This window comes from Gluconacetobacter entanii, from assembly GCF_013155425.1.
Lineage (GTDB): Bacteria > Pseudomonadota > Alphaproteobacteria > Acetobacterales > Acetobacteraceae > Novacetimonas > Novacetimonas entanii.
In genome coordinates this window covers 288,356-337,160 of sequence record NZ_JABJWD010000003.1, presented here as the reverse complement: position 1 = coordinate 337,160, position 48,805 = coordinate 288,356, and the positions used below count along the sequence as shown (strand labels likewise).

Genomic DNA, 48,805 nt, shown 5'->3' with positions numbered 1-48,805 from the left:
AACCAGATATGAAAAAACAGCAACGTCGTTCCTCGCGGTCATCCACATCGCTGCCGCAGCAGACTGGATCAAGCCCTAACAGGCCCTAGTTGATTTTTATCGAAAAAACCTGCCAGGTGGGCACGTAGGTAAAATCCGAAACCCACAGCATGCTGGGCGCCAGTGCATGGAATTGGTGCTGTGCCAGATCCTTGTGGACAGAGGCGTATCAGACCAGCATTTTACACGCTTGCCACGCATAATGCCCTTCCGAATCCCATGCTGAGGCGTCAACTGCTCTATCGCACAGCGGGCAACACTGGTGCCTTCGTGTCTGAATTGATGCCAGAGGTTGCGTGTCCCATATGGTTCACCCCATCGCCATGCTTCTGACAGAAGGCCGGATCAGCGATCATCGCGATGTCCGTATCCCCCGTCAGTTCTGCTACCAGGATTGGGGTCATTATCGCGTTGCGTCTTAATTGCGGTCCGGTGCCAGCAGATACGTTCCCTGCACGCCCGCAGCGTTGTCATGATTGACCGAGTACGATGCCGACGTTATTCACCAGAAGATCGAGACCGACAAGTTTCGACACCATGCGGAGACGGTTGAAAGAGTGTATCCACCGACGCCAAGATAATCAAGGTACTGCTCAATCGTCTGACCCATTACTGTGGCATCATCAAGAAAGGGAACGAAACCTTGCGGTTCAAGAACCGGAATTGAGTCCATATCCATATCCGCGTGTCTGTCTCCGTGTGTCTATGGTTTCAGGAGACAGGCTGCGTCTTCGACAAAGGATTAATATTGCATGCAGATTGACAGGTCTGGTGGCCATTAATGGGATATATCAAATGTATATTTGTTCAAAGATCCTATAATATTTGTGCTATAAAGTATTGTTTATTGATCACAATATTTATGAATCTGTAGCTCGTTTGGCCGATTACATCTCTAAAAATCTTAAAATATTTCATACTATTCTACATGGTATGAGATAAATAGTGCCCGTATTAATGAAATTCCACTATCTGATATTTGGTATAATCAGGTTGCGCTGGGTTCAGGTGCGCTTTTAACATTCCCGTTTGGTACACCTACATTTGTGTCATGATATATTATTAAATTGTGGTCGATTGACTACTTGACCATTTTCATGGGTGGATATAGATTTGGTAAAAAATTATTATTATCAAATAATCATAATTTCTTCTGGCTGTGTCATCATTAAAGTAGGGAAAAAATTCCTAATGCTGTCTGGGAATTCTGTGTGGCTTGGGGGCGGATCGCCAACCCGGTTGCGTATGTGGTTGCTTTCGGCAACCTGCCTGGTTCTGATTGTTCCCGGACAGGCGCTTGCTCAATGCGTCACATCCGGCAACAGTGTCTCGTGCACCGGCAATGCTGGCAGCACGACAGCGGTCGAACCAAATAATACGGCCCTGATCGGAACCGGTCTTGGCAGTTCGATCACTTCGGTCTCCGTGGCCACGGGCGCAACAGCGGCCTATGACCGGACGGTCATCAGTCTGGGGTCCGGTACCACTGCAACGACACCGAATACGATTACGATTGATGGTTCCGTGCTGGGCGGTGGCCAGGATCAGGGGCCCGACGGCATTGGTGGCAACGCCATCGAGTTTGGCAGCAACACCGCCCTGACCATTGCCCGGGGGGGCGTGGTCGAAGTTGTGTCAGGTGGATCGAATCAGGCCGAAGCCATCAACCCGACGGGTTACAACAATACGATTACCAACTACGGCACAATCGAAACCGATACGGGTGCTGCGGATATCTGGTTTCAGGGCACCCAGTCAACCGCCAATGGCAATGTCAATACAATTGATAATTATGGTACGATTACGGCCGGTTCGACGGGAAAAGGGACTGTAATCGGCAACAGTAATTCCGGCGCCGTCCATTTCACCAACGAAACAGGGGCGATAGTCAACGGTAACATCACGCTTGGGTCGTCCGGTTCCCTTGCGAATATCGTCACGTTGAACGAAGGTTCTACCGTCAACGGTTCGGTATCCGGTGGTGGCAATGCGGCGACCCTCAATCTCACGGGTGACAAGGGGACCGATAGCCTGACGAGTAGCGTAAGCGGCTTTGGTACCCTCGACAAGGATGGGACGGGGTCATGGACTGTCGGGTCGGCAAGCGCGCCGCTGACATCGCTCAGCCCCACCCTTGCCGTCAATGTGAATGAGGGCACGCTGGTCCTGGCTGGCGATACGAGCGTGACGCAGGCTACGGTCAAAATCAATAGTGGTGGCACATTGCAACTGGGGCAGGGCGGTACCAGCGGGTGGATCGATGGCATTACCTACGATAACGGCACGCTCGCCTTTGACCGGTCTGACTCCAAGACCTTTGCCAGCAACATTAGCGGCACGGGCGGCATTGATCAGATGGGCACCGGGACGACGGTTCTGACCGGTTCCAATACCTATAGTGGCGGGACGCTCATTTCCGGCGGAACGCTGCAGGTCGGGAACGGTGGTACCAGCGGATTGATTGCCGGTGATGTCACCAATAACAGCAATCTGGTTTTTGACCGTTCCGATCCGACCGCGTTTGCCGGAAATATTTCCGGTAGTGGGAATGTCAGCCAGATCGGTGCGGGCGCCGCAACGCTGAGCGGCGTTATTTCCGGCACCCAGAGCCTGACCCAGGCACGAACCGGTTCCACAATCCTGACAAACGCCGACACCTATTCCGGCACGACCACAATTTCGCAAGGAAGTCTGCAACTGGGCGATGGCACGACCAGCGGCACGATCACGAATACGGCTGCCATTGTTGATAATGGCAATCTCACGGTCGATAATCCGACCACCACTACTGTGTCACAGGTCATCTCGGGCACAGGAAGCCTGACCCAGAGTGGCAGCGGCAAAACTGATCTTACGGCAGTAGACTCCTATGCCGGGGCTACCACGATCCAGAACGGCACGCTGGCGCTTGACGGGGCCGGCAACATCGGATCCTCCAGCGGAGTGCATGACAATGGCACATTTGATGTGTCCGGTATCAGTGCCGCCAAAACGACCGTAAACGCACTGGATGGAAGTGGCACGGTTGTGATGGGCGGCAAGAGCCTGACCATTGCGGATGGCAATACCACATTTGGCAATGTCTTTAGCGGCAGCGCCAGCGGTACGGGCGGCTTGACGGTGGCTGGCGGGACGGAAACGCTGTCGGGAACGAATACCTATACGGGCGGCACGACGGTTGCCTCGGGTGCCGGGCTTGACCTGTCGGGCAGTGTCGCGGGTAACGTGGCCGACAACGGCACGACGACGCTGGATGGTGGCACGGTTGGGGGCACCATTGCCGATAATGGCACGCTGGCCGTTACATCCAGTGGCGGCACGGCAGGGTCGCTGTCGGGCAGCGGGAACGGCACGCTTGATGGCACGCTGACGCTGGCCAATGCGGCCGATACCTATGCCGGCGCGCTGTCGGGCGCGGGTGGCCTGACGGTGGCAGGCGGGACGGAAACCCTGTCGGGAGCGAATACCTATACGGGTGGCACGACGGTTGCCTCGGGTGCCGGGCTTGACCTGTCGGGCAGTGTCGCGGGCAACGTGGCCGACAACGGCACGATGACGCTGGATGGTGGCACGGTTGGGGGCACCATTGCCGATAATGGCACGCTGGCCGTTACATCCAGTGGCGGCACGGCAGGTTCGCTGTCGGGCAGCGGGAACGGTACGCTTGATGGCAATCTGACGCTGACGAGTGCAGCGGATACCTATGCTGGCGCGCTTTCGGGCGCGGGCGGACTGACGGTGGCTGGTGGGACGGAAACGCTGTCGGGGCAGAGCACCGGCTATACCGGCACGGCCACGGTTGGGTCGGCCGGGACGCTTGACGTGACGGGACTGATTGCCGGGAACGCCAGCAACGCGGGCACCCTGAACGTGACGGGCACGGTTGGCGGCACGGTCGGCAACACCGGGACAATGGACGTCAATGGCGGCACGGTGGGCGCCACGACAAACAGCGGCACACTCACGGCGGAAAACGGCACGCTCGCATCGCTGGACAATGCGGGGAATGCGACCCTGACGGACAGCACCGTGACAGGTGCGATGACGAACGAGACGGGGGCCACGGCCACCGCGACCGGCGGGACGATCGGCAGCATCACCAATGACGGCACCCTGACGCTGGGAGCGGGCAATACGGTGGCGGGCGACGTCACGAACGCTGCGGGCGGCGCGCTGACGCTGGATGGCGACAGCATCAACGGCACGCTGGCCAGCAACGGGACCAGCCTCGACGTGACGGCGAACGGCGCATCGGCAGGTTCGCTGTCGGGCAGCGGGAACGGCACGCTTGATGGCAACCTGACGCTGACCAATGCGGCCGATACCTATGCCGGCGCGCTGTCGGGCGCGGGCGGACTGACGGTGGCTGGTGGCACAGAAACGCTGTCGGGAACCAATACCTATACGGGGGGTACGACGGTTGCCTCGGGTGCCGGGCTTGACCTGTCGGGCAGTGTCGCGGGTAACGTGGCCGACAACGGCACGACGACGCTGGATGGTGGCACGGTTGGGGGCACCATTGCCGATAATGGCACGCTGGCCGTTACATCCAGTGGCGGCACGGCAGGGTCGCTGTCGGGCAGCGGGAACGGCACGCTTGATGGCACGCTGACGCTGGCCAATGCGGCCGATACCTATGCCGGCGCGCTGTCGGGCGCGGGTGGCCTGACGGTGGCAGGCGGGACGGAGACCCTGTCGGGGGCGAATACCTACAGCGGTGCGACGACCGTGGCGTCCGGCGCGGTGCTGCAGCTCGGGACGGGCGGGACGTCCGGTTCCCTTGGCGGCACGTCTGGCATCAGCGACAACGGCACGCTGGTTGTGGACCGCTCCGATGCGTCCACCCTGTCCGCGCCCATTTCGGGCACCGGCGCGCTGGTCCAGGCGGGCACCGGCACGACAACCCTGACCGGAGCCAACAGCTATGCCGGCGGGACGACCATTTCCGGTGGCACGCTGGCGGGCACGACCTCGAGCTTCGGTTCCGGTGCGATTGCCGATGACGCGGCGCTGGATGTCGATGTCGCCTCCACCGATACGGACAGCCTCGCCAACACGGTCACGGGCACCGGCAGCCTGACCAAGACAGGCAGCGGCACGCTGGTGCTTGATAACGCCGCCGACAGCTACAGCGGTGGCACGACCGTCAGCGCCGGCACGCTGCAGGTCGATGGCAATGAAAGCCAGATCGGCGGCACGACGACGGTTGCGTCGGGCGCCACGCTGTCGGGTGTGGGGACCATGGGCGGGGATGTGACCATCGCCAGTGGCGCGACGCTGTCGCCCGGTGATGGGACCGGCACTGCAGGCACCCTGTCCATTGCCGGGAACCTGACGGAAAACAGCGGCGCGATCGCGAATTTCGATATGGGCCAGGCGGGCACCGTGGGCGGGAAATATAACGACCTGGTCAGTGTCGGCGGGAACCTGACGATGGCCGGCACCCTGAATGTCAGCCAGAGCCCGGGCGGTGATTTCGGGCCGGGTGTGTATCGCCTGTATGATTATGGTGGCACGCTGACCAACAATGGCGTGACGCTGACCGGGACGGGTGAAACGCTGCAGACATCCGTCGATAACGAAGTCAACCTGGTCGTGGCGGCAGGCAGCACGCCGGAGCAGTACTGGGATGGCGCCAATGTCAACGGCGACCACGGAAGCGACGGCACGTCGGGCAACGGGAAGGTCGATGGCGGTGATGGCGTATGGACCGCACCGGGCGGCAGCGGCGATGGCAACTGGACCAGTTCGTCCGGGACGGGCAACACCCCGTCCACGCAGGGCGCCTACGACATCTTCGAAGGCAAGGGCGGCACCGTCACCGTTGATGACAGCAAGGGCGATGTGACGCTGAGCGGTGCGTAGTTCGCCAATTCCGATGCGTCCAGCGGCGGCAGGTATGTCATTACCGGCGACCCGCTCTATTCATCCGGCTCGAACCTGACGCTGCGCGTCGGTGACGGCACGGCCGCCGGGGCGGATACGGTCGCGGAAATCGATTCCAGGATTGACGACAGCAAGGTCGCGGGCGGCACGACCCTGACCAAGACCGATGGCGGCACGCTGATCCTGGGCGGCAACAACAGCTATAGCGGCGGGACCGACATCCAGGGCGGCACCCTGGTGGGCACGACGTCCAGCTTCGGTTCGGGTGCGATCAATGATGAAACAGGCGCCAGCCTGACGCTGGACCAGGACACGGACGGCACGCTGGGCAACGGGCTGAGCGGTTCCGGCGCGCTGGTGAAGGATGGCAGCGGGGATGTCACGATCGCCAATGACGATTCCGGCTTTACCGGGAACACCAGCGTCAATGATGGCACCCTGACGGTCGATGGCTCGCTGGCGAATTCCAGCGTGACCGTCGGCGGGGCGGGGACGCTGGCCGGCACCGGGACCGTGGGTTCGACCACCGTGGCCGACGGGGGCACCCTGTCCCCCGCGGGCGGCAGTGCGATCGGGACGATGACGGTTGACGGGCACCTGACCATGGATGCGGGCTCCACCTATGTCGTCAATGGCGGCACCGCGGGGCAGAGCGACCTGGTCTCGGTCACCGGGGGGGCGACCCTGAACGGTGGCACGGTCGAGTTCACGGTCCCCGATGGCACCACACTCAGGCCCGGGACCGAATATACCATCCTGGCCACCCAGACCGGGGTATCGGGCCAGTTCGCGGGCCTGTCCACCAACCTTGCGGATGCCTATACCTTCCTGTCGCCGGAACTGCTGTATACTGCCGACGACGTGGATATCACGCTGGGCCGGAACACGACGACCTTTGAATCCGTTGCGAACACGCGCAATGAACGTGACGTGGCATCCGTGCTGGATGGCATGAGCGGCAGCAATGCGATGGTCGAGGTGATCGACCAGCTCAATGCCCAGCAGGCGCGCAAAGCGTTCGATGCCCTGTCGGGCGAGATCCATGCATCCGCCCGGACCGCGCTGATCGAGGACAGCTTCTATGTCCGCAACGCCGCGATCGACCGCCTGCGCAATGCCGCGTGTGACCCCGGCGCCGACGCCAACCAGAAGACGGCGACCCTGAAGGGCCGCCGGACGGACGGCACCTGCATGCAGGACCACGTCACGCTGTGGGGCGAGGCCTTTGGCTCATGGGGTCATAATTCCGGCGACGGCAATGCGGGCGGCATGAACCATTCGGTCGGCGGCTTCGTGCTGGGCGCGGACGCCCCCGTATTCAATACGTGGCGTGTCGGCGGACTGGTCAGCTATGGCCGTTCGACCTTCAACTCCGAAGGCACCGATGCCTACGGCCACAGCAACAACGTCACGCTTGGCGGCTATGCCGGGACACACTGGGGCCACCTGGCCCTGCGGATGGGGGCGACCTATACCTGGGCGATGATGTCCACCGGGCGCAGCGTCTCCTTCCCCGGCTTCTATGAAAAGCTGGACAGCAGCTATAATGGCGGTGTGGCGCAGGGCTTTGGCGACCTCGGCTACCGCTTTGACGTGGGCAGGACCGCGATCGAGCCGTTCGGCAATGTCGCCTACGTCAACATGCATACGGACAGTTTCCATGAGCATGGCGGGGCGGCGGCGCTGAACGGACGCGCGATCGATACGGGCACGACCTACTCCACCTTCGGCGTGCGCATGTCTTCCGTCTTCCATGCAGGCAACGTCCTGCTGGTTCCCGAAGGCAGCCTGGCGTATCGCCATACCTTCGGTGCGACGGTGCCCACCACGCGCGAAGCCTTTGCCGCGGGCGGGAATGACTTTGACGTCGCGGGCGTTCCCCTGTCGCGTGATGCCGCCGTGCTGAATGCTGGCGTGCGGGCCCACCTGACGGATCGCCTGGAACTGGGCCTTTCCTATATCGGGCAGTACGGCAACAGGTCGGTCGATAGCGGCCTGCGGGGACGTTTCGCCTGGAAGTTCTGATCGGGCAACAACGCCCGTCTCGTGATCAATCTATATCTGGCCGGACATCAGGGGCCGGCCAGATGCCTGTATGAGCTTCATTGAATCATGAATGCGATCTGGTGCACCGATCCAGATTATGGCTTGCTTAGTGCTTACGAAGGAGGCGGGACAGAGGCAGGGGGAACTTTACCGTCTGGATGCCGGGCGGATGGTGCGACACGGATGACGATCTGTAGTGCGGCGGGTTTCAGTTCTGAACGCTGTAATGGTCTTCAGTTCTTCCAGCAGGTGGTCGAACTGAATCTGGTTGCTCCCCAAGTCTGGCCAGCGTGTTTCGATTACGCCATCTCGAACGGGTTTGGCTTTGGTGGCGTCAACGCATCCGTCATCCTGCGGCGCTGGAAGCCCTGAGCCAGATCCACCGGCGGGTCTGCATGCGGCAGGCCCGCTATTGGTGGTGTGTGCGTCATTTAGTGAGGCGGTGGCACAATGGTCAGTTGCTTCCGCACACTCGGGCGTTCCTGCATTCTGGCATACCAGGCGAGAAGGGCCTCGCATTCCTGCGGAACAGGCAGTTTTACGGCTGAGGCGAATATGAAGCCCCCGATGACGGCGATATCCGCCATTGAGAAAGCGTCACCTGCAATGAATGGCTGTTTTCTTAAAACCGCATCAAAATAATGCATCCCGCGTAGCGCCCGGTCCCGCTGGCGCAATCCCCATTCCCGGTTCTGGTCACGTTCCACATCGGGGCCGAGGCCGGGTGTCGCGTTATGAAAATAGACGCTGATCGCATCCAGCATCTCGATCTCGGCGCGTTTTGTCATCATGTGGATCACGCCCTTCTCAAGCGGCGTTCGACCGGTTAGCGTGGGTTCTCCCACCAGCGCATCGAGATAGACCGTGATGGCCGTGCATTCCGCAAGACAGGTTCCATCCTCAAGTTCAAGAACCGGCAGGGTTCCCGAATAATTCTTGGCGAGGAAGTCGGCTTTCCGCTGTTCGCCTTTCCACAGGTTGACCGGCACGAATTCGACACCAGACAGGAGGTTTTTTTCAGCCAGGGCAATCCGCACGCGAGCTGGATAGGGGCCTGTAGGCCAGTCATAGATTTTCATGGGCGTAACCTCGTTGCCATCGGAAGTGAGGACATTGGGCGTTGCGTCGTTTTACCTACCTGCCACATGGTAGATAGGCAAACAGTATGACTTCAAATTCCGACCGTCAATGTTTATCTATCACCTGGTAGGTAAGTCACAGGCAGATGATGGGCATGACGATGAGTTCGAGTTCCAGGGAGGCGATCCTGACAGTCGCAAGGCGGGCTGCGCAGATGCATGGCTATAACGGCCTGAATTTCCGTGACCTGGCAAAGGAAGTCGGCATCAAGGCGGCAAGTATCTATTATTATTTCCCCAGCAAGGCCGATCTGGGTGCTGCGGTTGCGCGACGGTATTGGGAGGATACGAAGGCCACCCTTGACGCCATGCGGGCAGAAACCCCCGATCCCCGCCTATGCCTGCGCCGTTATCCCGAGATGTTCCGTCGATCGCTTGAAAGCGGCAATCGCCTGTGCCTGTGCAGTTTCATGAGCGCGGAATATGAGGACCTGCCTGAAGCGGTCAAACGTGAGGTCCGGACTTTTATCGATATCAATGTCGCATGGCTCGATACGGTCCTGTCCGCGATCGATCAGGTGTCCCCACAAAATACAGGGCGGGCCCGTGCCATCTTTGCCGCCGTGTCCGGTGCGCAGCTTATGGCCAGAAGCCGCGCGGATATTGCGCTGTTCGACGAAGTTATTGACAATTATTATAGAACTGGACTGCTGGGATAATATCGGCATGGAGCGTGCGCATGGTATGATTTGGAAGGTGCCTGTCATTTCATCTGCCATGCGCGTCTTTGTTATGTCATGTTGCGTGCCTCTGCCAGAAGTTGCCGCACATCCTCATCCTCCACCTGCTGGAAATCAGCATAATGGATCCCGACCGCCCGGAAATCAGGCGGCCTGACGAGACAGACAAGATCGTCGCACTCCATCGCCAGATCAGCCAGTGTTTCGGGGGGCGCCACGGGCACGGCGAGCACCACCCGCGCGGCACCGTGATGGCGTACTACCCGCAATGCTGCGCGCATCGTGCCGCCGGTGGCGATCCCGTCATCAACCACCACGATCACCCGTCCGGCAATCGGGGGTGTCGCACCGTCATATGTCGCCTGCTGCCGGATAATCTCTTTGCGCTGCCGGCGTATTACGGGGGCGATCACTGCCCGCGTGATGCCGAGCTTTTGCATGAGGGGTTTATCCAGAACGGTCTCGGCATTTCCGTCACCCCCGACCGCGATGGCACCCAGCCCGAACTCCTCCGCTCCGGGCATGCCGATCTTGCGCGCGAACAGCAGGCCGAGTGGCGCGCGGAGGCGGCGTGCGACCTCGAACGCCACCGGAACCCCACCACGTGGCAGGGCCAGTACGACCGGACGCAGCGCGATCAGCGGGATGAGTGCACTCGCCAGCCGCTGCCCGGCCTCGCGTCGATCACGGAATTCCGGCGGACCGGAAGTGGCGGGAGCCGACATCATTACAGCCCGAATGGCCAGGTTTCCGGCGCACCGTGTGGCCGCCCGCCACCCAGCGGCGTGACAGCGGTCGTACGGGCGAACCAGACCCAGGCATCGAACTGTTCGGCCAGCGCGGCGTCGAAATAATGGCTCTGCAGTTCGGTTTCCGGCCGGTAGACCACGCCGACTGCACGTTCCCGCGCGAGCGAGGTCTGCAGTATCTGCGCCAGTGCTCCCTTCCGGTTGCGCCATTCCGTGAGTGCGCGCGCATGGCCCGCACGCAGGAAGGCATGTTCGTAGCTATCGCGCCGGGCCGGGCGGAGGGTCTTGATTTCCATCGGCAGGTCCCAGTCGCTGGCTGCGGCGACCGTGCCGGTATCGGTGCCAAAGCCGATCAGCACGGCCTCGTCGCCATGGGCCATGCGGCACAGTTCGCCAATGTTGAACTGACCTTCCCAGCCCATCGCCGTCGCGGCCGCGTTGCCGACATGCGAATTGTGCGCCCAGACAACAGCCTTCGCGCCATCTCCACGATGGGCAAGCAGGGTTTGCAGGGTGGAAAACATATGCCGGTCGCGCAGGTTCCAGCTTTCGGTCGAGCCTTGGTACATCACGCGGTAATAGCTCTCGGCAGCGCGGACAACACGGGCATTCTGCACCGCGTCGAACCATGCCTCGCCGTCGTGGCGCATGTAATCAAGCCGGTGGGCAAGCAGTTCGCGAAGCTGGGTGACCACCGCATCCTCGCAACTGTCGCGTCCGTGGAGGACGACCGCGCTGCCATAGGCGGCAGGCTGGTCCTGCCATGGCGTGAGATGGGCGTAGCGCCGGCGTGCGGTGGCTGCGGCCTCGGGGTTTACACGGTCCAGATATGCCAGCACGGCCTCAATCGACTCACCAAGGCTGTAGATGTCGAGACCATGAAATGATACCCTGTCGGCGGCCGTACGGCCTTCGTTATGGTCGCGCAGCCAGTCCGTGAACTCCGCGACTTCGGTATTGCGCCACATCCATGTGGGGAAGCGTGTAAAAGCCGGTCCGCGCCATGGACGGGCGGCATGGTGACGGACATGGTCATCAATACGCGCGGCGTCCGGCCAGTCGGCCTCGACCGCGACAATGGTGAAGCCGTGGCGTTCGATCAGGCGTCGGGTAATGGCAGCGCGGGCGCGGTAGAATTCGGACGTGCCGTGGGTCGCCTCGCCAAGCAGCACGACGCGGGCATCGCCGAAGCGATCGAAGAAAGCGCCGAATGCTTCGGTGTCTTCCGGCGGGGGAAGCGGTTTTGCATGCCGGGCAAGTGCCGCGACCAGTTCCGGCGTGATGGCGTGTCGGTGAGTTGTTGCATCCGCGGGCATGGGCAACTTCTTTCCCTGCGGGCCATTTCTGGCATGACTGTCAGTTGGCCACGAAAATACGCCGGATCGTGTTGATCCAGCGCAAGATGACAGCCGACCAACTGTGGCATGGTCCCGGAGTTCCCGGACCTGTTGTTGTATGACAGGTGGAATCCAGAATAATGGAGTGCCGTGATGCCTTATTCATCAATCAGTGACCTGCCGGACCGGGTCCGTCTGCACCTGCCCACCCATGCCCAGGAAATCTTCCGGGCGGCATTCAACAATGCCTGGAGCGAATATGGCGCAAAAGGTGAAGATCCGGAGGAAGCGGCCAATCGCGTTGCATGGGCGGCGGTGAAGCGTAAATATGTCAAGCACGGCAATGTCTGGGTCGCACGTAACGATGCCTGATGGGGACACCCGTTATCATTTCCATCAGATCCGGCGTTTCCAGAGGTGCGGAATGGCGGCCTCTGTCACGGAAACGCGGCAATCCCGGTCGGCACGCCTATGCGCGTGCCGGCAGGTAACCGATCCGAACCTTCCAGATGTCTGCCAAGATGGATCCACGCCCGTTGCGTTCTTCCTGCCTGGCAGGATTGGGGAGACAGGCGGGATCTGCTTCATCCGGGACGAAAGGACACTGCGGCACTATTCCTTGAAGCGGACATGGTAACTGACAATGGGGTGATGGCGTCCGGCCCGGCTTGTCGTTTCATACCCACATGGTAGCGTGCCTCCTGACCTAAAGATTTCAGGGAAAGCAGGACAATGGAGAACGGGCAGGCGCTTTCCGTGAAGGAAAAGATGGCCTACGGCTGTGGTGATGCTGCCTCCAACATGATGTGGGGCATGACGTCCTCCTACCTGATGTATTATTACACGGATATCTATGGCCTGCCGCTGGTGGCCGTATCGTGGATATTGCTGGTGGCGCGTGTCGTGGATGCCTTCTGCGACCCGGCCATCGGCTATGCTGTTGACCGTATCGGCGGCCTGATCGTGCCGCGCCTGATCCGCGCCCTTGCCATTCCCTTCGGCCTGACGGGTTTCCTGTGCTTTCTGGCCCTGCCGCTTTCGCCCACGGGGAAAATCCTTTGGGCGGGCGCGACCTATATCGTGTTCGGTGCCATCTATTCGTGCATCAATACGCCCTATGGCGCGCTGGCCGTCATGATAAGCCGCTCCGCCACGGGGCGCGTTGGCCTTAATGCGTTTCGCATGATGGGCTGTCAGGCCGGGTCGCTGCTTGTGGCGCTGCTGACCATTCCCGCCATCACATGGCTGGGTGGGGGCGAAAGTGCGGAACAGCACCGCTATGGCATGGCGGTCTATGTGCTGGTGCTGTCGGTTCTGGGCAGTTTCCTGTGGCTGTGCGTGGCGCGTGGCTGTACCGTGCGGCATCCGCCCGTACCGGTTCGGCAGGACCTTCTGCTCACGCTGCGTCATCTTCTGGGAAACCGGCGATGGGTGCTAAGCAACCTTCTCGCGTTCTTCTATTTCGTGGGGCAGGCGGCGCTGTTCGGGTTTGCCCTGTATTACGCCCGCATCATCCTTGGCGGCACGGAACAGCTTGGCGCCAATATCATTACCTTCATCACGGTCCTGCTGTTTGCGGGCGTGCCCGCGTGCCTTCCGCTTGCCCGGCGGGTGGGAACCGTCCGCAGCGGAGTCATATGCCTGATCGCGCAGGGGGCGGCCTATCTGGCGATGGCTGTGGCGGGTGCGTCCATGACAGGTTTTTTCCTGTCCGCAGCCCTTCTGGCGCTGGCGCAGGGCGTGATGTCGCCGCTCTATTACACCTTGCTGGCGGATGCCGTGGATGACGGTGACCCACGGACCTCGACCGGGTCGGCGGGCCTTGCGTATTCGATCAATACATGGGTCACGAAGCTGGCGATGGGGGTGAGCGGCTTCATCCTGACGCAGTTCCTGTCACAGGGCCATTACGTCGAGGGCGGGATGACGCAGCCACCGGGCCTGTCGTTTTGGATCATGGCCGGATTTGTCTGGCTGCCGCTGGGGGCGATCTGCCTGCAGGCGCTGTGCCTGCTGGCATGGCGCGACAGGGACTGAATGGTGCACCGACGCTGTCATCGGGTGGGCAAAGCGTCCCATCTGCCCGTTCAAGAGAACCGATCGGACAAATGGGGTCCCGATAATGGCAGTATCGAAAAGACGCCTTGATTACTGGTTGCCGTCAAGAAGGGTGATCTTCATATTCCTGAATTCAGTCAGGCCGTTTTCGGAAAAAGCCATGACGCGATCTGCCCCGGCAGGCGGGAAGATGAGGTCCGTTATGACAACCGAACCATGGCGCGACAGAACCTCGATGGAGTTACGGTCAATAATGATGTGTAGTGAAACATCCCCTGTTGGGGCGGGCATATTGACGATATGTTCATGACTGAACTTGTCTGAGAAACCGGTAAGCCCCGAACGTGACCGGTCCACGGTCAGCAACTGCTTTTTCATATCGTAAACAATACTGGTGCCGATGCGGCCATCGGCCGTCGCCCGCACGGATATTCCGGCACGATCCGCGCCTTGCATATGCATGTTCATGTCAATATCCAGAACCTGGCCATGTACACGGTCAGGTAGCAGATGCTGTTCCGAGGACAGTCGCATCCCGTCGAAAGATAGCGTCGGTCGGGCAGCGACCCATGCGGTGTAATGGCTGTCGGGTTTCAGGCAAAGCTGTGCTCGGCCATCAATGGTGCGCAGGGACATGGCCATGGGCAGGGTCATCTGGCCTTTCCATGGTGATGTCGGAATCCGCGATGCATAGTCCCAGTTGCTCATCCAGCCAATGGTCATGGAGGCATTTTCAGGCAGGCCGGAAAATGGGATGGCGGCATAATGGTCCGCCCCATGGTCAAGCCAGTCATAGGCTGCCGGGTCTGACCCATCCGGTGGCAATCCTTCCGGCCGGAATGTCGTGCCGTCAAAGGAGCCAACGAAGTAGATGCTGCCCGATCCGCCGGCGATGCTCCATGGATTTATCCCCAGCATTAGAACCCATTTCTGCCGTGCTTCATTTCCGTCAAGGGGGAGGGGAAACAGCGATGGCATTTCCCATAACATTCCCGGTCGAACAAAACCGGCAGGCCCGAAATCGCTGAGGAATGTCCAGTCCGTCAGGTTGGCCGATTTATACAGTTTCACCACCGGCGCATTCGCAACGACCGTTGCCATGACCCAGTACCCACCGGGTGCGTACCAGAAAACGCCGGGATCACGAAAGTGGAGTGAATCCGGCGATAACGTCAGGACAGGATCCTTCTGGTAGGGCTTCCATGTCCGGCCATCGTCAAGACTGTAGGCAAGGGACTGCGCCTGCACCCCGGCTTCCCTGGATGCGTCTTTCTTGAAGACACTGGTGTACAGGGCTACCAGCGGTGGATTGTCCGCCGTGCCAAGCCCGGACGTATTATGGATGTCCACCACGACCGTTCCAGAAAAAATGTCCTTTGTCGCGCTGAACGGAAGGGCTACGTCCTGTTCACGCCAATGCAGCAGGTCCGTGCTGGTCGCATGTCCCCAGGACATGTTTCCCCATTCCGGGGCCACAGGGTTGTACTGGTAGAAAAGATGATAGACCCCCTTGTAGAAAAATGGGCCATTGGGATCATTCATCCAGTTGCGTCGGGGGCTGTAATGCAACAGTGGGCGCCACTGTGGGGTGGCGCCCTGCAATGGGGCGGTCTGTTGCGTGTCGGTTGCCTGCGCCGCTGCCAGCGCAGGCACGTTGGTCGAGAGTGCCATCAATACAGCCCACCATGTCATTTCTGCCCGCATATTATCGACGTCTTCCCTTCAGAATGCGAGCGCCATGTGAACAGTTTCCGCATTATGGCTGCTGTACGAACGCGGCAAGTGATATATTGGCATTGGACGATGTCTTCGACTGCAGCAGGTCAAGCACAAACCCCTGCAGGTCCAGATCATACCGGTTCGCCGGGATGTTGCCATATCCACCCAGTCCGTTCTGGCCATAGGACAGGTCGATCTGGGTTGCTGCATCACTGATCTGGATCTTTACGGTGGGCGCCAGTGCCCCGCCACGCCGGCCTTCTACCGTGTCGATGAACGATTCAACCAGGCCATTGGGCATCACGTAATGCGAATAGGCCTGAAAGGCACGTGGGTTCTGCTGGGGATCGGGATCAAAATCGGACCCCGCCGCGGTATTGAGGTCGGTGGGGTTGCCCAGCGCCAGGCCACTGCCCCAGTTCAGCGGTTCGAAATCGCTTCTCAGGCCATTGCCGACAAAACCGTAAACCCCATCTGGCCCATCAACACCTGCCGCAAACGTCGTACGATGACTGATGGTAAACAGATAGTATTTTCCATCCTTGATATAAATCTGGGGCCGTTCGGTCTGGTCATTGACGCAGTTCGCGGAAATAAGGGGCGGCAGGAAGCGCCATTGTGCCAGGGAACTGTCGGTGGATACAGCCAGGCCAATATTGGCTTTCTGGTACGTTGCCCCCGAATTCAGCACGGTATCCAGGTCTTCGGCATAGGGATCACCCGCCTGGTAGCCCAGGTCTGCTGCCGTGCAGTCCTTTGCGCCACGTTCGCCCGCCGTATTGCCCTCGAATACCATGAATGTCTGCCCGGGATGCTGGGGATCCTCGAACGTGAAGGGGTCACGGAAGGAATAGAATTCATTCTGCTGTCCGGTCTGGTAATAGGTTCCATCAGGTTGCAGCAGGCCGGTATGGTTGTTGAAACCGGTAAACCAGACATGGTTCAGGTCTGCATGGATCGTGCCGTTCGCCTTGGAAATGATCGCAACGGGCGGAGTGATGTTTGTCCCGTCCGCCGTGCGGTTGAAGCCAAGCGCGGTATAAAATACCACCACCTCGTTCCCGTCCGTTTTCAGCAGGCGCGTCGATCCTGACCATTCGGCATTGTTGGTCAGGGTCGTGGAACCGAAGACCTTGACGCTGGCCCCGTCGGGGAACAGGTGACCGCCATATATCCATCCCCCGTTGCGTGGCCGCGCCGAAGCGGGGATGCCTGCACGGCGGTAGAAATAACTGATACGCGCATGCACGTGCCGGTCATCAAAGGTGTATCCGGCATTGGGATCTGCCGTAAGAGAGAAAATGACTTCCCATCCGTTATAACTGAACTGGTTGGCGTGGGCGTCGATCAATGTCCATGTATCCCACAGCCACACATCCGGGTTTGTCTGGGGAAAGTTGGCGGGAATATCGGGCATTGTCACGCTGGTCGGCAGGGAATTCGCCCCCACCGCGACATTCGGGTTGGATCGGGCCTTGATCTGCCGCGCATCCGCACGTGTCCACCGGGAGGTGAACGTGTCGAACGGGCTGTAGGCCTGTTGGGAATGGGTGGTGGGCACCGGGAAACCGGGAACCGGGGTTACGGTGGTCTGCGCATGTGCCGTGACAAGGGAAAGGCTGCCCGTAATGGCACTGGCCAGGACCAGTCTGATGGCGGTTCCATACACTTTTCGGCCAGAATGACCGTTGCCGATTATTCTGGAGACATCCTGATTGGGAATTTCCATTTCTACGTGCTCCGGCATAGGATGATCCCGCACTTCAGGCGCCGTGCCGAAGTATACGGGCTATGGACTCGACGTCATTACTTGTTCCACATCATTGTTTCTGTCTATTTCAGGGCATGAAAACACGATCATGACTGTCGCGTCTATTTTCATTTTATTTGAGAATCATGTCACCATATTTTGGGGAATACAGGCATGGCATCTCGTGTCTCGAACGGCAGGCCCATGAACAGGTTGCCCGGACAGGAAAATATTTTAACAGGTCCTTAATTCAGGACAGAAGAACAGCCATATGTTTTACTTTCCCCCGGGGATGTCCCATTCCAATACCCGGACGGGGGCTGTGGCGTTATCGGCAGGCGTCTTCATGATGATCGCATGGCGGAAGGCGCGTGCGCCAGACCTGTCCGTCGCGGCGGATTCAATACTGACCACCTGCTCGGCCCGGGCTGTTTCATCGGTGGGGAAGATGTTCCCGACACTCATCATGGCCTGACGCACCACCGGGTCCGCCTGTCCCGCAACCGGTTCATCATCCCAGTATATGCTCAGGTGGGGTATGATCCGGGCTGCCAGCACGGGCGTCATGCCCAGCACCAGACGCAGTTCCCCCACACTCTGGAACGGTGTGCCCGGTGGTCCGTAGGGCAGGCCGGCGGCAACGTAGGCAGCCGGCCCGCCGGGCAGTCCGGCCCCGTCCGATGATGCGGGAAAGCGCCATGCACGGATATTGAGGGTCAGTGCCTGTGCCTCGTGCATGTCCGACCCGGTCGCCCGCAGCAGCGCCAGCAGCAGTTGGGTCGAGGCAATGTTGGGATTGATCTTGCCCGCTTCACTGGTGATCCGCAGGTCCAGCCGGGTATTTCCGCGTCGGATCGGGTGGTCTGCTCCATCCGCCCCCCAATGCCCGGCCGAGGTATCCAGCAGGTGGAACGCGGCTTCCCATACCCCTCCGTCGGCTTCGTGCTGCAGGCGGGCATGAAGGCGTAGCAGATCGGTCGTGTGCATCTGCCCCCGTCCTGCGGATGCGATGGCGAATGCCAGGAATGACAGCAGGACCACCGTCCACAATACGATCAGCAGTGCGAATCCGCCATCGTTCATGGCTTGCCTGCGTGGTGGTGGTGTCTTCACGGCCCCAGGCCAACGCCACGGCGGATGCGGGCCTGCGGGTCGGCGCTGCCGGTGGAGCGCATGTGCAGCAGTTCATCGGGCACGCCCGCCGCATTGGGCAATGTTTCGCGCAGGTCGGCGGTCAGCGCCTGTGCGTCACGCTGGTCATGCATGACATGGGGCGTGATGAGAACCAGAAGTTCCGTGCGCTGGCGGTTATTGCTCTGGTCGCCTGCCAGTATGCCCAGCACCGGGATATCCTTCAGCCATGGGATACCGCTGTTGTTGCGTGAGGATGTGTCGGTAATCAGTCCGGCCAGCCCCAGTGTCTGCCCGTCCTGTATCACCACGCGGGAGGTGACGGAGCGGTCATTGAAGGTCGGGTTGACCGTGCTGGAGGATGTGGAACTGACCGAACTGACTTCCTGCGAGATGTCCAGCGTCACAAGCCCGCCATTGTTGACCCGTGGCGTCACCTGCATGATGACTCCGGTGGGCTGGTACGTGAACTGGTTGTAGATCGAGGTCCCGATCGTGCTGGACTGTGACCCCGTCTGGATCGGAACAAGCTGCCCCACCTGCAGGCGCGCAGGCTGGTTGTCCAGGACCATGATCTGGGGCGAGGACAGGACATGCACCTTCGTCACGTTCTGCAGGGCGTCCAGCGCGATGGGGGCGCCCCCGCCGCCACTTGCGCTGCCGATTATGAAACCGGGCAGGGTATGGCTGAACGCGGCGGAAGCCAGCTTGCCGGTGGTGATGGTCTGGCTGTTGCTGCTCAGCACGCCATTGATGCCGCCTGACTTGAAAAAGAACTGCGTGCCATAGCGCAGGGCGTCATTCAGTTGCACTTCGGCAATCACGGCATCGATGCGTACCTGCACGGGAAGGATGTCCACCTTGCGCAGCATGTCTTCAATCGTGTCGTTTTCCTGATCGGTGGCATAGATCAGCAGCGCATTATGCTGGGGACTGGGGATGATCCGCATGCCCCGGACCCGGCCGCTTCCCCCGGCGGTATTATCAAGGCCACCCAGCAGCGGATTGGCGTTCGCAGGCTGCGTGCCGCCCGCCGCACCGCCCTGTGCCCCGGGCTGCGTGACACCGGTCGCCATGCCCGTGCCGCCTCCCACGCCGGTGACGCCGCCCAGTGTGCCGCCGGACTGGATACCCCCCAGTCCGGACAGGCCACCACCGCCCGCCATGCCCATGGCGGCCTGCTGGCCCGCACCGGGAATATTTGCCTGTGGCGGCTGTGTGGGCTGGGCCGTCACGTCGTCAGGGGTGAAGGCCTGCTGCAGGATATAGGCCGCGTCATTGGCATTGGTATTCTGGATGTAATAGACGTGCCATGTGCGCATTGTTGTCCGCCGGGTCCGTTCCAGCAGGTCGAACAACCGGCGGGTGTCGGTAATGTATCGGGCGGAACTGGCGACAACCAGCACGGCGTCCACGCGCGCCATCGCGATGACCCGCACCACCTGCGCCAGTGCGCCGCCACGTCCGCGCAGGGCTTCCTGCAACGCCGAGGCCATGTCGCGCGCAGCCCCCGAGGAGACGGGCAGAAGGGCATAGGACTGTCCCGCCAGCATATCGACATCGAAGGCATGTATCAGGTCCACGATCGTATTGCGCGTGACGGGATCCCCCGCGACAAGCAGCGCATTCGCCCCGCTGACCGCGCTGACATGGCCGCTGCCCTGCATGAAGGGCTGCAGCGCCTTGGCAAGGTCTTCCGCCCCGGCATAACGCAGGGGCACCATGATGCTCCCCGCCATTGCCGGATCGTCCGCCAGCGCCACAGGACTGCCGCCCGCGGCCCCCGCACCGGGGGACATGCCCGCAGGCCGGGCCGCACCGGGCGTTACCCGGTACAGGTCGCCCACCCGGCCCAGTGTCGCACCGACCTCCGACAGGAGCATCTGCAGGACAGGCAGCATTTCACTGCCCAGCAACGGTGTCGCGGTATGGAGTGTGACCGTGCCTGTTACGGCGGGATCAATCGTGTAATTGACGTGCAGCACATTGCCCAGGATCTGCGCCACGACATCACGGATGTCCGTATCGGCAAAATCCAGCGTCACGGTTCCCGATGGGGTCGTCCGCACCCCATGGCCCAGGTGGGGAACGCTGTCGCGGCCATAGCTGACCTGTGCCGTCATGGGACGGTCGGTCGATCCGACCGGCCCGTTCACCGGCGGCTCTGCCCCGCCCTGCAGCAACTGGGGACCGGGCAGTGGCGAGACCCTGGGCGGTGCGCCCGTATCGCATCCCGTCATGGATATGCACGCCAGCAGGGCGGCACACCACCCGGACAGGGTGGCGAAGCGGGCAGGGGTAACGGAAAATGGATTCATGGATGCGACCGGGCCGGAGGGGGCGGGGGAACGGGAGTGCGGGCGTCAGGGATTGTCATGGCATCATCCGGACCGGCGGAGGCATCGCCGCCCTGCTGGCTGCCCGGTGGGGCGCGTCTGCCGCCACCGCGTTCCCGATCGGGACGCAGTTCCGTCATGCCGTTACTGCCTTCCACCCCCACCGCTCCCGGGCCGATCCGGCGGATGCGCCATGATCCGATCACGTCCCCCTCGCGCGCCAGTATGCCGCGACCGCCTGCGGCCATGGGGCTGCGGGGGCCGTGCATGGCGCCCGATGGCACTGCGGCGCGGGGCAGGGAAAAGATGGCGGTCCTGCTGCCGCCCGGCCCGATCACGATGCCACTGAGCCGCATGCCCGGCATGGCCGTGGTGCCGTTACCCGCCGGGCGGCGGGAGGGGACGAACAGGGGCTGCTGGAGGATGGCCGACAGCAGGTCTTCCTGCTGGCCTGCCCCATCCCGCGCAGCCCCCTGCGCGATGGGCAGTCCCCTGATGATGTCGGGTTGTGCGGGTGGCCGGGGGACAGGGCTGCGGCATTCTTCAATCACGATGCCCGCCAGCACCACGCCACAGCAGATCAGCGCCAGCAGTCCGGCCGGAACCCGCAGGGGCAGGGAAGGGCCGGTCATGGCGCCTCCCTGCGTGGCGTGCTGCCTGCGGGCCTGTAGGCAATGACGGTCATCGCTGTCTCCAGCATGGGATTGTCGCGCCGTGTCCCTGCGGCAAGGTGCAGTTGCAGTTCATCAACCACCATTGCCGGCGTTGCCCGTGCGATTGCATCCAGCAGGCGGACATCCGTTTCAAAGGAAACCGTGGTGGCAATCCGCACGCTGATGCGGTGATAGGCCCCTGACTGCACGACGGGCAGGGTTTCCACACTCGACAGCGTCGCCCCCAGTGCCGACGCCATGTCCTGCACCCGGTCCTGCAACGCGGCGGCGGTGACCGTGTCGTTGGCCCCGCTGAGGAAAAATGACGGGCCGGGCCGGGAGGTCGCGGCCTGCTGGCGCAGGGCGGGCAGGGCCGCCGCCAGTCCGGTCATGCGGGCGGTCATTGCGGCGCGCATGTCCAGTGCTTCGGCCCGTTGGTGGTACCAGCCCATCAGTGGCCGTGCGATGCCATTCCACACTATCAGGACGACGATCCCCGTCATGGCGCATGCCAGTATCCGGCCCGCCCGTCCTTCGGGCAGGACCCCGTGTGTCAGGGTGGGGGGCAGCAGGGAAACCATCAGCGCTTTTCTACCGTGGCCTGTATGGAAAACTGGCTGTATCCCCGGTCACCGGACTGGGTGACGGGGGCTGCGAAGGAAGGTGTCCCGAAAACCGGGTTGGCGTTCATCGCCTGTATGACTGCTGTTGTGGCCCGTGACTGCCCGCTTATCAGCAGTCGCCCCTGCTGCAGGGAAAGGTCGGTCAGGCAGGTATCATCGGACAGGGCGGAGGTCAGGGCGGCAAGTATGACAAGGGGGTTGCCCAGTCGCTGCTGTTCGGCGCGCATCAGGTTACGTCCTGCGGCTTCGCCCTGCATGTCCTGCCGGATCCGGGTCGCGGCCTGTGCGGGTGCGCGTACGCTGGCCATGCGGCGGTCCAGCCGTGCATAAGCCACCGATTGCAACACAAAGGGCAGGACCACCGCCACGACCGCCAGCCCCGCGCAGATCGCCGCCGCCCCGCCCAGCAGGTGCCGGGCACGACGTTGCGCCATTGAGCCCCGCCGTGTCAGCGAAAGGCGCAGGGGCGGCAGTCCGGAACGGGGAATTTCCAGCGCCAGCGGCTCCATGCCAGCAGCGCGCAGGACGGGCAGCAATCCCCCCAGTGCGATGGTCGGAACAAGGGAAAGAAGCACATGCAACCGTCCCGCCGCCATGTCGCGGCGCATGATCTGCGCACCGAAAACAACATCGGATGCGACAAAGGGCGTCAGGCGGTCCATTTCGTAACCCAGCACATGGTCAAGGGCGTGTTCCGCGGCTGCCGGCAGGATCACTTCACGTTCCAGCAGCATCGCGGGATCGGGCCGCAGGATGACCTCCCTGCGGCCATGGGTGGCCACGACCGCCGCCAGCGCGTCGTGCATGGTGGACTGCTCCGGCGCGGATATGTCCCCATGATCCACCTGCCAATCAGGTCGGGGCAGGGGCACGGCCCCGCCATCCGGCAGGCGCAGCATGACCCCATCGGGCAGGTAGTCGATCATGTAGCCATCGAATGCACGGCTTTCACGTCTGAGCCATGCGGGAAGGAGGTCGTGCATCTGTCGTAACCACCAGTCCCGGACGTCGCGTATTTTCATGGTCAGGGAAACTCTCGCATCCATGGTGTGTTCCGGGTGTCGAAGAAAGTATCGGCCAGTATGGCGATTACGTTTCACTGTCCCGTCTGTGCCGCGGCAAACAGGCGGGCTGCCGATTGCATGACCCGCAACTGATAGGCCCGGTTCAGGTCGGGAGTATGGGAATGGTAATTGCCGATAGCCCGAAGCAGGCCGTCATGCGTGGCCTCCATCTGGGTGCGCATGATCGCCCCCGCCGCCGCGATGTTGTAGCAGGCGTCATCGCGCAACCGGCGATAGACCGTGGCCATGGGGGTGCCGGTATAACGGGCCAGCGGAACAAGCCAGACCGTATTGACCTGCATGACCCCCAGGTCGCGGGTACCGTTGGTGTCGGGGTGTTCCAGCCCGGGATAACCGCCTTCCACCGCCTGGATCGCAGGCAGTACGCGCGGCGGGAGATGATAGAGCGATGCGACAAGCGCCATGCAGGCCAGATACGGAATGCCCATCGTTCTCCCACACCTTCTGACCGTGGCGCTGTGCCATGCGGCGGGATGATCCCGCGCAATCATTTGCAAAACGCAAGAAAAGAGGGGCGGTTTATTTCCGGGGAAAGAAAAAATTTCGCCCGTTTCATGGGGTTGCACGAAAAACACGCGGAAGGGGGATTCACGTTAATTGAACTGCTTGTCGTTATTGCAATCCTTGGCCTCCTGATCGGACTGGTCGCCCCGGCGGCCCTGCGGCAACTGGGCGGGGCACGTACTTCCATCGCCCGGCAGTCAATCGAACGGATGGGGCAGATCCTCGATCTGTACAAACTCGATGTCGGGTCCTATCCCTCTACCGATGAGGGGCTGCAGGCCCTGCTGACCCGCCCCACCGATGCCGAGACGTGGAACGGTCCTTATGTAAAGGACGCTCACCCGCTGCTCGATCCGTGGAACCATCCTTATATCTATCGCAATCCTTCCGATCGTCCCGGCCATGATTATGACCTGTGCTCCGCCGGACCGGCGGGGCATGGGGATGATCCCGCCCAGCAGATCTGCAACCCCTAGGAGGGAGATGCGCGGATGGATGGACCGCTTCTCCTCGTGCTGCTGGCCGCCCCGTTTGCGGGATCGTTCCTTGGGGTCCTGATCCGGCGCCTGCCGGATGGCCGGCCGGCCGTGCTGTCCCGCTCCGCCTGTGAACATTGCGGATCGCGACTGGCGGCGCGCGATCTGGTGCCGTTATTCAGTTACGTTGCGGCACGTGGCCGGTGCCGGTACTGCCATGCGTCCATCGGCGGGTTCCATCCCCTTGTCGAACTGCTGGCGCTGGGGATGGCGGCTATCGTGGCCTGTGCCGGATACATGCGTTTTTCCACACCGGCCCCGGTCTGGGTGTGGAGTGGATGCGCACTGGGCTGGACCCTCCTTGCGCTGGGCTGGATTGACCTGAAGACCCTGCGCCTGCCCGATGCGCTGACGCTGCCGTTACTGCTGGGGGGATTGCTGTCATGTCGCCTGCTGTCGCCTGCGGCCGTGCCTGAACATACGATTGCAGCGGTAATGGGATATGGCGGTTTTCGCCTGGTCGCGCTGATTTACCGCCGCCTGCGCGGGTGTGAGGGGCTGGGGATGGGGGATGCAAAGCTGCTGGCCGCCGCCGGGGCGTGGACGGGTCCGGCCGCCCTGCCCCTGATCGTCGCGGGGGGCGCCATCGTGACATTGGTTGCAACGGGCGTGGCATATACCGCTCTGTCCCTGCGCAGGCGGGCGGATGCGGGACCAACGCACGGCGAACGGGGGCATGTCACGGCCATCCGCATCCCGTTCGGGCCGGGACTGGGCCTGATGACGTGGCTTGTATTCCTTTCGGGGGTGGGCGGCGGCGCGTCATGATGACGGAATCATACGGGGACGACGTCCCTTCACCCGAGATCATGGTGGCGGGGGCGCCCGTACCGGAAACGGCGGAAACACGCCTGCTTCAGCTTCTGCTCCGGACGGGGCGGTGTGATCCGCGCACGCTTGATCGTGCACGCCGGGCGGCGGTGGATATGGGGGGGCGTGTTGATATCGCGCTCCTGCGGCTTGGGCTCATTTCGGAACGGGTTCTGGCGGAAGCCTATGCCGAACTGCTGGGAATGCCCATTGTCACCCCTGAGCGGTTTCCTGCCGAACCCATCCTGTCCGACAGGTTGCAGCCACGTTTCCTGCGTGATGTCCATGCGCTGCCGATCGCCCGCACGGAGCATGCGCTTGTCGTTGCGCTGACTGATCCGCTGGACCACTTTGCCACGGCCGCCATCACCGCCGCCACGGGGCTTGCGGTGACACCCGCCATTGCGATCCCGGTCGAGATCGAGGCCGCCTTCGCACGTCTTTATCCCCCGCCCGATGCGGTGGAGGAGGAAGAAAAAGCCGAGACGCCATTTGAGGAAGATACGGAACGCCTGCGTGACATGGCATCCGAAGCGCCGGTTATCCGGCTTGTCAACCAGATCATTTTCCGTGCCGTCGAAAACCGGGCTTCCGACATCCATATCGAACCCTTCGAGGATCGCCTGCGCGTACGCTATCGCCATGATGGCATATTGCATGAAGTCGAAAGCCCGCCAGTGTCACTGACGGCGGCTGTCATCTCACGCATCAAGATCATGGCGCGGCTGGATATTGCCGAACGCCGCCTGCCGCAGGATGGCCGCATCCGGCTGCCCATCCGGGGGCATGAGGTCGATTTCCGTGTCTCCACCATTCCCTCCCTGCATGGTGAAACGGTGGTGCTGCGTGTTCTGGACCGCTCGGCCGTGACCTTTGATTACGCTGCCCTCGGTATTGCGCCCGCCGTGGTCGCATGCCTGAACCGGACGCTTACGCTGCCCAATGGCATGGTGCTGGTGACGGGACCGACCGGGTCGGGGAAAACCACGACCCTTTATTCCGGTCTGCTGACCCTCAATACGGTTGATCGCAACGTGGTCACCGTCGAGGACCCGATTGAATTCCAGTTGCCCGGTATCAGCCAGATCCAGGTCAGGCCGCAGATCGGCCTGAACTTTGCGACATTGCTGCGCGCCATCCTGCGACAGGATCCGGATGTGGTGATGGTGGGGGAAATCCGTGATGTGGAAACCGCCCAGATCGCGGTTCAGGCTGCCCTGACCGGGCATCTGGTCCTGTCCACGCTGCATACGAATTCCGCCGCTGCCGCCATCGTGCGTCTGCGCGACATGGGGATTGAGGATTATCTGCTGACCGCCGTGTTGCGTGGGGTCATGGCGCAGCGTCTGGTGCGGCGCCTGTGCGGGGCATGCCGCCAGCCCCGACCGGCATCGCCTGAACTGACGGCCCGTTTCGGCCTGGCGGAGCGCAGCGGCGGACGGGCCATCACCCTGTTCCAGCCCGTGGGGTGTCCCCGTTGTCGTCACACCGGGTATGCCGGGCGGCTGGCCATCACGGAATTCCTGGTGCCGGATGAGGCGGTCACGCATCTGGTCTTCACCGGCGGCGACCATGCCGCCATCGAGCGTGCGGCGGTGGCAGGCGGCATGGTGCCGATGTTTGACGCGGGTCTGGACGCCGCCCTTGCGGGCCAGACCACGATTGAGGAAGTCACCCGCAGCATACGGGCGGAACAGCCATGATCCAGCCTTCGGCCACCAGCCATACATTCCGCTTTTCGGCCCTTACGCCTGATGGGCGGACCATACGGGGGACGGTCAGGGCCGCCAGTGAGGCCGAAGCCGTCGCATGGATACGACGGCAGGGGAACCTCCCACTCAGGGCTGAGCCGGGGGGAGTGGGGGGGATCCGGTTTCTGCTGCGCTGGCTGCCGTCGGGAGACCTCCGTTTTGCCAGTCGTCGCCATGGCCTGCGTCGCACGGAGGTCACGCACCTGACGCGGGAACTTTCCGTCATGTTGGCGGCGGGACAGGATCTGGACCGGGCCATGCGTTTTCTGGTCGAAACGGCGTCCGGGCCGCGTGTGCGCACGGTGCTGGAACGTATCCGCGTTGCATTGCGTGACGGGCGCAGCCTGCATGTGGCGCTGGCTTCATGCCCGGAGAGTTTTCCGCCGCTATATGTCGGGCTGGTCCGTGCTGCCGAAGCGGGGGGCAGCCTGCCTGCCACGCTGGAACATCTGGCGGGCATGATGGAGCGTGAACGCGCGCTGGTGGCAACCATCCAGTCCGCCATGATCTATCCCGCGCTGCTGTCACTTGCCGCCGTGGGGTCCGTCGTCCTGCTCCTGACGCAGGTGCTGCCGCAGTTCGTGCCGTTATTCATGGAAAATGGGGCGATGCTGCCGCCTTCCACCCGCCTGCTGATCGGGGTGGGCCACTGGCTGGGGCAATACGGGGTGCTCATGCTGTTCGGCCTGTTTCTGGTTGGCATGGGGGCAGGGCGGATACTCCGCCATCCCGGTCCGCGCCTGCGCGCCGACCGGTTATGGCTGCGCCTGCCCGTGATCGGCGTGTTATTGCGTGAGACGGTCGCCGCGCGCTTTACCCGTACGCTGGGCACCCTGCTGACCAACGGCGTGCCCCTGCTGCCGGCGCTGGGCATCGTACGTGACGTGATCGGCAATCGGGCCGTGCTGGCGGCGGTGGAGCAGGCGACGGAAATTGCCCGCAGCGGTGGCGTGCTGTCGCGTTCGCTGGGCGGATCCGGGCTGTTTCCATCGCGTACCATCCATCTGCTCAGGCTGGGGGAAGATACGGCGCAGCTTGGTCCGCTTGCGTTACGGGCCGCTGGCATTCACGAAGAACAGGTGCGCCTGCGGGTGCAGCGTCTGGTGGCGTTGCTGGTGCCTTTGATCACCATCATCATGGGGGCCGTGATCGCCGGTATCGTATCATCGCTGATGCTGGCGATGCTGGGGCTGAACGACCTTGCGCAGCATTAGTGTGAAAAGTGCGGAAGGGTTCACCCTGATCGAAATGGTCGTGGTGCTGGCCGTGCTGGGACTGGTCGGCATGGTGGTCCTGTCCCGTGGTCCCATGCGTTCACCCACGCTGGAACTGCGTGTTGCGGCACAGGAGATGGTGGCAGGCCTGCGTGATGGGCGCATGAGCGCCATCGTCATGGCCCGTCCGGTCATCTTTGTGACCAATGCTGCGCAGCGATGGTATGGCGTGGAGGGCAGGCCATATCATGCGCTGCCATATGGCGTAATGCTGGCGGATAATGTCACCCTTGTATTTCATCCCGACGGGAGTGTGACGGGGCGTACGATCACGCTGTTCCGGGGCGTCCGGCGGATCACGCTGTCCCCCAATGCCCTGACGGGTAGCGTGACGGTGCGCGAGAATGTTCCATGATGGGGCGGGCGGGGCGTGACGAGGGTTTCACCCTGCTGGAGGTCATGGTCGCCTTTGTCATTGCCGCCCTGGCGCTGGGTGTCCTGTTTGATACGGGCACAGGGGGATGGCGCAATGCATGGATTGCCGATCATGCGTCCGAGGCCCTGTCGCGTGCCCAGTCCCATCTGGCGGTCGTGGGGCATGGGCAGGGTGTGGTGCCTACGGTGCAGGAAGGCGACGACGGCCATGGTTTCCGCTGGCATCTGCGCATCGCCCCGGTCCAGAGCGCGGGGCGCCTGACGCTTTATTCCGTCGAGGTCAGGGAAACGTGGTCGCGTGATGAAACCCGCACAACGCAGGGGGATGAGGATAACCCACGCATGGTCGTGCTGCGCACAATGCGTATTGGCGGGACGGCAGGGGGCGGCCCATGATCTGTCGTGCCCGACATGGCGGGCCTGTGTCAGATGCAGGCTTTACCTTGCTGGAACTGCTGGTTGTTCTGGTCATATTCGGCGTGCTGATGGTGATGCTGGGACAGGGAACGTATTTTGGCGTAACGGTATTCGAACGGCAGCGCCGGTCCATCGGGGAAAGTGAGCGCCTGATTGATCTTGATGGCCTGTTAAGGCCGATGCTCGAACAGGCGGATCCCGGCAGCAGTCTGGATACGCGCACGTTGACGGGCACCCATCACGGTCTGGTTTTCCGCACCCGCCTGCCCGAAGGTGCGGCGATTGCGTCTGCCGACCGTCTGGCGGATGTTCGTCTGTCCCGCGAAGGGGACGCGCTGGTTTTATCGTGGCTGCCCCATCGGCATGTCATGCCGCGGGGTGTGCCAGACGCGCCACAAAAAGCGGTTTTGCTGTCTCCGGTTTCGGATCTGGAAATCAGCTATTTCACCCATGGGCAGTGGCTGGCGGAATGGGCAATGGAGGGGCTTCCCGATCTTGTCCGCATCCGTATCGTACTGCCCGATCAGGAAAAGAGGGCATGGCCTGATATCGTTGTCGCATTGATGCGGCAACCGGGTAATTGACTCGAATATAGCCGGTCTAATCCCTCATGTCCTGAGGGGTGAATTTGCAGGTGATGTATTTTTCCCATCTGCAAGCGAACTGGAAAAGCACAGGGGTTTGGCCAGGCGGCATTGAGGCGATGCTGGCGCGATCAATGAACAGGCGGCAGCGGAAGGAAAACCGCCATTCCAGTTCAAGACCATTCCGCAGGGGGCGGCTGCCGCAGTCGGTGGTCGTTACTGCGAAGATTGCCACGTTAAGTCCGGGCGTACGGGCCTATGCAGTTGATCCCGCGCATGCCGAGGTGCTGTGGGCAAAAGCGAGGAAATGGTCGGGGAGAAATTCTCCTGAGGCATCCGTGCCCCGGTTTCTGGCATAACGGACAGGCCTGACACCGGGACAGATATATTGCCGATGTGTGATCGGGGCGCAGGGAGACGAAAGATGTCTCCCTGCGCTTTTGTGCGAGGATATTGAATGCGCCTTGTTGTTTTTGGCCTGCCCCTTCTGGTCGTGATCCTGAACTGGCTCTGGCCGTTGCCACTTCCGCTGGGCCTGAAGATTCCCGCGGCCGCCCTGGTGGTGATAGCCGCACTTTACCATTACTGGTCCCGGCTTTCCTCGGGGTCGGTTTTTGCCCCGGAATTTCCCCGGCCTGTTGTCATCCTGTTCAACTGGGCGTTCGGGACGATCCTGTTTCTTACGCTGCTCCAGATCGCGCTGGATATCGGTGCGCTGCTGGTTGCGCTTCTGACGTGGCGGCAGGTGCATATCCCGGTGGGCGCGCGGGCGGCTGTGGGAGGGATTGCCGGGATGCTTGCCGCCATTGGCGTCGCCAATGCGTTGCGGGTACCATCGGTCAGGGATGTGAGCGTGACCATTCCCGGCCTGTCGCCAGCATTTGACGGCTATCGACTGGTCCAGTTGACCGACATGCATATCAGTCGTCCGTTTCCCGCCAGATGGGCAACATCGGTCGTGGAGCGCACAAACGCGGCCGATGCCGACCTGATCGTCGTGACGGGTGATTTCATTGACGGTTCGGTGGCCATGCGCCGTGCTGACGTGGCACCGCTTGCGCAACTGCATGCGCCGGATGGTGTCCTGGCGGTCCCGGGAAACCATGAATATTTCTTCGATTATGATGACTGGATGCAGCATCTGTCGGAACTGGGCTTTCACATGCTGCTGAACCGCCATGCGGTCATCACAAGGGGAGGGGGCAGACTGGTCATTGCCGGCGTTACCGACCGGTCGGCGCCCGGGCATGGACAGGCTGGTCCCGATCTGGCTGCGGCCCTTGCAGGCAGCCCTGCCGACGCCCCGATCGTCCTGCTCGATCATCGACCCGGTGATGCGCGTGTCGCTGCCGGACGGGGCGTTGCCCTTCAGTTATCAGGCCATACGCATGGCGGGATGATTGTTGGCCTCGACCGTCTCGTTGCGCGTGGCAATAACGGGTTTGTCTCCGGACGCTATGATGTGGGAGGCATGACGCTTTACGTCAGCAATGGCACCGGGCTGTGGCCGGGCTTTGCGCTCCGGCTGGGCAGGCCATCCGAGATCACCCGTTTCAGCCTGCATGCGGGATGAGGAGGAAGCTTTATCCTGGGTTTGAAAATTTCAATATTCTAATTGCGCTCTCCTGTGTCGTTCGGGTGATGGATCCTGTCCGTCCGGTCCTGCAGGAGAGCCTCTTTTTACGCAGTGAACACGTATGCGCGTAATATGACCGGCTGGACCAGAACTTCGTTGCCCGCGCCGCCGAGACCGCTGGGATGGACGCGATTGTAGCGCAAGGGATTAAGGCGAGCGGCCATCGTGGCATTTTTGATCCAGCAGGTCACGACGATGCCTTGGGAATATTTGCCCTGACCCGCCTGCTTGTGCGGAGGTGCCGCATTCCGGTGATTGCCGCAGGCGGTATCATGGATGGAGCGGGCATAGCGGCTGCCCTTGCCCAGGAGGCCGTCGCCGCACAGATGGGCACGGCTTTCATTCTCTGTCCGGAGACAGATGCGGATGAAGCGTACCGAAAGGCTCTGGCAGGACCAGCCGCGTTTCATACATGCATGACCGATCTCATTTCAGGACGGCCTGCGCGCTGTCTTCAAAACCGGTTTGCAAGCCTGAGTGACAGTGTGGGCATTCCACAGGTTCCCGATTACCCCATTGCCTATGATGCGGGGAAAGCATTCAACAAGGCTGCCAGAAACTGTGGTGAAAGTGGTTTTGGTGCTTATCGGGCCGGACAGGGCGCCCCACTGGTTCGGGCTATGCCAGTGGGGCAGCTCATAGACAGACTGAAGGCAGAACTGCACAGGGCACGTTATTTAAAGACATAATCACTAACCTGAGCGAACATGAAGCCATGGTAGATCATGACGAGGCCCTTGCGCTTTCGCGTGCTGCGCCCACCACGCATGGGTCCTGACGGACCGGGACGTTAGGCATCGCAATCCTTTTTATCACGGCCCGGGAATGCTGCACCCCGAAGATGATGGCACCTATGACTTTATTGCCGACCACGGCATCGACGCATGGCGGAAAGCAATCAAGGCTGTAAGGCCCGCAGCCATAACCGAACCCTGGAGGCTCGCCATGAAGGCTGGGCTCTTTCATTTATTCCCATTTTCAATCACATCCTGATCTCTGTGGGAATCCTACGATTCAATTCAATCTATTGGCATTAGCGCTCTGAACGCAGAAAAGTTAAATCTCGGCCTGCTCCAGATTGTTGGTGCAGGCCGAGATTACATATCAACTGTTCAAATATTTAAAAAGATGCAGATATGGTACCAAAAAACTCACGCGGTGCCGCAACAAACAGATTGGGGTTGTTATCGCCTGAAACTGATGCAGCTCCGTATACGCCCGCAAGGTAATTTTTATTGAACAGATTACTGATTCCAAAGGATGATTTTATATTCTGTGCAAATCCTATTTTTCCAAAATCATAAGAAACATTCAGGTTTGAACTCCAGTATGCAGGAATTTTTTGATCGTTTGTATAAGTCATATAACGGGAGCTTGTATAAGCAACATTGAAATTGAATGTGGCACGTTTGTAATTATAAGATACGTTGGTCTTGTACATGAATTTTGGATAATATACTTGATGCTTACCTTTTATGTTAATGGTGGAACCGCCATAGGGTAAGTGACTGTCTTCATATTGTGCATCATTCCAACTGAAGCTGTTCATGAAGGCCAGACCTTTGACTGGGCGGATTTCTGCCTGTACGTCAGCACCATTCATGGTTTCACGTCCAACATTTACGAACGCACCATATGTATTTCCTGTTGATCCTTCAGTAATTGCAGCCAGTCGGTTGTAGTAGTCAGTATGGTAAAAGTCGGCACTGGCAGACAGGAATTTTGAATTGTAACGGTAGCCGATAACGTAATTCCAGGTCCGTTCAGGTTTCAGCAATTTCTTGTTCTGGTTGAAGACGGTTTGAGCTGATTGAGCGGATGTCCCCAGGGCCCCCCAGGCGGTGCCGCTTGAACTCTGTGTATTGTAATCGTACGCATGCATGTTTTCAGCAATGTCGATATATATTTCATGATGGCGCAGGAATTCGTAGTCATAATTGAAATGAGGAAGGAAAGCATTTGCCGCTGTCATGCTTCCTTCTGCCGGGTGGCTGTAATATACATTCCACGCAGAAAGGCTGGCACTATTATCTATGCTGGTTCCGCCATGCGTGTCCTGAAGCAGAGAGCGAAATCCAGCCGTAAATGTCATATGTGGACGAATATGATAGGTGTCCTGCAAGTAGAACTGAAATGTATTCGTGCTGAATGCATCGTTAAACCAGGTGGTGGCCTGTGATGCCAGCAAGCCAGATTTGGAAGCATGGGCAGCGTCTATCCCATCTTCATATAACCGCATGGGGTAGGAAAAACTGTCATTTTCATACCATAGGCCCGTGGAAATCAGGTTGTTTCCAGCCTTGATCTTGTACCCATGGGTAAAACCGATACGGCGTACACCAATATGTCCAGATCCCAGTGCCATGGGTACACCCGAAGTAGGCGAAGTCAGGAATGGATTGGTGCCATCATAATTCCCGCTTGAGACCTGGGCATAGGCAACAGTGTTCATGTTGACATTAGGAAATATCTGGAAATTTCCTGTAACCGCCGATAGGTAATTGCGCTGTACCCGTGCTGCGTCGTAAGCGAAGTCGCCTAATTCCGAAGATGTGATTCCTTGCAGTCCGGGCGGAATAGTACCACTATGTACCCCTGCGGCATATTCCTTTGCCAATGCATAGTTTGGTTTCAGGTAAGTGGTATTGCGCCCCAGTTTCTCCCACATGCTTTTTGTCAGGCCCATATAAGCATATTGAGTAAAATTGGAGTAATCAAATACTGCTGTAATACTTCCGATATCTTTTATGGGCTGAACAAGTTTGAAATTGACCTGCTGATCATCCTGGTCGCCATATCCTTTCCACAGGTTCTGGGCAGTGCGTGCGTAGGCTGCATAAAACTTTGTTCCGGTTGAGTTGAGAACACCGCTGTCAACCCGTGCAAACGTGCGGAACATGTTGTAACTGCCGAATGTCTGCCCGATACGGCCGCCGGCTTTGTCTGCTGGATTGGATGTGGTAAATGCAATGGCTCCGCCTAATGTTTGGGCAGACGGGGTTTCCAGTGCGCCTGCACCCTGGGATAGGGTCATGCCACTGATGTTTTCCTGTATCTGGGCCTGATCGATACTTAGCCCATTCCAGACCTGATAGCGCTGTTCACCTAATGGAATGCCATCAAGGGTAAAACCAATCTGACTTTCATTGAAACCGCGGACATATAAAGCATTTGCATAAGTATCCAGGCCAAAGGCATCGTCAGAACCAAAATTGACCCCTGGCGTCGTTTGTCCCAGTACCTGCAGGGGGCTAGTACCGCTGACAAACTTGTTCAAAGTATCACGCGTAATGGCCTGTTCGGCGCCATGAGTACGAACACGGGCACTACTGACCTGCAATGTTTCTGTAGATGGTTTTAACGGAGTTGTCCTGGCATGGGGCGTTTTCTGTTTTCCAGTTGACGGGACGACCTGCTTGGCTACGGATTTTCCCGGATTTTTCACATCAGCTGCTAGGGCTGTTGACATATGAAAGGCGTAGAAATTAAGCGCCACGCTTAATGTAAGGACCTGTTTCAGCCCCAGTCGCTGTTGCATGCTTTATCTCCTTACGCAGTTTACGATCAGGATCTACATATGTGCGTTTGAAACGTATATAATTTACACATAAACCATACACGTTATGGAATCGTAATCAATATGAATCTATAAAATAAATGTATGGACGTGCTGGAGTCTTATAATTTCAGGAAGACGTTGCGTCTTGGACACATATGGGGAATTGAAATCAGGCATCGCTGGAAATAGTTTTGGATTTCCGCAAGTGCGCATGTGTTCCAATCAGATGGAACAAATTTGGGCTGATTGTAGGATCAGCAGCTAATTTAGTAAGATAAAAAATAAATTCCCCTAACCTGATAAAATTTCCGTATTATAAAAATTTTATCAGGTATGCATTTGCTGTTATTTTTTGTTCTTATATCCAGAGGTATTTGCTGTCATTGCCTGAGTTTAATGTAAAATTCAGGCAATGATTGCTCTCTATAAATAAGTTCAGGAATATAATTTGTGTTCAGTCTTGTAGTGCCATGACCGCGTAGGTGGCAAGCCAGTGCTCGCCCATATAATCGCCGGTTACATGCGGAAGGCTGGCATGAAGGTGTATGTTGCAGGCCTTGTGAACGCGACTCCGTGCGGGCCACGATTCTGGTAGTTTGGCCAGAATTTGTCTCCAGCACCATACGCGACTTAGATTGAGACCATCCAGATGTGCAATCTTGCCATCAGCACGATCTGTTACTTCCGCCGGGGTGAAAAGTGTTGCGGGATGTCCCTTATCCAGATCTGGCAGGAACGTGTCGAACCAGGCGGTAAACTGCTCACTTCCCAGTATCCGCGCCATCAGCGCAGCCTCCACAAGCGAAGGGGACAGAAACTCATCGCCGCAAGGCTCCCATGCCTGGCAGGCAGCATCATTGGAAAACCATTCCAGTGCTTTCTGACGAATCAACCGGTGCAGGACAGAATCTGATTCCTTTTCAGCATAATCAAGAGAGAGCGACATGCTGAACGCACTGTTGTAATGAGTACCAACACGGACAGGATAGGATGCAACCGGAAGAAAATTACGGTAAAGTTCTGCGATCCGTGCCGCCAGAGGGGAAAAGGTCTGGTGATATCCTCCCAACACAGGATGGTTCTGGAGTTCTGCCGAAAGCTGCAAAACCCATCCCCATCCATAAGGGCGTTCGAACCCATGATGGAGCGGGACAGAGAAATATTCCGTTTCCGCCATGACATTGGCAGCGGTAAACTGTTTTGCAAACAGGTCTTCAATACTGTTCCGTGCGGAAAAATCAGGAAAGAGACGTAAAAGGCGCGTCAGCAGCCAGTAACCATGAACGCAGGAATGCCAGTCAAGGCTCCCGAAAAAAATGGGATGGATGTCCTGTGGCAAATGCAGGTCGTTTGCACTGCGTAGGACCAAGGCAGGAAGAGTAGGAAAGGGACGTGTTACATGCCCAAGTGCGACACGTGCAAAATGTTCGGAAAGGGATTGGTCTAGTACAGTCACGTTCTTTCTCCTAGAGACGGATCATGAGGTACAGCAGGAGTGTATTACTAATGAAAAGGATCAACGCAGTGGGTGCCTGCGTGCGGATAACAGCATAACGGTCATGTAATCCCAGAAGGGAAACAGGCACGATATTAAAGTTCACCGCCATTGGTGTTATCAGTGTGCCGCAAAAGCCGGCAAGCATGCCGACCGCAGCAACCATTGCGGCAGACGCACCAAAGCCTGTTACTAAAAACGGAAGCCCGATTGCACCAAATGTAACCGGAAAGGCCGCAAAGGCATTACCGATCAGCATGGTCAGCAGGGCTGTTCCACCAGTATAGGCCAGTACTGCACAAAGCGGTGCGCCTGATGGAAGCATATGTTCAATCATATGTGACAGCGATGTGTTCAGACCTGCGGCCATATAAACGCCGCCGAGTGCCGCCAGCATCTGGGGCAGAAGCACTGGCCAACCAACCTGACGGGACAGCCGTACGCCTTCGTTGAATGGTGTAAGGGGACGTGGGCGGATGATGGCACAAGCCACCCCCAGACCGGCCATGACGGCGATGACATAGGCGACCTGACTAAGGCGCTGTGGATCGATGAGAGGCTGGGAACCCCAATGAATTGACGTACCCCACCATGTCAGTATCACCACAAATAATGGCACGGTCAGAAGTGGCACGAACAGAAGGGGCGAGCGGCGCGTATCAGCATCGTCTGCGGGCAATCTGATCGGGGGTGTCGCCCGCACGGTGTTTGTAGAAGTGGTCGAGGGCCGGGGTTTCGGCCGATGCACCATGCCTGTTGCCAGCGTTGTCAGAAGAAGGACCAGAACACCGTTTAAAAAATCTGATAACAGGTTTCCTAAAAGGAAATTAAGCCCGTATAACGTCCAGAATGTACTTTCCAGTATGGAACGTAATGTAAGGCCTGCACATAGCGACCGCGCGCCAGCATAAACAAAGAAGCAGCCGAGAGCTGTATAAATGAAGTCAATGCCTATCATGGCCGGTTACGGCGTCCGATCGCCCGGTCCAGCCGCTTCATGCGTATGTAGGTAACCGCCGCTGCCATCAGGGCGGAAGGGATGGCCCAGAACGAGAGATGCCAGGGAGAAATCCTGAGGCCTGCATTTTCAAGGACTGTTTCCATCAGCAGGATGGAAGCAACGGCAAGGAATATATCTTCCCCAAAAAAAACGGCGACATTATCGACCGCAGCGGCCTCTGCCTTCAGTTTCTGACTGAGTTCGTCAGGTAACGGCTGTTTTTTCATCCTCAGCGCCGCTTCCTCAACCATGGGAGCCAGAAGGGGGCGTACCATCTGCGCCTGCCCGCCAAGCGATGTCAGTCCCAAGGCTGCTGTAATCTGCCGCAAGAGGAAATAAAGCCATAATACATGCCCTGGCGTATTGACCCCAAGCCTGCCGATAAAAGTTCGTGATGCCTGCGGCAGACCCGCATGTTCCAGAAGGCCCACCAGCGGAAGGATGCTCCACAGGACGGTCATGTAGCGATTGGCCGTAAAATAATGCCCGATGGTTGCAATCGCGGCCACAAGGGAAGCACCACTGCACAGGCAGGTTGTCAGTGCGCTCAGGATGATGACCAGCATGATGTTGATCCTGGCCCCCACGCCAACCACAATTACGGCGAGGCCAAATAACGTCAGCAGGGAAGGGGACGCCTGCATCAAGATGGCTGCCTTTTTCTGATATGCCGACGCATAGGGAATGGAGGGCCGGGGGGGCTGCATGTTCTGGGCATACGGATTCTTCCTTGAAATGTCCGAAACAGATATAAATTACACACGATACGATTCCGAAATCAAGAAAATCATGATGCCTCTGCACCATATTCCGGCAGGCTGCGGGAAGGCATGGAAGAAGGTTTGATTTCGGCATCAAGATGTGTATGATTTATATATGAAATCGTCACGTTATGTGGCTTTATCCTTTCCCGTCCTTGGTTCCTTCCGATATTTCGGGCGGTACAGGACATGACTGACGGACTGCGTAACTGGCGGATTCGGTCGTGTTTTCCAGCATGGTGAATTGTCATCAATGTATTTATCGCAAGATTGCTTCAGAACGGCCATTGGTCATTTCGCGTCACGCGGGGGGAATGCACGCAGTGACATGGGGTGTCGCGTATGAACGCAGTGCCGGATTTGGCCGTACGGCATCGGGTAGCCGTACGACATGATGCGAACAGTCAGGTACGGGCATGCGTATAAGTATGGAAGGTGCTGGCGCACTATTACTTGATGTTGCCGGGCCAGTGTTTGACGAACTGCTCCAGGGGCGTATCTGGGATGCGGCACAGCAACTGGAACGCGAGTCTGCGATCATTCAGGCTGTTCCTGGTGTCAATAACCTGCTGGTAATCTTTGATGTCCTGCGCAGTGATCCTGATGAGGTAACCCGGTTCCTTGAGGCCGTGTGGGAGCAGACCACCCCGTACACAATACCGGGGCGGGAGATTGAAATTCCTGTCATCTACGAGAGCGGAACTGGTGAAGACCTGGCGGTCCTGGCGCGTCATGCCGGTCTTTCAGTCGCCGAGGTCATCAAACTCCATGCTTCGGGCCGTTACAGTGTTGCCGCGATCGGGGCAATGCCGGGATTCGTCTATCTGACCGGACTGGATCCCCGCCTTGCGCTGCCACGTCGGGATACGCCCCGCCTGAAGGTTGAAAAGGGGGCGGTCATTATCGGTGGTGGCCATGCCGGTATCATGCCCTGTACCGCGCCTTCCGGCTGGCATGTTATCGGGCATGCCGATGTGAACCTGTTTGACCCGTCACGATCCCACCCCTGCTTTCTGCGGCTGGGGGACAGTGTTCGCTTTGTGGACGTAACATGATCGAAATCCTTACGGGCTCCGCGCTCAACACGGTTCAGGATCTGGGGCGCCCGCGTGCCATGACCCTGGGGGTAGCGCGGGGCGGGGCGATGGATGCCCATGCGCTGATGATGGCTAATGCCCTGTTGGGCAATGATGCCCATGACGCAGGTATTGAGATTGCTTTCTTTCCTTTTCGCGTTCGGTTCCATAAGCGGGTCAGCATCGCCCTGACCGGGGCATGTGGCCCGGTCAGGCTTGATGAGCGGCTATTGCCGGCAAACTGGGCCATCACGGTTCAGCCTGGGCAGGTTCTTGCCATTGCGCCACCATTGCGTGGGGCACGCATGTATCTTGCGGTCGCAGGCGGGATTGACGTGCCTATCGTATTGGGCGCGCGTTCGACGGACCTCAAGGGCGGGTTTGGCGGCTTTCACGGCCGCGCCCTGGACAAGGGGGATATGCTGGACTGCCATCCGACAGCCATGATGATACCGGAGGGCGGATATGGGCTGGTCGATCCGCCCGCCTTGCCATGTGCGGAAAAAACGGTCGTGCGCATACTGCCTGGCGCCGAATACGAGAAGTTTACGCCGCAGGCACGTGCAGCCCTGCAAAGCGGGATCTGGTCGCTTACACCTAGCATCAACCGCACAGGTTACCGTCTGGACGGGCCTTCGCTTGACCTTGTCGCACCGCTTGGCCTGTTTTCGCATGGCATCGTGCCTGGAACCATTCAGGTTCCGCCATCGGGCAAGCCGATTATCCAGATGGCCGACGCAAATACATGTGGCGGATACCCCAAGATCGCAACTGTGGCCGAACCGGACCTGCGGCTGCTCGCGCAGTCATCGGTTGGAAGTATCATCCATTTTGTTGAAACCACGCGTGAAGAGATCGTTTCAGAGATGCGTGCCCAGGCGCTCCGTTCAGAACAACTGGCTGCGGAACTGGCTTCCTTGCGTCATAAGCTCATTCCCTGGAGATCATAATCATGTCCGGCATGAGAGCCATTGATCTGAACGCAGACATGGGTGAGGGATTTGGCCCCTATACCATCGGTGACGACAGCGCGCTGCTGGATATTGTGACTTCGGCCAATATCGCCTGTGGTTTCCATGCCGGGGATCCGGAAATCATGGCGGCCACGTTTCGTATGGCCAGGGAGAGGAATGTGGCCGTTGGCGCGCATCCCGGTTTTCCGGACAGGTGGGGGTTCGGGCGTCGTGTCCTGCCTTTTTCAACGGGCGAGATCGAGCGGATTATTGCCTATCAACTGGGTGCGGCGCAGGCCCTGGCCACGTATGCGGGGCATCGGATCAGCTATGTGAAGGTACATGGCGCACTTGCCAACCTTGCGGAACAGGAGCCCGAAATCGCTGCAGCGGTGATGAATGCGGTCCATGCCGTAGATGCAGCCATGCCGATCGTCGCAATTGCATTGAGCCCTCTTGACCGTATGGGGCGTGAGCGGGGCATGCGTATCTTTTCCGAGATATTTGCCGATCGTGCCTATACTGACACCGGCCAGCTTGTATCGCGTAAGCAGGCCGGTGCCGTTTTGCATGATGCGGATTTCGCATCACAGCGGGCCATGAGGATGGTGCGCAGCGGTGGTATCGAGACCGTGACAGGCAGGATTCTGCCGACACCGATCGATACGATATGTGTGCATGGTGATAATGCAGAAGCGATCCAGCTCGCACGCAAGCTGCGTAGTGGCCTGGAGGCTGCCGGAATTGCCATCAGGACGATGATCTGAAAGGAAAGCACCATGTCTGTTGATCTCGCCCGACTGGACCTGCTGATGGCCCGGATGCAGGCATTGGGTATTCGGGAACTTGATGTGACCGAGGGTGATACACGCATCCATCTGTGTCGTGATGTGGAAACGGCATCGCCATTCGTGCCGGTGGCACCAGCCGAAGCGGAGACTTCCGCCGTTTCGAAACCTGTTGCCCGGACAATCATGGCCGGCATGCATGGCCAGTTCTATACTGCCCCCGAACCCGGCGCGCTTCCTTTTGTTCGACCCGGTCAGGACGTGGTGGCGGGACAACCGCTCTACGTTCTTGAAGTCATGAAGACCATTACACGCGTCGAAGCAGAATATCCCTGCACTGTGCTGGAGATATTATGCAAAAATGGTGAGACGGTCGCACCGGGAACCCCCTTGTTTACCGTGGAGCCGCTGCATGCGTAACATCCGCCGTGTCCTGATCGCCAACCGGGGTGAAATTGCATTACGTATTGCACGTGCCTGCCGTGTTGTCGGTGTGGAAAGTGTTGGGATCTATTCGGAAGCTGATGCGGGGGCAGCCCACCTTCTTGTGGTGGACCAGTCGGTCTGTATCGGTCCTGCGGCACCTGCACAGAGTTATCTGGATATTGAACGGGTCATTCGTGCGGCGATCCTCATGGGGGCGGATGCGATCCATCCGGGATATGGTTTCCTGTCGGAAAATGCAGATTTTGCAGCAGCGGTGGAACAGGCAGGGCTGGTGCTGATCGGGCCCGATGCTGCTGTCATGCGCCTGATGGGTGACAAGATCGCAGCCAAGAAGCAGATGCGCCGCTCTGGTGTGCCCTGCCTGCCGGGATCAGATGATGGGCTACCGGAAGATGCGCAGGCCATGCACGCCATTGCGGATGCCATAGGGTATCCGCTGATTATCAAGGCCGCCAACGGCGGTGGTGGCCGGGGGATGCGTGTGGTTCATGACAGCACGGGACTTGAGGCTGCCGTTATCGCCGCGCGGGAGGAAGCAGGGCGTGCCTTTGGGAAACGCACTGTTTATGCAGAGCGCTATCTCCAGCATCCCCGACATATCGAGGTCCAGATCCTTGCCGACAGGCTCGGCAATGCCGTCTGGCTGGGCATGCGGGACTGTTCCATACAGCGTCGCCACCAGAAACTGGTGGAGGAGGCCCCCCCTGTCGGCATATCGCCCGAGGCCATGTATAACGTAGGAGAGCGGTGTGTGCAGGCCTGCCGCGACATAGGATATGTCGGGGCGGGTACTTTTGAGTTCCTGTACGAAGACGGTACATTTTCATTCATCGAGATGAATACCCGGGTTCAGGTTGAACATCCGGTTACGGAAATGGTCACTGGCATGGATATCGTACGTGAACAGATCCTGATTGCCATGGGGCTGCCGCTATCAATGACACAGGCCGACATCAATCTGCGCGGGCATGCCATCGAATGTCGTATTACGGCGGAAGACCCTGACACTTTCCGGCCCATGCCGGGGCAGGTCGAAAAATGGCATGCACCCGGAGGGCCGGGCGTCCGTGTTGATACCCAGCTTTACGATGGTTATACGATCCCGCCACAGTATGATTCACTTATTGCCAAGATTATTGCCCATGGCCGGGACCGTACGGACGCCATGGAACGCATGCGTGCGGCTCTCGGTGAAATGATGATTGAAGGTGTTGTTACCACCGCGGCCTTTCATCGGCGATTGATGGACGATCCGGCATTCCGGAAAGGTGCTGTCAGCATCCACCATCTTGAAACATCTATGAAGCGGGATGGCCGGGTATGAGTATTCTTGATATGCTGCCGCAGATTACTGAACGCATGCGGGGCCATGGCATAACGACCCTCGATTACCAGAAGGGTAAGACCCGCCTGCGCCTCAGCCTGGAACCTGCGCACACGCCAGACGCGGTATCCACGCCTGACGGCGTGTTCACTGCTACAACGCCCATCCCTAGCCCCGAAATGGGTTGTTTCCAGCATATGCCGGATATTTCAGATGGTGAAACTGTCCGGGCGGGAGATATCGTAGGCTTTGTCATCGTCGGGGCCATGCGACTGCCTGTCCTTGCCCCGGTCTCGGGGACTCTGAAACTGGCTCCCCTGCCGGAAGGCGGGATTGTCGGGTATGGGGCACCTTTAGGAGTGGTGGCGACGCCATGAATGGACCGCCTACAGGGATGCGGCGGAACGCGAAGCCTGTTCGTAAAGCCCGGTAAGGACACGCAGGGCCTTTGCAACCTCTCTGATCGCGACATCGCCTACCTGCCTGTCGGCAGGCATCAGTTCCAGAAGGCAGGTGCGACGGATGCTGGCATATTTTTCGCAATATTCCTGCCCCTTTTTCGTGGCCCCTACAAAAACTTCCTTGCCACGGCGGATGCGCACGATCAGGCCCAACTCATCAAGTTTTTTCATGGCATAGTTCAGATAATGGCGTTCGGACAGGTTGAGTGTGAACATCAGGTCCGAAATGCTCTTGCTCCGGTTGCGATGATTGACACTATGCAAAATGAGGGCATCAAGTGGGGACAGTTCTGGTAATCCTGCAGAAGCCATGCCCCTTGCGACCCAGCGCTGGAACGCATGATTGACAACTGTAAGTGCAAATTCGAATTCGCTGACATCTTCCTGACCGGGGGAGGCGAGGTGGGAAGATGAGACGATAAAAGGGCGCTGTTCCTTTTCCGGATTGGCCTGCGGTTCTTTCGATGTCTTTTTCATTGCCATAGTGTTTTCGTTTGTCCTGGTCTGTCTGGGGAAAGGGTCATCATGCACTGATGGGATAATGTATCATGATTGTGGACATGATGACGGCCGATTTTGCTTCATCAGGTAGAATGGCTGATCCGCCGAAGGACGCAGGAATGATGACCTGAATTGACCGATCATGGGACTGGCCCCGCCCCGGACATGACGGCATCCCCAGCAGGCAGTCTTGTCAAAACCGGGTTGTACCAGATCCTTGCGGCGGCCCAGATGCCGATGGTCCGGGCCGTCAGATCGGGCAGGATGGCGTATCCCCATGCGCCAATACGATCCTCCGGCAGTGGGGGCAGGCCCGCGATTTGCCTCCCGCACCATCCACAAGGACCGCAACTTCGGCCCCGGGATCCTGATCCGACAAAAAACGCCACAGCGTCTCACGCTGGACACCGTCCTGTTGCGTGAGCAGGACGGGTGAGACGTCACGCCCTGTCGCATACAGCGATCCGGATTTCATAAGACAAGCCCTGGGCCTAAGACCCACCGTCGGGTTTGCAGATTTCCAGTGGGATACCGGCAGCATTCAGTTTTTCATGTATGGCCGGACTGATCTGGGCATCCGTCAGCACATGGTCGAAGGCATCCAGACCCGCCAGTCGGTAGAGTCCCCCTTTGCGGAACTTTGAACTGTCTACCAGCAGGACCGTCTTGTCACAGATTTCCATGAGTACACGTTTGATCTTGATAATGTCCTGATTGTTCTGAAATGCCGCGCCGCCATGAACGACGGATGTGGACAGGAACATCGTATTGGCACGCAGGCCCTGTGCCGCCTGTTCGCATATCAATCCGAAAAAAGCGTTGCGGGGCCGGTTGTAATCGCCCCCCAGACAGATCAGGCGCAGGTCGGGATATGGGGCCAGTGCCTGTACCACGCCCATGGCGTTTGTGATGATGGTCAGGGGGGCAAGCGCAGGCAGCAGGGGCAGCATCTCGGCTACGGTGGTTGAATCATCCAGAATGATGATCTGTTCAGGCCGGATCAGCGATATGGCGCGGGCAATGATTGCCTGCTTTCCTTCTCTGGCAAGGGCCATGCGATAGCTTACGGTCTTCTGCGTAGCGGCACGATTGCGCAGGGCAATGCCACCATGCAGTTTTTCCACCAGTCCCTGTTGTGCCAGCGCATTGGCATCACGGTGAATGGTCATGCGACTGACGTCAAAATGTGCGGCCAGCGCGTCAATGGTGGCGTTACCCGTTTCAAGCAGCAGGCCAAGGATACGTTGCTGGCGTGTCGTGTTGTCGCCCCGTCGGGCAGATCGGCTGGAATTCAGGGAATGTGACGGGCCCGTGTTCTCGCTCATACTGGAAATCGATCTTCATCCGCAGGTCAACAGGAAGGCGCTTAGCGTAAGGGATACCTGTTACGGTGTCACATTCAATGTGGCCATCGCAATGGCTGTCCAGCCCTTTGAACGCCATCCGATCCGGTTCCCGTCATGGGAGATCACATTAATATGCGGTATATATAACACTAAACCTGTTATATATAACATAGTGAATCCGTCATCATGCTGCTGGATATCAGGAGGTCGAGGATGCGCCGGAACTTCATCATCGGAATAGACTGCGGCTCTACCACCACCAAGGCGGTCATTTTTTCCCCTGAGGGTGAAATCGTGGGCACGGGGCGCTGTCGCGTGGCCCAGCACATGGACCGCCCGCACCATGTTGAACGTGACATGGGGGAAGTATGGCAGGGCGTGGCCACAACCATCCGCATGGCGCTGGAAGATGCGGGCCTGAACGGTCAGGCCATTGCCGCGGTGGGTGTCACAGCGCATGGCGACGGGCTGTTCCTGCTCGACCGCATGGGCAACCCGCTGGGGCGCGGGATCATGTCGCTCGACAGCCGTGCTACGGGCCTGCACGACCACTGGCAGCAACGCGGGGTTCTGGACCAGCTTGTGCCGCTGGCGGGGCAACGGCCTTATGCGTATTCTGCCAATACCCTGCTGGCATGGGTACGTGCGCATGAACCGGAGCGCTATCACGCCATCGGGTCCGTCCTGTTCGCCAAGGACTGGATCCGGCTGTGCCTGACGGGGGAAATCGCAACAGACATAACCGAGGCCAGCACGGCCTTTACCGATCTGCATACGCAGCAGTACAGCGCCGCCATCCTCGATATCCTGGGGCTGGAGGCCATGCGTGACTGCCTGCCGCCCATGCTGGATTCCTGCGCACGGGCCGGGACGGTCACGGCCAGCGCCGCCGCGGCAACGGGCCTGCTTGCGGGCACGCCGGTTTCAGCCGGGCTGCATGACGTAACGGCCGCCGCCGTGGGGATGGGCCATACACAGCCCGGCGACATGTCGCTTACGGCCGGCACGTTTTCCATAAACGAGGTATTCCGCGACAGGCCGGTCACCGGAGAGGGCTGGGCCTGCCGTGCAGGTTACCGTCGGGGATTGTGGAACTGCATGGCGATCTCGCCTGCGTCGTCCAGTAATCTGGAATGGATGGCGCGCCTGCTCCTGCCCGGAAACGGGGATGCCACGACGATATTGATGCATGAGGTGGAAGAACGCCTGACCGCCGCCCGTCACGCGCGCACGGTTCCACTTTTCCATCCCTTCCTGTTCGGCTCCCCTTATATCGCCCCTGCCAGCGCGTCATTTTTCGGCGTGCAGTCATGGCATGACCGGACCGACCTTTTGCAGGCGATGGTGGAAGGCATGGTGTTCAATCACCGCATGCATGTCAGTGCCCTGTGCCAGACGGGCGCGGTGGCGCGCGTGGGCGTATCTGGTGGCGGCAGCGGCCAGCCCGCGATCGCGCAGCTTTTTGCCGATGTGCTGGATATGCCTGTTGATGTCTCTTGCGTGCGGGAGGCGGGAGCACTGGGCGCAGCCCTGACCGGGGCGGTGGCGGTTGGCATGCAGCCTGATCTTGAACGCGCCGTGGCGGGGCTGGATGTATCGCTACGGACCTATGTCCCGCAACCAGAGCAGGTGGTGGCATATGACGGCATCTATCACCGTTATGTGGAACTGGCGCAGGCCATGCGCCCGTTCTGGCGCGCGCTGTATGATACGTCATCCCCGCCACCCCCACAACCAGAGCCTGTATCCGGGGCCCATCCCGCCATGCATCTGCATGCCCATCATGCGACAGCCATGGGAGGGATTCCTTCATGAATACCGTCCTGTCTCCCGTGGAGGATTATGATGTCATCATCATCGGCGCCGGGATCAATGGCGCGGGGCTGATGCGTGAACTGGCCGTGCAGGGCGTGCGTGTGCTGCTGGTGGACCGGGGCGATATCTGCGGCGGCACCTCCAGCGCCCCGTCGCGGCTGATCCACGGCGGGATCAAATATCTTGAAACCGGGGAGTTCCGTCTGGTCGCGCAATCCACGCTGGAACGTAACCTGCTGCTGCGCAATGCGCCGCATGTCGTCCATCCCTTGCCCACGACCGTGCCTGTCCGTTCATGGCTTGGCGGGATCGTGCCGTCCGTGCGGCGCTTCCTGCGGCTGGGCGGCAAAATGACGGACCGGGGGGCACTGGTGCTGGAACTGGGGCTGCAGATCTATGACTTCCTTGGCCGCCATGCCCGCGTCATGCCCCGGCACCGCCTGTTTTCAGGCCGGCAGACCCGCGCGCGCTGGCCGCATATGAGCAGTGCCGTCATGGCCTGCGCACAGTATTATGATGCAGCAATCAGCCAACCCGAACGGCTGGGCTATGAATGCGCACATGATGCATTGCAGGCGCAGGAAGGCTGTCGTATCGCGACCTATACCCATGTTGAATCGTTTCACGATGGCGTTGTGGCACTGCATGACCGGCCACGCGGGCAGTCGTGGCGGGCGCGCGCACCCATCATGGTCAACGCAGGCGGTGCATGGATCGACCAGGTCAATGCTGCCCTTGGCGTGCCGACCCGTTATATCGGCGGCACCAAGGGCTCGCATCTGGTGCTGCGCCATGACGGGCTTTTGCGCGAACTGGACGGGAACATGGTGTATTTCGGCACGCCGGACGGGCGTATCTGCCTGGCCTATCCATTTCTGGGCCACGTGCTGATGGGGTCAACCGATATTCCTGTCTCCAACCCGGACGGGGCCATCTGCACCGATGCGGAACAGTCCTACATGCTGGGTATGCTGGGCGCACTGTTCCCCGGTTTCCGGTTTGATGCGTCCGACGTGATCTACCGGTACAGTGGCGTGCGGCCCCTGCCAGCCAGTAACGCATCCGACCCCGGCGCGATCAGCCGTGACCATATCGTGCATGAGGACCGGCTGGGAACAGTCGCGCTGTTTTCGCTGGTAGGGGGCAAATGGACAACGTTCCGCGGCCTGGCGGAGGAAGTGGCAGACACCATCCTGCCCCGTCTGGGCCGGGTGCGGCAGGTTTCCACCCGGTCGCTGCCAATCGGGGGCGGGCGCGGTTATCCCCGTCCCGGGGACCTTGAAGCCCATATCGACCGTTTTGCCGCGACCTGCGCCATTCCACGTGAACGGGCGCGCGTGCTGTTTGGCCGTTACGGCACGCTGGCGGTGGAAATCGCGCGGTTCTGTGCCCTTGCGCCCGATCAACCGCTGGACAGCCTGCCATCTTATACCTGCCGGGAAATCATGTTTATCGCACGTCATGAACAGGTCCGGCATGTTGCGGACATTCTCTACCGCCGCACCACCATTGCGCTGTCTGGTGCGTTAACACCCGACGTCACGCGCGAGGTCGCAGCCATTGCGGGGGAAACCCTTGGATGGGATGCCGACACGATCCGGCGTCAGGCCCGCGATGCGTGGCAGGAGGCCGAAACGCGGCATCACCTTGCCGCCCGTATGGCCGCGTCGAAATCCATGCAGCCCGAACCGGTCGGAGCCTGAACAATGAACCGTTATGAAACCAAGATTGCCCGTATGGCCGCCGGGACAGACACGCGCGCCGACTTCATCCTGGCCGATGCCAAGGATGCCGACATGGCGGCAGGTATCAGCGCCATGGGGCGTGACCGCAGCATGGGGGGGCTGTCGCCCTATCGCTGCCGGGATGCGTACCTGGATGATATCCGCGCGATGCTGGAACTGGATGTTGTCGATATCATGCTGGTTTCGGCTTCCAATCTGGAAACGCTGATGCAGGAGGGCGCCTTTAACGACAGCCGTGTGCAGCCTGCAATCCGCGCCAATGACACCACTGACGTGTGGCGCGGGCGGGGAAGTCCCTATACCACCCAGCGTTCCGTACCCTTTCGCAGCGCGTCACTGGCGGGTGCACAGACCGGGCTTGGCCTGTATTCCATGACCTTCAACGGTGATGCGGAACATGATGCTCATGCGCTGGA

42 protein-coding genes and 3 pseudogenes (1 of these 45 only partly in view) are annotated in these 48,805 nt (G+C 59.6%); 28 read left to right on the top strand and 17 right to left on the bottom strand.

Features of this window, described 5'->3' with window-relative positions; translation table 11 throughout:
* Positions 1–607 precede the first annotated feature (607 nt).
* From HNH97_RS18365 to HNH97_RS01485, 5 genes and pseudogenes are all read left to right on the top strand, one after another.
* Positions 608–706: pseudogene (locus HNH97_RS18365) on the top strand (ATPase); the annotation flags it as partial.
* Positions 707–1,284: 578 nt separating this feature from the next.
* Entirely contained in the window at positions 1,285–5,904 is a 4,620-nt protein-coding gene (locus tag HNH97_RS01495; RefSeq protein ID WP_244949216.1) for a beta strand repeat-containing protein, read from the top strand.
* A gap of 39 nt (positions 5,905–5,943) precedes the next feature.
* Positions 5,944–6,153: pseudogene (locus HNH97_RS18360) on the top strand (autotransporter-associated beta strand repeat-containing protein); the annotation flags it as partial.
* 9 nt (positions 6,154–6,162) lie between these two features.
* Positions 6,163–7,950 carry an autotransporter family protein gene (locus HNH97_RS01490; RefSeq protein WP_171789608.1) on the top strand — a complete coding sequence of 596 codons (1,788 nt, stop codon included), beginning with the start codon at positions 6,163–6,165 and terminating at the stop codon, positions 7,948–7,950.
* A gap of 204 nt (positions 7,951–8,154) precedes the next feature.
* The gene (locus tag HNH97_RS01485; RefSeq protein WP_171789403.1) at positions 8,155–8,343 is read left to right on the top strand and encodes a hypothetical protein; all 189 of its coding nucleotides are present in this window, start codon (positions 8,155–8,157) and stop codon (positions 8,341–8,343) included.
* A gap of 59 nt (positions 8,344–8,402) precedes the next feature.
* On the opposite strand, the gene HNH97_RS01480 is transcribed toward HNH97_RS01485, so the two are convergent.
* Positions 8,403–9,050 (bottom strand): glutathione S-transferase, encoded by a 648-nt coding sequence (locus HNH97_RS01480; protein ID WP_171789607.1) that lies wholly within the window; start codon positions 9,048–9,050, stop codon positions 8,403–8,405.
* A 155-nt stretch (positions 9,051–9,205) separates the two neighbouring features.
* On the opposite strand from HNH97_RS01480, the gene HNH97_RS01475 reads away from it, so the two are divergent.
* Positions 9,206–9,769 (top strand): TetR/AcrR family transcriptional regulator, encoded by a 564-nt coding sequence (locus HNH97_RS01475; RefSeq protein ID WP_244949197.1) that lies wholly within the window; start codon positions 9,206–9,208, stop codon positions 9,767–9,769.
* Between the two features lie 71 nt (positions 9,770–9,840).
* On the opposite strand, the gene HNH97_RS01470 is transcribed toward HNH97_RS01475, so the two are convergent.
* Both HNH97_RS01470 and HNH97_RS01465 read right to left on the bottom strand, forming a co-directional pair.
* The gene (locus tag HNH97_RS01470; RefSeq protein WP_244949196.1) at positions 9,841–10,518 is read right to left on the bottom strand and encodes a phosphoribosyltransferase; all 678 of its coding nucleotides are present in this window, start codon (positions 10,516–10,518) and stop codon (positions 9,841–9,843) included.
* Positions 10,518–11,855, bottom strand: coding sequence for an erythromycin esterase family protein (locus HNH97_RS01465; RefSeq protein WP_171789605.1), 1,338 nt, complete (start codon positions 11,853–11,855; stop codon positions 10,518–10,520). The genes HNH97_RS01470 and HNH97_RS01465 overlap by 1 nt, the downstream gene beginning before the upstream one ends.
* 174 nt (positions 11,856–12,029) lie before the next feature.
* Here HNH97_RS01465 and HNH97_RS01460 point away from each other — a divergent pair, with 174 nt between their 5' ends.
* The gene (locus HNH97_RS01460; protein WP_171789604.1) at positions 12,030–12,248 is read left to right on the top strand and encodes a ChaB family protein; all 219 of its coding nucleotides are present in this window, start codon (positions 12,030–12,032) and stop codon (positions 12,246–12,248) included.
* A gap of 360 nt (positions 12,249–12,608) precedes the next feature.
* Positions 12,609–13,913 carry an MFS transporter gene (locus tag HNH97_RS01455; RefSeq protein ID WP_171789603.1) on the top strand — a complete coding sequence of 435 codons (1,305 nt, stop codon included), beginning with the start codon at positions 12,609–12,611 and terminating at the stop codon, positions 13,911–13,913.
* Between the two features lie 111 nt (positions 13,914–14,024).
* On the opposite strand, the gene HNH97_RS01450 is transcribed toward HNH97_RS01455, so the two are convergent.
* The 8 genes from HNH97_RS01450 to HNH97_RS01415 all read right to left on the bottom strand — a co-directional run bounded on the left by HNH97_RS01450 (position 14,025) and on the right by HNH97_RS01415 (position 23,659).
* Positions 14,025–15,605 carry a glycoside hydrolase family 32 protein gene (locus tag HNH97_RS01450; RefSeq protein ID WP_171789602.1) on the bottom strand — a complete coding sequence of 527 codons (1,581 nt, stop codon included), beginning with the start codon at positions 15,603–15,605 and terminating at the stop codon, positions 14,025–14,027.
* 85 nt (positions 15,606–15,690) lie between these two features.
* Complete coding sequence (locus HNH97_RS01445) at positions 15,691–17,400, bottom strand: glycoside hydrolase family 68 protein (RefSeq protein WP_171789601.1); 1,710 nt, start codon at positions 17,398–17,400, stop codon at positions 15,691–15,693.
* Positions 17,401–17,679: 279 nt separating this feature from the next.
* Positions 17,680–18,486: a type II secretion system minor pseudopilin gene (locus tag HNH97_RS01440; protein ID WP_171789600.1), complete on the bottom strand. Its 807-nt coding sequence runs from the start codon at positions 18,484–18,486 to the stop codon at positions 17,680–17,682.
* A gap of 26 nt (positions 18,487–18,512) precedes the next feature.
* Entirely contained in the window at positions 18,513–20,852 is a 2,340-nt protein-coding gene (gene gspD, locus HNH97_RS01435) for a type II secretion system secretin GspD (RefSeq protein WP_171789599.1), read from the bottom strand.
* Positions 20,849–21,502, bottom strand: a complete 654-nt coding sequence (locus HNH97_RS01430) for a hypothetical protein (RefSeq protein WP_171789598.1) — start codon at positions 21,500–21,502, stop codon at positions 20,849–20,851. Before HNH97_RS01430 ends, gspD begins: the two co-directional genes overlap by 4 nt.
* Positions 21,499–22,104 carry a type II secretion system protein GspM gene (gspM, locus tag HNH97_RS01425; RefSeq protein ID WP_171789597.1) on the bottom strand — a complete coding sequence of 202 codons (606 nt, stop codon included), beginning with the start codon at positions 22,102–22,104 and terminating at the stop codon, positions 21,499–21,501. Before gspM ends, HNH97_RS01430 begins: the two co-directional genes overlap by 4 nt.
* Entirely contained in the window at positions 22,104–23,129 is a 1,026-nt protein-coding gene (locus HNH97_RS01420) for a PilN domain-containing protein (protein ID WP_171789596.1), read from the bottom strand. Before HNH97_RS01420 ends, gspM begins: the two co-directional genes overlap by 1 nt.
* 113 nt (positions 23,130–23,242) lie before the next feature.
* A complete protein-coding gene (locus tag HNH97_RS01415) occupies positions 23,243–23,659 on the bottom strand; it encodes a lytic transglycosylase domain-containing protein (RefSeq protein WP_171789595.1) in 417 nt (138 codons plus the stop codon).
* Positions 23,660–23,791: 132 nt separating this feature from the next.
* Here HNH97_RS01415 and gspG point away from each other — a divergent pair, with 132 nt between their 5' ends.
* From gspG to HNH97_RS01370, 10 genes and pseudogenes are all read left to right on the top strand, one after another.
* The gene (gspG, locus tag HNH97_RS01410) at positions 23,792–24,211 is read left to right on the top strand and encodes a type II secretion system major pseudopilin GspG (RefSeq protein WP_227744659.1); all 420 of its coding nucleotides are present in this window, start codon (positions 23,792–23,794) and stop codon (positions 24,209–24,211) included.
* A gap of 15 nt (positions 24,212–24,226) precedes the next feature.
* Positions 24,227–25,039, top strand: a complete 813-nt coding sequence (locus HNH97_RS01405; protein ID WP_171789593.1) for a prepilin peptidase — start codon at positions 24,227–24,229, stop codon at positions 25,037–25,039.
* Entirely contained in the window at positions 25,036–26,784 is a 1,749-nt protein-coding gene (locus HNH97_RS01400; protein ID WP_244949195.1) for a GspE/PulE family protein, read from the top strand. The genes HNH97_RS01405 and HNH97_RS01400 overlap by 4 nt, the downstream gene beginning before the upstream one ends.
* On the top strand, positions 26,781–28,046 hold the full coding sequence (locus HNH97_RS01395) for a type II secretion system F family protein (RefSeq protein ID WP_171789592.1): 1,266 nt from the start codon (positions 26,781–26,783) through the stop codon (positions 28,044–28,046). Before HNH97_RS01400 ends, HNH97_RS01395 begins: the two co-directional genes overlap by 4 nt.
* A 1-nt stretch (position 28,047) precedes the next feature.
* Entirely contained in the window at positions 28,048–28,461 is a 414-nt protein-coding gene (locus tag HNH97_RS01390; protein WP_171789591.1) for a prepilin-type N-terminal cleavage/methylation domain-containing protein, read from the top strand.
* On the top strand, positions 28,458–28,877 hold the full coding sequence (locus tag HNH97_RS01385) for a PulJ/GspJ family protein (protein ID WP_171789590.1): 420 nt from the start codon (positions 28,458–28,460) through the stop codon (positions 28,875–28,877). The genes HNH97_RS01390 and HNH97_RS01385 overlap by 4 nt, the downstream gene beginning before the upstream one ends.
* Positions 28,874–29,482 carry a type II secretion system protein GspJ gene (locus HNH97_RS01380; RefSeq protein WP_171789640.1) on the top strand — a complete coding sequence of 203 codons (609 nt, stop codon included), beginning with the start codon at positions 28,874–28,876 and terminating at the stop codon, positions 29,480–29,482. Before HNH97_RS01385 ends, HNH97_RS01380 begins: the two co-directional genes overlap by 4 nt.
* 104 nt (positions 29,483–29,586) lie before the next feature.
* A pseudogene (locus HNH97_RS18355) lies at positions 29,587–29,813 on the top strand (SDR family NAD(P)-dependent oxidoreductase); the annotation flags it as partial.
* 126 nt (positions 29,814–29,939) lie between these two features.
* A complete protein-coding gene (locus HNH97_RS01375; protein WP_171789589.1) occupies positions 29,940–31,055 on the top strand; it encodes a metallophosphoesterase in 1,116 nt (371 codons plus the stop codon).
* Between the two features lie 143 nt (positions 31,056–31,198).
* Positions 31,199–31,807, top strand: coding sequence for an NAD(P)H-dependent flavin oxidoreductase (locus HNH97_RS01370; protein ID WP_265176143.1), 609 nt, complete (start codon positions 31,199–31,201; stop codon positions 31,805–31,807).
* Positions 31,808–32,238: 431 nt separating this feature from the next.
* Here HNH97_RS01370 and HNH97_RS01365 read toward each other — a convergent pair whose 3' ends face one another.
* The 4 genes from HNH97_RS01365 to HNH97_RS01350 all read right to left on the bottom strand — a co-directional run bounded on the left by HNH97_RS01365 (position 32,239) and on the right by HNH97_RS01350 (position 37,816).
* Entirely contained in the window at positions 32,239–34,587 is a 2,349-nt protein-coding gene (locus HNH97_RS01365; RefSeq protein WP_171789639.1) for a TonB-dependent receptor family protein, read from the bottom strand.
* A gap of 544 nt (positions 34,588–35,131) precedes the next feature.
* Complete coding sequence (locus tag HNH97_RS01360; protein WP_171789587.1) at positions 35,132–36,133, bottom strand: DUF2891 domain-containing protein; 1,002 nt, start codon at positions 36,131–36,133, stop codon at positions 35,132–35,134.
* Between the two features lie 10 nt (positions 36,134–36,143).
* Positions 36,144–37,130, bottom strand: coding sequence for a 5-oxoproline transporter, DUF979 family subunit (locus tag HNH97_RS01355; protein ID WP_171789586.1), 987 nt, complete (start codon positions 37,128–37,130; stop codon positions 36,144–36,146).
* Entirely contained in the window at positions 37,127–37,816 is a 690-nt protein-coding gene (locus HNH97_RS01350) for a 5-oxoproline transporter, DUF969 family subunit (RefSeq protein WP_171789585.1), read from the bottom strand. The genes HNH97_RS01355 and HNH97_RS01350 overlap by 4 nt, the downstream gene beginning before the upstream one ends.
* A 545-nt stretch (positions 37,817–38,361) precedes the next feature.
* Here HNH97_RS01350 and pxpB point away from each other — a divergent pair.
* The 6 genes from pxpB to HNH97_RS01320 are packed head-to-tail and all read left to right on the top strand — an operon-like array spanning position 38,362 to position 42,898.
* Positions 38,362–38,988 (top strand): 5-oxoprolinase subunit PxpB, encoded by a 627-nt coding sequence (gene pxpB, locus HNH97_RS01345; protein WP_244949187.1) that lies wholly within the window; start codon positions 38,362–38,364, stop codon positions 38,986–38,988.
* Positions 38,985–39,959, top strand: coding sequence for a 5-oxoprolinase subunit C family protein (locus HNH97_RS01340; protein ID WP_171789583.1), 975 nt, complete (start codon positions 38,985–38,987; stop codon positions 39,957–39,959). The genes pxpB and HNH97_RS01340 overlap by 4 nt, the downstream gene beginning before the upstream one ends.
* Before the next feature lie 2 nt (positions 39,960–39,961).
* Complete coding sequence (locus HNH97_RS01335; protein WP_216657470.1) at positions 39,962–40,729, top strand: LamB/YcsF family protein; 768 nt, start codon at positions 39,962–39,964, stop codon at positions 40,727–40,729.
* Positions 40,730–40,741: 12 nt separating this feature from the next.
* A complete protein-coding gene (locus tag HNH97_RS01330; RefSeq protein ID WP_171789582.1) occupies positions 40,742–41,170 on the top strand; it encodes an acetyl-CoA carboxylase biotin carboxyl carrier protein in 429 nt (142 codons plus the stop codon).
* On the top strand, positions 41,163–42,521 hold the full coding sequence (gene accC, locus HNH97_RS01325; RefSeq protein ID WP_171789581.1) for an acetyl-CoA carboxylase biotin carboxylase subunit: 1,359 nt from the start codon (positions 41,163–41,165) through the stop codon (positions 42,519–42,521). Before HNH97_RS01330 ends, accC begins: the two co-directional genes overlap by 8 nt.
* A complete protein-coding gene (locus HNH97_RS01320) occupies positions 42,518–42,898 on the top strand; it encodes a hypothetical protein (RefSeq protein WP_171789580.1) in 381 nt (126 codons plus the stop codon). The genes accC and HNH97_RS01320 overlap by 4 nt, the downstream gene beginning before the upstream one ends.
* A 9-nt stretch (positions 42,899–42,907) precedes the next feature.
* Here the strand turns inward: HNH97_RS01320 and HNH97_RS01315 are convergent, their stop codons facing one another.
* Entirely contained in the window at positions 42,908–43,513 is a 606-nt protein-coding gene (locus HNH97_RS01315; RefSeq protein WP_233043341.1) for a winged helix DNA-binding protein, read from the bottom strand.
* 247 nt (positions 43,514–43,760) lie between these two features.
* Between HNH97_RS01315 and HNH97_RS01310 the strand changes: the two genes are divergently transcribed.
* Positions 43,761–43,919 (top strand): hypothetical protein, encoded by a 159-nt coding sequence (locus HNH97_RS01310; protein WP_171789579.1) that lies wholly within the window; start codon positions 43,761–43,763, stop codon positions 43,917–43,919.
* 55 nt (positions 43,920–43,974) lie between these two features.
* On the opposite strand, the gene HNH97_RS01305 is transcribed toward HNH97_RS01310, so the two are convergent.
* The gene (locus tag HNH97_RS01305; protein ID WP_171789578.1) at positions 43,975–44,808 is read right to left on the bottom strand and encodes a DeoR/GlpR family DNA-binding transcription regulator; all 834 of its coding nucleotides are present in this window, start codon (positions 44,806–44,808) and stop codon (positions 43,975–43,977) included.
* Positions 44,809–45,042: 234 nt separating this feature from the next.
* Here HNH97_RS01305 and HNH97_RS01300 point away from each other — a divergent pair, with 234 nt between their 5' ends.
* The 3 genes in view from HNH97_RS01300 to HNH97_RS01290 are tightly spaced (at most 3 nt apart) and all read left to right on the top strand, a layout consistent with a single transcriptional unit that may run on beyond the window.
* Entirely contained in the window at positions 45,043–46,644 is a 1,602-nt protein-coding gene (locus tag HNH97_RS01300) for an FGGY-family carbohydrate kinase (protein ID WP_171789577.1), read from the top strand.
* The gene (locus HNH97_RS01295; RefSeq protein ID WP_171789576.1) at positions 46,641–48,347 is read left to right on the top strand and encodes a glycerol-3-phosphate dehydrogenase/oxidase; all 1,707 of its coding nucleotides are present in this window, start codon (positions 46,641–46,643) and stop codon (positions 48,345–48,347) included. The genes HNH97_RS01300 and HNH97_RS01295 overlap by 4 nt, the downstream gene beginning before the upstream one ends.
* A 3-nt stretch (positions 48,348–48,350) precedes the next feature.
* Positions 48,351–48,805, top strand: partial view of a beta/alpha barrel domain-containing protein gene (locus tag HNH97_RS01290; protein WP_171789575.1) — the 5' portion only. It continues 544 nt past the right edge of the window; 455 of the gene's 999 nt are visible here — the first part of the coding sequence; the start codon lies at positions 48,351–48,353; the stop codon falls past the right edge of the window.

Coding starts and splice junctions, on each gene's coding strand:
- HNH97_RS01300 (WP_171789577.1), top strand. CDS start 45,043: ATGCGCCGGAACTTCATCATCGGAATAGACTGCGGCTCTACCACCACC.
- HNH97_RS01465 (WP_171789605.1), bottom strand. CDS start 11,855: ATGCCCGCGGATGCAACAACTCACCGACACGCCATCACGCCGGAACTG.
- HNH97_RS01420 (WP_171789596.1), bottom strand. CDS start 23,129: ATGCACGACCTCCTTCCCGCATGGCTCAGACGTGAAAGCCGTGCATTC.
- HNH97_RS01330 (WP_171789582.1), top strand. CDS start 40,742: ATGTCTGTTGATCTCGCCCGACTGGACCTGCTGATGGCCCGGATGCAG.
- HNH97_RS01440 (WP_171789600.1), bottom strand. CDS start 18,486: ATGAACGATGGCGGATTCGCACTGCTGATCGTATTGTGGACGGTGGTC.
- HNH97_RS01495 (WP_244949216.1), top strand. CDS start 1,285: ATGTGGTTGCTTTCGGCAACCTGCCTGGTTCTGATTGTTCCCGGACAG.
- HNH97_RS01475 (WP_244949197.1), top strand. CDS start 9,206: ATGACGATGAGTTCGAGTTCCAGGGAGGCGATCCTGACAGTCGCAAGG.
- HNH97_RS01485 (WP_171789403.1), top strand. CDS start 8,155: ATGACGATCTGTAGTGCGGCGGGTTTCAGTTCTGAACGCTGTAATGGT.
- HNH97_RS01460 (WP_171789604.1), top strand. CDS start 12,030: ATGCCTTATTCATCAATCAGTGACCTGCCGGACCGGGTCCGTCTGCAC.
- accC (WP_171789581.1), top strand. CDS start 41,163: ATGCGTAACATCCGCCGTGTCCTGATCGCCAACCGGGGTGAAATTGCA.
- HNH97_RS01375 (WP_171789589.1), top strand. CDS start 29,940: ATGCGCCTTGTTGTTTTTGGCCTGCCCCTTCTGGTCGTGATCCTGAAC.
- HNH97_RS01320 (WP_171789580.1), top strand. CDS start 42,518: ATGAGTATTCTTGATATGCTGCCGCAGATTACTGAACGCATGCGGGGC.
- HNH97_RS01380 (WP_171789640.1), top strand. CDS start 28,874: ATGATCTGTCGTGCCCGACATGGCGGGCCTGTGTCAGATGCAGGCTTT.
- HNH97_RS01385 (WP_171789590.1), top strand. CDS start 28,458: ATGATGGGGCGGGCGGGGCGTGACGAGGGTTTCACCCTGCTGGAGGTC.
- HNH97_RS01310 (WP_171789579.1), top strand. CDS start 43,761: ATGCGCCAATACGATCCTCCGGCAGTGGGGGCAGGCCCGCGATTTGCC.
- HNH97_RS01355 (WP_171789586.1), bottom strand. CDS start 37,130: ATGATAGGCATTGACTTCATTTATACAGCTCTCGGCTGCTTCTTTGTT.
- HNH97_RS01350 (WP_171789585.1), bottom strand. CDS start 37,816: ATGCAGGCGTCCCCTTCCCTGCTGACGTTATTTGGCCTCGCCGTAATT.
- HNH97_RS01470 (WP_244949196.1), bottom strand. CDS start 10,518: ATGATGTCGGCTCCCGCCACTTCCGGTCCGCCGGAATTCCGTGATCGA.
- HNH97_RS01405 (WP_171789593.1), top strand. CDS start 24,227: ATGGATGGACCGCTTCTCCTCGTGCTGCTGGCCGCCCCGTTTGCGGGA.
- HNH97_RS01365 (WP_171789639.1), bottom strand. CDS start 34,587: ATGTCAACAGCCCTAGCAGCTGATGTGAAAAATCCGGGAAAATCCGTA.
- HNH97_RS01480 (WP_171789607.1), bottom strand. CDS start 9,050: ATGAAAATCTATGACTGGCCTACAGGCCCCTATCCAGCTCGCGTGCGG.
- HNH97_RS01305 (WP_171789578.1), bottom strand. CDS start 44,808: ATGAGCGAGAACACGGGCCCGTCACATTCCCTGAATTCCAGCCGATCT.
- HNH97_RS01335 (WP_216657470.1), top strand. CDS start 39,962: ATGTCCGGCATGAGAGCCATTGATCTGAACGCAGACATGGGTGAGGGA.
- HNH97_RS01400 (WP_244949195.1), top strand. CDS start 25,036: ATGATGACGGAATCATACGGGGACGACGTCCCTTCACCCGAGATCATG.
- HNH97_RS01430 (WP_171789598.1), bottom strand. CDS start 21,502: ATGACCGGCCCTTCCCTGCCCCTGCGGGTTCCGGCCGGACTGCTGGCG.
- HNH97_RS01455 (WP_171789603.1), top strand. CDS start 12,609: ATGGAGAACGGGCAGGCGCTTTCCGTGAAGGAAAAGATGGCCTACGGC.
- HNH97_RS01295 (WP_171789576.1), top strand. CDS start 46,641: ATGAATACCGTCCTGTCTCCCGTGGAGGATTATGATGTCATCATCATC.
- pxpB (WP_244949187.1), top strand. CDS start 38,362: ATGGAAGGTGCTGGCGCACTATTACTTGATGTTGCCGGGCCAGTGTTT.
- gspM (WP_171789597.1), bottom strand. CDS start 22,104: ATGGTTTCCCTGCTGCCCCCCACCCTGACACACGGGGTCCTGCCCGAA.
- HNH97_RS01395 (WP_171789592.1), top strand. CDS start 26,781: ATGATCCAGCCTTCGGCCACCAGCCATACATTCCGCTTTTCGGCCCTT.
- HNH97_RS01450 (WP_171789602.1), bottom strand. CDS start 15,605: ATGGCACTCTCGACCAACGTGCCTGCGCTGGCAGCGGCGCAGGCAACC.
- HNH97_RS01415 (WP_171789595.1), bottom strand. CDS start 23,659: ATGGGCATTCCGTATCTGGCCTGCATGGCGCTTGTCGCATCGCTCTAT.
- HNH97_RS01445 (WP_171789601.1), bottom strand. CDS start 17,400: ATGCCGGAGCACGTAGAAATGGAAATTCCCAATCAGGATGTCTCCAGA.
- gspD (WP_171789599.1), bottom strand. CDS start 20,852: ATGAATCCATTTTCCGTTACCCCTGCCCGCTTCGCCACCCTGTCCGGG.
- HNH97_RS01340 (WP_171789583.1), top strand. CDS start 38,985: ATGATCGAAATCCTTACGGGCTCCGCGCTCAACACGGTTCAGGATCTG.